The 57,671-nt window shown below is 50.9% G+C and carries 45 protein-coding genes and 1 riboswitch (2 of these 46 cut by a window edge); of the genes, 24 read left to right on the forward strand and 21 right to left on the reverse strand.

Annotated elements, in window-relative coordinates:
• On the reverse strand, positions 1-2,723 hold the 5' portion of the coding sequence (locus ACRRUX_RS07730) for a PilC/PilY family type IV pilus protein (RefSeq protein WP_432528876.1). The gene continues 820 nt to the left of window position 1, outside the view; only the first 2,723 of its 3,543 coding nucleotides appear in the window; its start codon is at positions 2,721-2,723; the stop codon falls past the left edge of the window.
• A 126-nt stretch (positions 2,724-2,849) separates the two neighbouring features.
• On the reverse strand, positions 2,850-4,874 hold the full coding sequence (locus ACRRUX_RS07735) for a prolyl oligopeptidase family serine peptidase (RefSeq protein ID WP_432528878.1): 2,025 nt from the start codon (positions 4,872-4,874) through the stop codon (positions 2,850-2,852).
• 501 nt (positions 4,875-5,375) lie between these two features.
• Here ACRRUX_RS07735 and ACRRUX_RS07740 point away from each other — a divergent pair.
• Positions 5,376-7,628: a TonB-dependent receptor gene (locus ACRRUX_RS07740; protein WP_432528880.1), complete on the forward strand. Its 2,253-nt coding sequence runs from the start codon at positions 5,376-5,378 to the stop codon at positions 7,626-7,628.
• Between the two features lie 258 nt (positions 7,629-7,886).
• Here the strand turns inward: ACRRUX_RS07740 and ACRRUX_RS07745 are convergent, their stop codons facing one another.
• From ACRRUX_RS07745 to napF, 6 genes are read right to left on the reverse strand one after another with little or no spacing between them, the layout of a single operon-like run.
• On the reverse strand, positions 7,887-8,027 hold the full coding sequence (locus tag ACRRUX_RS07745) for a TIGR02808 family protein (RefSeq protein WP_432528882.1): 141 nt from the start codon (positions 8,025-8,027) through the stop codon (positions 7,887-7,889).
• A 14-nt stretch (positions 8,028-8,041) separates the two neighbouring features.
• A complete protein-coding gene (locus ACRRUX_RS07750) occupies positions 8,042-8,614 on the reverse strand; it encodes a NapC/NirT family cytochrome c (RefSeq protein WP_432528884.1) in 573 nt (190 codons plus the stop codon).
• Between the two features lie 13 nt (positions 8,615-8,627).
• A complete protein-coding gene (locus ACRRUX_RS07755; protein WP_432528886.1) occupies positions 8,628-9,092 on the reverse strand; it encodes a nitrate reductase cytochrome c-type subunit in 465 nt (154 codons plus the stop codon).
• A gap of 60 nt (positions 9,093-9,152) precedes the next feature.
• Entirely contained in the window at positions 9,153-11,642 is a 2,490-nt protein-coding gene (gene napA / locus ACRRUX_RS07760; protein ID WP_432528888.1) for a periplasmic nitrate reductase subunit alpha, read from the reverse strand.
• A complete protein-coding gene (locus ACRRUX_RS07765) occupies positions 11,642-11,932 on the reverse strand; it encodes a chaperone NapD (protein ID WP_432528890.1) in 291 nt (96 codons plus the stop codon). The genes napA and ACRRUX_RS07765 overlap by 1 nt, the downstream gene beginning before the upstream one ends.
• Positions 11,932-12,489, reverse strand: a complete 558-nt coding sequence (napF, locus tag ACRRUX_RS07770) for a ferredoxin-type protein NapF (RefSeq protein WP_432528892.1) — start codon at positions 12,487-12,489, stop codon at positions 11,932-11,934. The genes ACRRUX_RS07765 and napF overlap by 1 nt, the downstream gene beginning before the upstream one ends.
• A 301-nt stretch (positions 12,490-12,790) precedes the next feature.
• Between napF and ACRRUX_RS07775 the strand changes: the two genes are divergently transcribed.
• Positions 12,791-13,420, forward strand: coding sequence for a hypothetical protein (locus ACRRUX_RS07775; RefSeq protein ID WP_432528894.1), 630 nt, complete (start codon positions 12,791-12,793; stop codon positions 13,418-13,420).
• Positions 13,421-13,680: 260 nt separating this feature from the next.
• Here ACRRUX_RS07775 and ACRRUX_RS07780 read toward each other — a convergent pair whose 3' ends face one another.
• Positions 13,681-14,526 carry a CZB domain-containing protein gene (locus tag ACRRUX_RS07780; protein ID WP_432528896.1) on the reverse strand — a complete coding sequence of 282 codons (846 nt, stop codon included), beginning with the start codon at positions 14,524-14,526 and terminating at the stop codon, positions 13,681-13,683.
• Positions 14,527-14,671: 145 nt separating this feature from the next.
• Here ACRRUX_RS07780 and ACRRUX_RS07785 point away from each other — a divergent pair, with 145 nt between their 5' ends.
• Positions 14,672-15,601, forward strand: a complete 930-nt coding sequence (locus tag ACRRUX_RS07785) for an alpha/beta hydrolase (RefSeq protein WP_432528898.1) — start codon at positions 14,672-14,674, stop codon at positions 15,599-15,601.
• A 113-nt stretch (positions 15,602-15,714) separates the two neighbouring features.
• Positions 15,715-16,434 (forward strand): monofunctional biosynthetic peptidoglycan transglycosylase, encoded by a 720-nt coding sequence (gene mtgA / locus ACRRUX_RS07790; protein WP_432528900.1) that lies wholly within the window; start codon positions 15,715-15,717, stop codon positions 16,432-16,434.
• A gap of 44 nt (positions 16,435-16,478) precedes the next feature.
• On the opposite strand, the gene ACRRUX_RS07795 is transcribed toward mtgA, so the two are convergent.
• The 4 genes from ACRRUX_RS07795 to ACRRUX_RS07810 form a co-directional block, all read right to left on the reverse strand.
• Positions 16,479-18,425, reverse strand: coding sequence for a prolyl oligopeptidase family serine peptidase (locus tag ACRRUX_RS07795; protein WP_432528902.1), 1,947 nt, complete (start codon positions 18,423-18,425; stop codon positions 16,479-16,481).
• A 251-nt stretch (positions 18,426-18,676) separates the two neighbouring features.
• Positions 18,677-18,937 (reverse strand): DUF2999 family protein, encoded by a 261-nt coding sequence (locus tag ACRRUX_RS07800; protein ID WP_432528904.1) that lies wholly within the window; start codon positions 18,935-18,937, stop codon positions 18,677-18,679.
• 79 nt (positions 18,938-19,016) lie between these two features.
• Positions 19,017-19,265 (reverse strand): DUF3297 family protein, encoded by a 249-nt coding sequence (locus ACRRUX_RS07805; RefSeq protein ID WP_432528906.1) that lies wholly within the window; start codon positions 19,263-19,265, stop codon positions 19,017-19,019.
• Between the two features lie 130 nt (positions 19,266-19,395).
• Positions 19,396-19,839 carry an acyltransferase gene (locus ACRRUX_RS07810; protein WP_432528908.1) on the reverse strand — a complete coding sequence of 148 codons (444 nt, stop codon included), beginning with the start codon at positions 19,837-19,839 and terminating at the stop codon, positions 19,396-19,398.
• Positions 19,840-20,462: 623 nt separating this feature from the next.
• Between ACRRUX_RS07810 and hflX the strand changes: the two genes are divergently transcribed.
• Together hflX and ACRRUX_RS07820 are read left to right on the forward strand one after the other, a co-directional pair.
• Positions 20,463-21,818, forward strand: a complete 1,356-nt coding sequence (hflX, locus tag ACRRUX_RS07815; RefSeq protein WP_432528910.1) for a GTPase HflX — start codon at positions 20,463-20,465, stop codon at positions 21,816-21,818.
• A gap of 27 nt (positions 21,819-21,845) precedes the next feature.
• Positions 21,846-21,983: a hypothetical protein gene (locus ACRRUX_RS07820; protein WP_432528912.1), complete on the forward strand. Its 138-nt coding sequence runs from the start codon at positions 21,846-21,848 to the stop codon at positions 21,981-21,983.
• 122 nt (positions 21,984-22,105) lie between these two features.
• Here the strand turns inward: ACRRUX_RS07820 and ACRRUX_RS07825 are convergent, their stop codons facing one another.
• From ACRRUX_RS07825 to ACRRUX_RS07835, 3 genes are all read right to left on the reverse strand, one after another.
• A complete protein-coding gene (locus tag ACRRUX_RS07825; protein WP_432528914.1) occupies positions 22,106-23,458 on the reverse strand; it encodes an MFS transporter in 1,353 nt (450 codons plus the stop codon).
• A gap of 33 nt (positions 23,459-23,491) precedes the next feature.
• Positions 23,492-24,433: a DMT family transporter gene (locus ACRRUX_RS07830; protein ID WP_432528916.1), complete on the reverse strand. Its 942-nt coding sequence runs from the start codon at positions 24,431-24,433 to the stop codon at positions 23,492-23,494.
• 317 nt (positions 24,434-24,750) lie between these two features.
• Positions 24,751-25,635 (reverse strand): helix-turn-helix domain-containing protein, encoded by an 885-nt coding sequence (locus ACRRUX_RS07835; protein WP_432528918.1) that lies wholly within the window; start codon positions 25,633-25,635, stop codon positions 24,751-24,753.
• Between the two features lie 861 nt (positions 25,636-26,496).
• Between ACRRUX_RS07835 and ACRRUX_RS07840 the strand changes: the two genes are divergently transcribed.
• The 8 genes from ACRRUX_RS07840 to artM all read left to right on the forward strand — a co-directional run bounded on the left by ACRRUX_RS07840 (position 26,497) and on the right by artM (position 33,868).
• Entirely contained in the window at positions 26,497-27,717 is a 1,221-nt protein-coding gene (locus tag ACRRUX_RS07840) for an arginine deiminase (protein WP_432528920.1), read from the forward strand.
• Between the two features lie 22 nt (positions 27,718-27,739).
• Positions 27,740-28,684, forward strand: a complete 945-nt coding sequence (arcC, locus tag ACRRUX_RS07845) for a carbamate kinase (protein ID WP_432528922.1) — start codon at positions 27,740-27,742, stop codon at positions 28,682-28,684.
• Between the two features lie 69 nt (positions 28,685-28,753).
• Positions 28,754-29,758 carry an ornithine carbamoyltransferase gene (gene argF, locus ACRRUX_RS07850; protein ID WP_432528924.1) on the forward strand — a complete coding sequence of 335 codons (1,005 nt, stop codon included), beginning with the start codon at positions 28,754-28,756 and terminating at the stop codon, positions 29,756-29,758.
• Between the two features lie 86 nt (positions 29,759-29,844).
• Positions 29,845-30,783: a DMT family transporter gene (locus ACRRUX_RS07855; protein WP_432528926.1), complete on the forward strand. Its 939-nt coding sequence runs from the start codon at positions 29,845-29,847 to the stop codon at positions 30,781-30,783.
• A 28-nt stretch (positions 30,784-30,811) separates the two neighbouring features.
• Positions 30,812-31,543 carry an ATP-binding cassette domain-containing protein gene (locus ACRRUX_RS07860; protein ID WP_432528928.1) on the forward strand — a complete coding sequence of 244 codons (732 nt, stop codon included), beginning with the start codon at positions 30,812-30,814 and terminating at the stop codon, positions 31,541-31,543.
• A 117-nt stretch (positions 31,544-31,660) separates the two neighbouring features.
• Positions 31,661-32,392, forward strand: coding sequence for a transporter substrate-binding domain-containing protein (locus ACRRUX_RS07865; protein WP_432528930.1), 732 nt, complete (start codon positions 31,661-31,663; stop codon positions 32,390-32,392).
• A gap of 128 nt (positions 32,393-32,520) precedes the next feature.
• On the forward strand, positions 32,521-33,189 hold the full coding sequence (artQ, locus tag ACRRUX_RS07870) for an arginine ABC transporter permease ArtQ (RefSeq protein ID WP_432528932.1): 669 nt from the start codon (positions 32,521-32,523) through the stop codon (positions 33,187-33,189).
• A gap of 1 nt (position 33,190) precedes the next feature.
• Positions 33,191-33,868 (forward strand): arginine ABC transporter permease ArtM, encoded by a 678-nt coding sequence (gene artM, locus ACRRUX_RS07875; protein WP_432528934.1) that lies wholly within the window; start codon positions 33,191-33,193, stop codon positions 33,866-33,868.
• 237 nt (positions 33,869-34,105) lie between these two features.
• Here the strand turns inward: artM and ACRRUX_RS07880 are convergent, their stop codons facing one another.
• A complete protein-coding gene (locus tag ACRRUX_RS07880) occupies positions 34,106-34,999 on the reverse strand; it encodes a helix-turn-helix domain-containing protein (protein WP_432528936.1) in 894 nt (297 codons plus the stop codon).
• An 809-nt stretch (positions 35,000-35,808) separates the two neighbouring features.
• Here ACRRUX_RS07880 and ACRRUX_RS07885 point away from each other — a divergent pair.
• The 3 genes from ACRRUX_RS07885 to ACRRUX_RS07895 all read left to right on the forward strand — a co-directional run bounded on the left by ACRRUX_RS07885 (position 35,809) and on the right by ACRRUX_RS07895 (position 40,930).
• Complete coding sequence (locus ACRRUX_RS07885) at positions 35,809-37,041, forward strand: serine/threonine protein kinase (RefSeq protein ID WP_432528938.1); 1,233 nt, start codon at positions 35,809-35,811, stop codon at positions 37,039-37,041.
• A 230-nt stretch (positions 37,042-37,271) separates the two neighbouring features.
• On the forward strand, positions 37,272-37,688 hold the full coding sequence (locus ACRRUX_RS07890; protein ID WP_432528940.1) for a hypothetical protein: 417 nt from the start codon (positions 37,272-37,274) through the stop codon (positions 37,686-37,688).
• Between the two features lie 461 nt (positions 37,689-38,149).
• The gene (locus ACRRUX_RS07895) at positions 38,150-40,930 is read left to right on the forward strand and encodes a TonB-dependent receptor domain-containing protein (RefSeq protein WP_432528942.1); all 2,781 of its coding nucleotides are present in this window, start codon (positions 38,150-38,152) and stop codon (positions 40,928-40,930) included.
• 149 nt (positions 40,931-41,079) lie between these two features.
• Here ACRRUX_RS07895 and ACRRUX_RS07900 read toward each other — a convergent pair whose 3' ends face one another.
• The 3 genes from ACRRUX_RS07900 to ACRRUX_RS07910 form a co-directional block, all read right to left on the reverse strand.
• Positions 41,080-42,471, reverse strand: coding sequence for a sensor histidine kinase (locus ACRRUX_RS07900; RefSeq protein ID WP_432528944.1), 1,392 nt, complete (start codon positions 42,469-42,471; stop codon positions 41,080-41,082).
• Positions 42,461-43,144, reverse strand: coding sequence for a response regulator transcription factor (locus ACRRUX_RS07905; RefSeq protein WP_432528947.1), 684 nt, complete (start codon positions 43,142-43,144; stop codon positions 42,461-42,463). Before ACRRUX_RS07905 ends, ACRRUX_RS07900 begins: the two co-directional genes overlap by 11 nt.
• 264 nt (positions 43,145-43,408) lie before the next feature.
• A complete protein-coding gene (locus ACRRUX_RS07910) occupies positions 43,409-46,156 on the reverse strand; it encodes a M16 family metallopeptidase (RefSeq protein WP_432528949.1) in 2,748 nt (915 codons plus the stop codon).
• A gap of 607 nt (positions 46,157-46,763) precedes the next feature.
• Here ACRRUX_RS07910 and ACRRUX_RS07915 point away from each other — a divergent pair.
• The 3 genes from ACRRUX_RS07915 to ACRRUX_RS07925 all read left to right on the forward strand — a co-directional run bounded on the left by ACRRUX_RS07915 (position 46,764) and on the right by ACRRUX_RS07925 (position 49,558).
• Positions 46,764-47,345 (forward strand): hypothetical protein, encoded by a 582-nt coding sequence (locus ACRRUX_RS07915; protein ID WP_432528951.1) that lies wholly within the window; start codon positions 46,764-46,766, stop codon positions 47,343-47,345.
• 213 nt (positions 47,346-47,558) lie between these two features.
• Entirely contained in the window at positions 47,559-48,494 is a 936-nt protein-coding gene (locus tag ACRRUX_RS07920) for a DMT family transporter (RefSeq protein ID WP_432528953.1), read from the forward strand.
• 626 nt (positions 48,495-49,120) lie between these two features.
• Positions 49,121-49,558, forward strand: coding sequence for a T6SS immunity protein Tdi1 domain-containing protein (locus tag ACRRUX_RS07925; RefSeq protein ID WP_432528955.1), 438 nt, complete (start codon positions 49,121-49,123; stop codon positions 49,556-49,558).
• A gap of 537 nt (positions 49,559-50,095) precedes the next feature.
• Here ACRRUX_RS07925 and metH read toward each other — a convergent pair.
• Positions 50,096-53,827 carry a methionine synthase gene (metH, locus tag ACRRUX_RS07930; protein ID WP_432528957.1) on the reverse strand — a complete coding sequence of 1,244 codons (3,732 nt, stop codon included), beginning with the start codon at positions 53,825-53,827 and terminating at the stop codon, positions 50,096-50,098.
• A gap of 216 nt (positions 53,828-54,043) precedes the next feature.
• Between metH and ACRRUX_RS07935 the strand changes: the two genes are divergently transcribed.
• From ACRRUX_RS07935 to cobT, 4 genes are all read left to right on the forward strand, one after another.
• The gene (locus tag ACRRUX_RS07935; protein WP_432528959.1) at positions 54,044-54,688 is read left to right on the forward strand and encodes a histidine phosphatase family protein; all 645 of its coding nucleotides are present in this window, start codon (positions 54,044-54,046) and stop codon (positions 54,686-54,688) included.
• A 123-nt stretch (positions 54,689-54,811) separates the two neighbouring features.
• Positions 54,812-54,936, forward strand: a riboswitch (cobalamin riboswitch).
• A 113-nt stretch (positions 54,937-55,049) separates the two neighbouring features.
• Positions 55,050-55,865 (forward strand): ABC transporter ATP-binding protein, encoded by an 816-nt coding sequence (locus tag ACRRUX_RS07940; RefSeq protein WP_432528961.1) that lies wholly within the window; start codon positions 55,050-55,052, stop codon positions 55,863-55,865.
• Positions 55,855-56,886 carry a FecCD family ABC transporter permease gene (locus tag ACRRUX_RS07945; RefSeq protein ID WP_432528963.1) on the forward strand — a complete coding sequence of 344 codons (1,032 nt, stop codon included), beginning with the start codon at positions 55,855-55,857 and terminating at the stop codon, positions 56,884-56,886. Before ACRRUX_RS07940 ends, ACRRUX_RS07945 begins: the two co-directional genes overlap by 11 nt.
• Positions 56,879-57,671, forward strand: partial view of a nicotinate-nucleotide--dimethylbenzimidazole phosphoribosyltransferase gene (gene cobT, locus ACRRUX_RS07950; protein WP_432528965.1) — the 5' portion only. 254 nt of this gene lie beyond the right edge of the window; 793 of the gene's 1,047 nt are visible here — the first part of the coding sequence; the start codon lies at positions 56,879-56,881; the stop codon falls past the right edge of the window. The genes ACRRUX_RS07945 and cobT overlap by 8 nt, the downstream gene beginning before the upstream one ends.

Raw genomic sequence — 57,671 nt, forward strand, 5'->3', positions numbered from 1 at the left:
CGCCAGACATTGGCGCCCGTATCTGTTGCATAAATCCGGTCGGTCAGACCATCGCTGTTGCTGTCCAGTACTGCCACCGCATTGGGTATGCTGTCTACCAGTCCGTTCATTACCGTCTTGGCGCCAGAGCCCGATGCGCCGAAGCTGTGGACTAACTCGCCGGTTTGGGCATCCACAATAAATACTCCACGGCCTTCACTGTCGGCCAGTGGCAGGCTGGTGGCGTCTTTCAGGGTTGAATAGCCGGCACCAAATATCAGCACGGGTCTGGCTGTTTTGGCGTCGGTATTGCCAGTGGGCCAGCCGGGGATCTTGGTAATCACAGGTTCAGACCAGGTTTGTCCTAGTTCAGTCATGTTGGGTGTGTCTGAGGATAGTTGCCACATCAGTTTGGGTTGATCCGGGGTGGTGATATCCAATGCGTAATAGGATTTGCCGCCCCGGCGCATGCCGAAGAATACCCAGGCTTTGGTGATACCGGTTTTGTCGGATTCCACATAGCTGACCGGTGGGCTGTCCAACCCGTACACGGAATGCACACCGGTTGGATTATTTGCCAGCAATTCGCTCAGGTTGGGCAGCAGCTCATAAGGCATAAAGGCCCATGATTCAGAGACGGTATCTGCAGTGTCTCTGAACATGTGCATAAAGCCATGATTGGTTCCCATCAAGATTCTGATATCCGGTGTAGATTGGCTGCCAAAGTTGATGGCCAGGGGCTTGGAGTGTAAAGGATCACCCAGTATATCGTCGCGTTTATCTGTAGTAGAGCCGTTACCATTTTCGTCATCAACATCCAGACCTTTTGCCCAATTAAACAGCTTTTCTAACTCTGTGTTGTTGACTCCCATGTGGACTGCCAATGCACTTTCGGATCCAGCGGAACTGATGGCTTGCTGCACGCTGAACTCCTGCAGCGCTCCATTTGCACCAAAGTTACCCAAAAGCTTGCGGGAGGAGGCTGTTCTGAGCATCTCTGCGGCGCCGCCAGCTGAGACATCATTGCCATCGCCACTGGTTTTTCGACCTGAGCAGGTTGCGTCTGAGGTCCAGTAAGTACAGGCCATAGGATCGATATTGCCATTGGCGTCGATGGCATCTTGATTGTTTTTATCCACAATCAGACCCGAGCTGGTCACCCGCAGTTTCTTGAGATTGCCCATCCAGCGGGGGCCTTTTTGCGGCAGGAACATGGCGTAGTAGACCGAATCCAGCGTATGGGTCCGGTCAAAGTTATTGCTGGCAATGGAGGGTGAGGTAAAGCTGGCATTGACCTGCAGAATGTCGCTGAATACCTGTTGTAAGGCGGCTTGTAGCTGAGAGGCGTTGTTTGCGGCAAAGTATTCACCGCCACCCAACTTGGCCGCTTCTTTCAACAGCGGCGCGGCATCGTCTGCACCTTCACTGAAGCCAATGGTAAAGGTTTTGACCGTTTGCTGTTCAGCCAGAGCGGCATTGACATCCTGGGTGTACATCCACTCAGCCAGGTTGGGCAGAAAGTTATAGTGGGTTTTGCCATCAATTTTCCATTGATATGGCGTGGTGTTGACGTTGGGCAGCTTTTTAATGTCTGAATCGGCATTGCGGTCCAGCGTTGGTGCGCCATCGGTGATATACACAATAAAGGCCTGATTCTGACATTCCTTGTAGGGCGAAATGTAGTTTTTACCCTGTTCAATGCTGGTGTCTCTGGCTGGTTTAAGCCTCTTATTTTCCAGCGCATACATGACTGACTCGCCGGCAAAGTATCTTTTGGCCTCAAACAGGGTTTCACACAGCGGGGTATTGGTTTCAGGGTCCAGGTCATTGATGGTATTCAATAAATCGATTTTATTGCTTTCCGTCATTTGCTGAATACCGGCCACGATGCGACCGCCATCCTGATCGCCTTCATCGGGGAAGTCATAGTTGAACACGGCCAGGCCAAAATCCACTCCCGGTGTGGTGACCACGGTATTTCGGATCACCTCTTTGGCGATATCCAACCGGCTTTGTGGTACCAGCTCTTTATCACCGTGATACCAGCGCAGATAGTTGTCAGTATACAGAGTCACTGGCTGACCTGTGCCAAACTCAGTTTGCTTGGCTTTGGCTATGGCATCGGCTATCTGCGCAGGAGAGGATGAGCCATCCACCTCAGTGTAAGGGTATTTGGTGTTGCCTTGCTTGCGGCCGTCAACCGGGAAACCGTTTACCTGCCCTGCGGCATTGCGCCATTTGCCATTTTCAATATCTTCATAACAGTCGATAAGCGGGCGGGTTTCTGCACCATTGTTGTCTTTAATTTCTTCCCAGGTATCTTTTCTGGCGCTGACACCATACTCCCGGATAAAGCCGGTAAAGAAGCCATAATTGTCCAGGTAATGCCATGAAGTTTCGCAGCCGTTGACTTCTTCGTTAAACCGTCGCCATTCAGAGGGGGAATCCGGAACCGGCATACCGGTATTGTCGATACCGCCTTTGGTGAAATACACCATGCGATCCTGCAGCGAATTGTCGCTGCCGTAGGCGGGGTAGGTTTCCGTTGGGTCGTATCCAACCTCGGCACTGGAGTCCAGGTTCTTCATACTGCCGGAGTTATCGAAGATGATCAGTACCTGAGGTCGGCTACCTGTACGTGAGGAGGACTCGTACACATAAAGCTCGGTATCGTCGGCCTGAATACTGCCGGCAACGACTGATAAGGCGGCAATCGCCGCAGCTGAGATTTTCCTGATAAACATAAGCAACTTCCTGTCTTGTCCGACAAAAGACGCCGGTTTCATCTGCAGGCGAAATCCGTCCTGCCTGATTCATCTTGCTGGGATGGGCGAGTGCCGCCCATCCGTCTGTGGGGATTGACTCCCCGATTAACGTCCGCCCGGCTCGGCGAATTTGGTCATCCAGTCTTCCACCTGGTTGTACCAATAGATGGAGTTGTTGGGTTTCATGATCCAGTGGTTCTCGTCCGGGAAATAAATCATCCGCGACTCCACGCCCCGGCTTTGCAGGGTACGGAACAGCTCAAATCCCTGGCCAACCGGCACCCGGTAATCCAGCTGTCCATGGATCACCAGGGTCGGGGTGTTGAAGTTACCCGCGAAGTAATGTGGTGAGATGGACTGATAGATTTCCGGTTTTTCCCAGTAATGACCGAAGCGGGTTGAGTGCACCGCAAAGTCGGCTGACATCTGCGAGTACATGTTGTATACGGCCGCGTGGATCAGCAGTGCCTTGAACGGATGTTCGCTGCCCAGAATGATGGAGGTCAGGTAGCCACCATAGCTGGCGCCACCGGCGACCATACGATCGCTGTCAATCCAGGGCTGGGCTTTGAACCAGTCAGCTGCCTTGAGCACATCTTCCAGTGACTTGTTTTTCCAGTCCGGGTTGATGGCATCGGCAAAATCCTGTCCAAAACCACTGGAGCCATGGAAGTTAGGCCAGGCAGTGACATAGCCCCAGGAGGCAAAGGTCTGGGCGTTCCAGCGATAGTGGAAGCCATCGGTAATGGCATTGTGCGGGCCACCATGCACCAGCATCATCAGCGGATATTTCTTGCTCTTATCAAAACCCGGTGGGTAGTGCACCCACATCTGGATGTCCTGGCCGTTGTAACCCTTGTAGGTCACAGACTCATAGCTGCCCAGCGCCACCTCTTTCATGATGTCATCATTGAAAGTGTCCAGGCGGGTGGTGTTGCCATTGCGGGGGTTGATCTTCACCAGCCGCGCCGGATACAGGAAGCTGTCGTTGGTGGCCACCAGCGTGCCATCCTTGCTCACTGCGGGCGCACCGAAGTTGGTGTCACCGGTGATGGGCTTGATTTTGCCCTTGGCGCTGATGTGATACAGACGACTGGTACCGGCATCGTCGATGGCAGCGTAAAAGCCCTTGCTGTCAGCGGTCCAGGTGAGATTGCCCACTGAGCGATCCCAGTCAGTGGTGATCTCTTTTTCTGCCTTGTCATCCAAATCCACCAGCACCAGGTTGGCGGTATCGGCATAGAAACCGGCGATGCGCTGGCGGGTATAGGCCAGGGTGTCACCATCCGGGCTGAACATGGGGCTCATGTCCGGTGCGGTATTGTTGGGGGTGAGATTAACGGCTTCGCCGCTGCCGATCCTGGCGAGGAAGATATCCAGGTTGGGGTCCACCTGATTGTCCCAGCCATTGGCATTGAAGGCGATCCACTGACCGTCAGGGTGAATGTCGTAACTGCCGGCGCTTTGATAGTTGCGTGGCAGCTCATGATTAAGTGGACCTGTGACAGCTTCTATCTCGCCGCCTTTGGCGGGAATACGGAATACATGGGCTTGCTTGTCTTCATCCAGCCAGTGATCGAAGTGCGAATAGGGCAGCGCATTCCACTGGTGGGCAGAGACCTTGTTGTCTTTGTCAGCTTTGAGCTGGATGGCCATGTCATCCCAGCTTTTGCCGGGGAAAATGCGGCTGATGAAATACAGGTAATCCCCTACCCATTTGATGCCATAAACGCCGGTGGGCACCTGAGTCAGACGCTGGGCCTCCCCGGGACCGTTCATCGGCAGCAGATATATCTGGCCGGCATCATCGTCGTTGCGTTTGCTGACAAACGCCAGCGTCGTGCCGTCCGGGGAGAATGTCGGCTCACTGACCCGCAGGCCTGCTGCTGTGAGTGGGCGCTGACTTTTTCCATTTTCATCAAACAGCCACAGCTGGGTGGCGCCTTTGTCTGTGTCGACATTGTATTGAGTGACCGGCGCGATGATCTGGTCACCATCGGGGGAAATTGTGGGGCTGCCGATACGATTGAGTTGCCACAGCACATCAACCGAAAGTGGCTTGCCTGCTTCCGCCATGGCAGATGCCAGAGGCATCAGGCTGCAAAGCAGTGTAATACCGACCTTCTTCACGAGTGGATCTCCAATTTGTAGTAGTAATTTTGTCCTATTGCTAACTGGTCAGTATATCCATTTGTGTTAAATAAAGGCTACACAAAGCGCTGTGTTGTTGTTTGTTTTAAGGGTGTTTGGTGGTTTTGTGTGACCCTGTCTTTGTTGGTGGATAAATCAACTTTGATTTTGATTTTTAATCGATATATCGCGCTGCCACGCTGCTTGGCTTCAGCACCGCCCGGCAGTTGCACTCTGCTTGTTGTTTCTGTGTTGGTTGCCTGGTGTGTTTTTGTGGTTATCCAATTGTTGCTTTGTGGTGACATTTTGCTGTGGTTCAGTATGATACGCGCGAGCTTGGACTGGTCTGAGCTCCCGGGCAGGGGGGCACTGGCTGTTTGCCGGTGATTGTCGGGCAAAGCGCAATACGCTCCGGGAAGGAGTACCGCTGGCGAAAGTGCCGCCAGCGGTTGGACCACGCGGCATATTGCCACCTATAACAATTTGCGATGGACCTACAGGATGAAACCTTTACATAAAACCAAAATAGCGACATTGATTAGCCTGTCATTGCTGGCGAGTGCCGGGGCGGTGAGTGGACAGGCGATTGCTGAAGAGACTGCAGCGAAAGAGTCCAAACTGGAAGTCATTGAAGTGACTGCCCGTAAGCGGGTGGAAAATGCCCAGGAAGTGCCTGTGTCCGTGTCGGCACTGCAGGGCGAGAATCTGGATGCCTACGCCAGCGCCGGTATGGATATCCGTTTTATGAACGCCAAAATTCCCAGTCTGTCGGTGGAGTCTTCATTCGGCCGGACTTTCCCGCGCTTTTATGTGCGAGGTCTGGGCAATACCGATTTTGATTTGAACGCCTCTCAGCCGGTGTCGCTGGTGGTGGATGATGTGGTGCAGGAAAATCCCATCCTTAAAGGTTTTCCGGTATTTGATATCGAACGTATCGAAGTGCTGCGCGGCCCTCAGGGCACCCTGTTTGGCCGTAATACCCCGGCCGGTCTGGTGAAGTTTGACTCGGTAAAGCCGTCTCAGGTGTTTGATGGCTATGCCACTGTGTCTTATGGCACTGGGGGCGCCGTTGATTTTGAAGGTGCCGTGGGCGGCGGACTGACGGAGCGGGTATCGGCCCGGGTAGCCGGTTTGTGGCAGGAAAAAGATGATTATATCGATAACCTGGCACCGGGCTTTGAGCAGCCGGATGTGCTCGGGGGCTACAGTGAGAAAGCCGCCAGAGTGCAGTTCCTGTATGAAGGCGATGACTTTACCGGTCTGCTGGCCTACCGGGTTCGGGATTTGGATGGCAAGCCGATTGTGTTCCACGCCAATCTGATGAATGTTGGCTCCAACAAGATCCGCCCTGACTGGGATGACAAGGTGGTATTCCAGGATGCTGCCAGCCGCGCGACCCAACAGGTGCAGACTCAGGGGGTGAGCCTCAGGCTCGAGTGGGATCTGGGTGACTATGACTTGCTGAGCATCACCGCCTGGGACAGCGCTGAAATCTATTCCCGTGCCGATGTTGACGGTGGTTATGGCGCTGCCTTCCTGCCTGATTATATGGGACCTGGCGTGATCCTGTTCCCGGCGGAAAGTGCCGACGGTATTCCGGATCATGATCAGTTCACTCAGGAGATCCGCCTGGCCAGTAACTTTACCGGGCCATGGAATTATCAAACCGGCCTGTATTACTTCCAGGAAGATCTGACCATTGACAGCTTCAGCTTCGATACCCTGGCAGGTGGCATTCAGAACGGCTATGCCTTCCAGAACCAGAAAACCAAAGCCTGGGCGGTATTCGGCGCGGTAGATTATGACGTCAATGACAGGTTCGCCATCAGTGCCGGCCTGCGCTATTCCAAAGACGACAAGGACTTCTACGCCGAGCGGGTGCAGGGGCCTTTCGGCAGCGGCACGGCGGTGGGCACTGCCAACCCTGACGATGACCATATCTCCTGGGATTTGTCCGGTGTGTATCAGCTGACCGATGAGGTTAACCTGTTTGCCCGTCTGGCCAATGGTTTCCGCGCGCCCAGTATTCAGGGCCGCATTCTGTTCGGCAATGAAGTGACCGTAGCCGACTCTGAAACCATCAACTCTGCCGAGATGGGCATTAAGTCTGACGTACTCGATGGCAATGGTCGGGTTAACCTGACGGCTTTCTACTATGAGATGAAAGATCAACAGCTGACCGCTGTGGGTGGTGAGTCCAACTTCAACCGTCTGCTCAATGCCGACAAGACTGTGGGTTATGGTCTGGAGCTGGATTCAACCTGGATCCTGGCCAGTGAGCTGATGGCAACCTTCAACGCCAGCTACAACAAGACCAAGCTGGAAGATGGCAGCCTGTATCTGCCGGGTTGTGCCCAGTGTACTGTGACTGACCCCTTCGTCGCGGGTAAAGGGTACAGCATTGATGGCAACAATCTGCCTCACGCGCCAGAGTGGATTGCCAACCTGACGCTGGAATACAGCCGGGATCTGGGCGAGGGTGAATTCTACGTGTTCACTGACTGGTCCTATCGCAGCGAAATTGACTTCTTCCTGTATCAATCCATTGAGTTTACCGGCGAGGCCCTGCTCGAAGGCGGCCTGAGAACCGGTTACAAGTGGGATGTGGGTGACTTCCAGTACGAAGTGGCGGCGTTTGCCCGAAACCTGCTGGATGAGCGGGTGGTGATTGGTGGGGTCGACTTCAACAACAACACCGGCATGGTGAATCAGGGCCGGTTTGTGGGCGTTGAAGTCAGAGTCGACTTCTTCTGATCCCCAGTAGACGGCAAACTAATGGACGCTAAACTCCGTTGCTGGTGCTGAGCCACTTTGTGTCAGCGCCGGTTCGCTGAAGAGCTGGCAGCAATATTTATCCAAAACAAAGCCCATCATGTGTTGATGGGCTTTTTAATTTATACGAGTGCTATCGGTCGCTGCGGTGTACCTGGCTTAGCTTTTTGCCTGGCTTGGCTTTTTGCCTGGTTTGGTTAAGCCCAGCGCAAATCAGAGGGCCGACAAAGCGCATACACCTTATGACTTGCCGGTTTTATCCGCCGACAGCGACAGTATCCACACCGACAGCGCCGCCACTGCGGTGAAGCCTGCCAGAATAATAAAGGGTATGGCGCAGTATCCCAGCACATGCCAAATGACTGATTCCAGTGTACTCATTGTCTTGTTCTCCGTTACCAGCCCTGTACGCCCTGCATGTCAGGCAGCTTGTGGGCAATCCCCTTGTGGCAGTCAACACAGGTTTTGTCGCCGTTTGCCAGCGCGGTGGAATGTTGTCTGGCGCTGCGGGCACCCTGCTCGGAAAAATCCATATACTCGAACTGGTGACAGTTACGGCATTCCAGCGAGTCGTTGGCTTTTAAGCGTGCCCACTCCCGCTGTGCCAGATGCTCCCGTCTGGCCTGGAATTTCTCCGGGGTGTCTATGGTGCCGACAAAGTAAAACAGCAGCTCTTTGGAGGCCTGCACCTTGCGGACTATCTTATCCGTCCAGTCGTGGGGAACATGGCAATCAGAGCAGATGGCCCGCACGCCCGAGCGGTTGGAGTAATGGATCGTCTCCTGGATTTCCATCACGATGGGCTGATGGCAGCCGGAGCAAAACTCTTCCGTGTTGGTTGCTTCCATGCCGGTGTTAAAGGCTCCCCAGAACATCAGACCGCCGATAAACCCCATGAACAGGACAATGCCGAGCGCCGCCTGACTGGGCCGTTTCAATCGGTTCCAGAATGCTTTCAGTATTTTCATATTCAGCCTCTCACTATTGCGTCTTGAGTGAGTCAACACGCTGGAAGTCGTTCTTCACCAAAGGCTTGGCATCTGCCTGCGGCACATGGCACTGCAAACAGAAGTAGCGTCTTGGCGACACGTCGGCCAGTACCGCGTCTTCACGGTTGACGTAATGGGTCACGCTGATCTTGGTGGCACCCATCTCTTTAGCATTTTTCCAGCTGTGGCATGACAGACACTTGTTGGCGTTAAGGGAGACCTCATAACTGCGGATATTGTGGGGGATCAGCGGCGGCTGATAGACATAATCACTCTCCAGCATTTGTTCTCTGGGGTATTTCTTCATGTCATCAGCTGGCCGGGTATTTTGCAGCGGGGTAGCACCCCGCAGAGAGCTCAGTCCACCCGTGTCACCGAGTTCTGTGGTGTCGGCCATGGCGCCTGACGCGGTGAGTATCGCCGCGGATAATAAAGTGGTCAGAATGTGTTTGTTCATTATTGTGTTCTCCGCCTGTTCGGCTGCAGCCCCGGAAGGTTTGCCTCCCGGGGCGCACAGTTATGCAATTTTGGTGATCTTTACCGGACACTTTTTAAAGTCGGTCTGCTTGGACAAAGGGTCGGTAGCATCAAGGATCAGCTTGTTCACCAGAATGCGGGCGTCAAAGAACGGAATGAACACCAGTCCCTGAGGCGGACGGTTTCTGCCCCGGGTTTCCACCCGAACCCTGACTTCGCCGCGGTTATTGCTGACCAGCACTTCTTCGCCCCGGCGCAGCCCTCTGGCTTTGGCATCTTCCGGGTGGATATAGCACACCGCATCCGGTACGGCGCGGTACAGCTCAGGCACCCGGCGGGTCATGGTGCCGGTATGCCAATGCTCAAGTACCCGGCCGGTACACAGCCACATATCGAACTCGTCGTTGGGCACTTCCGGTGGTGCTTCGTAGGGCGCTGAAATGATCCAGGCGCGGCCATCGGGTTTGCCGTAGAAGTCCCAGCCGCTGCCGGCTTTGGCATAAGGATCAGAGCCTTCCTTGTAGCGCCACAGGGTTTCTTTGCCATCCACCACTGGCCAGCGCAGACCCCGTACCTGATGGTAGGTGTCATAGGGGGCGAGATCGTGACCATGGCCGCGGCCGAAGCTGGCATATTCCTCAAACAGACCTTTTTGCACATAGAAGCCAAAGTGGGCGGCATCATCATTGAGATCCTGAGCCTGGGTCAGCGGGAAGGCATTGACCTGGCCGTTGGCAAACAGCACGTCATACAGGGTCTTGCCCTGATATTGCGGTGCCTTGTCCAGCAACTCCTGGGGCCAGACTTCCTCGACCTTGAAGCGCTTGGAAAACTCCATGACCTGCCACAGATCCGATTTGGCATCACCCACGGTTTTCACCTGCTGATACCAGCTTTGGGTGCGGCGCTCGGCATTGCCGTAGGCACCTTCTTTTTCGATCCACATGGCGGTGGGCAGTACCAGATCGGCCGCCTGGGCCGTTGCGGTGGGGTAGGGATCTGACACCACAATGAAGTTGTCCGGATTGCGGTAGCCCGGCAAACGTTCGCCATTGATATTGGGGCCAGCCTGCATATTGTTGTTGCATTGCACCCAGTAGGCATTGAGCACACTGTCGTGCAGCATGCGATCCTGCAGCACTGCATGGAATCCGGGTTTGGCCGGAATGGTGCCTTCCGGCAGTTTCCAGATCCGTTCGGCAATGGCTCTGTGCTCAGGATTGGTCACCACCATATCGGCGGGCAGACGGTGGGCAAAGGTGCCGACTTCACGGGCGGTACCACAGGCCGAAGGCTGGCCGGTCAGCGAGAAGGGGCTGTTGCCCGGCGTGGCGATTTTGCCTGTCAGCAGGTGGAGGTTATACACCAGGCTCTGCATCCATACCCCGCGGGTATGCTGATTCATACCCATGGTCCACAGCGACATCACCTTGGTGTTGGGGTCGGCATACTGTTTGGCCAGCTCAAGCAGTTTTTCCGGCTCAACGCCGGACATCTCGGCGGCTTTCTCCACGGTATAAGGAGCAACCGAGGCTTTGTACTGCTCAAAGTCGATATCAGTCATCTTGCCTGAGTTGGGATTTTTAGCTTTCAGCTGCAGCGGGTTGTCGTCCCGCAGGCCATAGCCAATATCGGTATCTGCCTGTTTGAAGTGGGTGTATTTATTGACGAAATCCCAGTTCACCGCATCGTTTTGAATAATGTAGTTGGCGATGAAGTTGGCAATGGCCAGATCGGACTGGGGATGGAAGATATAGCCATGATCCGCCAGTTCAAAGGAGCGGTGGTAGTAGGTCGACAGTACATTGACCTTCACATGGGGATGGCTCAGGCGGCGATCGGCGATGCGGGTCCAGAGCACAGGATGCATCTCTGCCATATTGGAGCCCCACAGCACGAAGGCATCGGCGTGCTCGAAGTCATCGTAGCAACCCATGGGTTCATCCACCCCGAAGGTACGCATAAAGCCTACTACTGCTGAAGCCATGCAGTGTCTGGCATTCGGGTCAATGTTGTTGGACAGAAAACCGGCCTTCATCAGTTTGGCAGCAGCATAACCTTCCATAATGGTCCACTGGCCTGAGCCAAACATCCCCACACTGGTGGGGCCTTTGGCCTTGAGTGCGGCTTTCCACTTTTGCGCCATCACATCAAAGGCGGTATCCCAGGACACAGGGGTGAACTCGCCATCTTTGGCATACTGGCCATCTTTCATGCGCAGCAGTGGCTGGGTCAGGCGGTCCTCGCCGTACATGATCTTGGACAGGAAGTAACCCTTGATGCAGTTCAATCCTTTATTGACCGGCGCTTCTGGGTCGCCCTGAGTGGCAACGACCTTGCCATTCTGGGTGCCGACCAGTACCGAACAACCGGTACCACAGAAACGGCAGGGGGCTTTGTCCCAGTGGATTTTGGTTTGATCTGAGCTGGCGATCAAATTGGTTGCCGATGTGCTTAAAGTGACGCCGGCAACGGCTGCCGCAGATGCGGCGGCAGACGCCTTGATAAAGTCCCGTCTTGAATATGTCATTATTGGCTGCCTCCCTGTGCAGGTATGAGCTGACCGTGGTGAGTGCCATTGTCGATTTGGTGATACACCATTACTGTGCTCAATACGCTTGGTAAGTTGTTGATTTTTTCTATTACATCAGTGATGAATCCCGGTGATTCTGCTTCCACCACCACCACGATTTTGCCATCGGGGTTATCACCCCAGATTTCGGTATGGTCTATCCGCTCAATGGCGGCTTTGACCTGGGCCAGCTGTCCAGGGCGGGCATGGACAACCAGGCTGGAGATATGTGTTTCCGAATAACTCATCAGCTTGGACTCTCTTGCAATGTGATAAGGGGGGCCGACGCAGGGCATAGCGCCAGGCATGCGCCACAGCCATTGCACAGGTCAGTATCGATATTGGGCTGGGCGACACGACCCAGTTGTGGCCGGAAGACAATGGCGCCGCTGTCGCAGGACTCTTCACAGGCACGGCAGTCGATATTGTGCAGTGGCAGGCAGTCAGCAGACAGCGTGATAGTGGCAACCCAGGGTATGCTGGATTGCGCTTTGAAGAGGTGTTCGGGGCAAACCTCGGCGCAGCGATAACAAAAAGTGCACTCGCCACGAGTGAAGTTGACTTGCGGGTAACCGCCATCTCCCGGGGAAATAATCCCTGTTGGACAATGGTCACCGCATTTACTGCAACGGACGCAGCGTTCGAAAAATGACTCACTGCTGATGAGCCAGGGTAGGTGCGCAGTTTGCGCTGTAATGCGTTTGCCAGAGAATATGCTTCTTCTGGAGTGGTCGACCATAAAAAATCCCGTGCTGATAAACAGCAATCTCGTTGTTCTTGTAGGTATTTGTTCTGTTAACAGCATGTGATTTGTGACGCATAAATAAAATACTCACAAAGTAATAACATGTGTTTCAAATGTTGATTTTGGACAGGTTTTGTTCAATTAGTGTAGTCCGTGCGGGGAGACTTGGCAGAAACAAGACTTGCTGACGAACTGTTCGGGGTTAATGCTGTGGTCCGCAGAATCAGGGGGAATTAATGCGAAAGTGCAATGTGTTTTTGGTCAGCGACTCTTTATGTTGGCTCTGGACAATATAAACAGAGGCAACAACATGCAGTTTAGGACATGGATACTGACTTTAGGCCTGTGCGGCAGTGTATGGATGGCTATCCCAGCTGCCCGGGCAGAGCCGTCAATCGTGCTGACGCCCGCGCAGAAGCAGATGATGCTGGATCAATGGTTATCCTCTTTGAAGGCTGATGGCGCGATGGAAACCGTGGCTCAGTGTGCAGGCAAATCCCCGGGTTCACTGGAGAGTGAGCTGAAAATCATGTTCAGCAATTGTCTGGATCTGGGGATGGATGAAGAGGCCAACATGGCGGCCTGTGTTGAGTCCGGTATGAGCCGCATCACTGGCATGTCTGACACTGAATTGATGGGCTGTCTGGGGATGTCTTCAGAAGCGATAGCGCTGGATCAGCAGCTGATGGAAGTCGAAGAGCAGATCGATGAACTGATGGAGATCTATCCCAGAACCGATGAAGAGGAGCAGCAGTTGCAACTCTTGCAGGAGCAGCAGAGTAGGCTGCAGCAGCAACTCAATGCCAGCGGCGGTGGTGATGTGTCTGCGGCTGAGCAACAGCTTGCAGAGCTGGAAATTGCGATCGGTGACAATGAGCCCAGTCCGGCACAATTGGCTGAGCTTGAGAGATTGCAGGAGCTGGTCAGTCAGGAGCAGCAGCGCGAGTCCGAGCAGATACTGCAGCAACTGAAAGAGTTTTCTCAGCAGTAGGCATGCAGAATCCGACCGCCACCTGAACGTCCGTGGAGAAAATCAGTCGGGCGTTCTGGAGGCGGTATCAGCTGGCGTCATATGCTTTTGTCATGTGGCTGACTTGTACCTTGCCGTGATTGCCTGACTTGTCCGGTAATCATAGCAGCGGCTGTCTGAACACTATAGCCAGAGTGCTGCTGGTTGACAGCGATGACAGTTGTTTAGTTAACGTCATGATATTAATGATTTTAATCTCTAAAATACTGACACTGCATCGTTCAACTTGCCATTCCCACTGAAGCGGCCTGACACTGCCTGAGCAGTTGTGGGTCCGGCATGATGGCTCTGGGCTCCATGATCAGGCTGTGCCGGCCATTGTGGTGAATAAGCCCGCGTACCAGGCGGGTCGACTGGGCATTCATGTCAAAGCCAAGGTGCGCCAGATCGTCCATGGGGTGAATATCCTGCTCATTCACATCAACACTGTCCTCGACCTTATCGACCAGCAGGCCGATGCTGGGGTGAATGCCATCGCAGGTGCTGAACACTATGATGGGTTTGTAATCCAGTGCCAGCTGATCCCGGGCCATGGTGAACAGTCGCAGCAGGCTTGAGTAAGTTGAGCGTTCTTCCCGCTGTAACAGGTCGTTTGCCTCGGTTTTTTTTCCCGCATCCAGCAGTTTCAGTATCTGATCTGCCAGCGCATGCAGTTGTTTGTGGGGAGCATCGAATTTTTTCAACAACTCAGCGAAGTCCCTGTTATCGGTGTTAAAGCTGTCGTACCAGCGGCCGAATGCGCATTCATGGGGATTTCTGGCCTTGTTGAAAGGTACGCCATGTTCCATTGTCTGGCGCAGGGCATTAAGCCAGTCCACATGGTCCTGTTCGCGGTTTTTGAGCAGGGTGATCAGTTCATTGTTGGTCGCGCCGGTAGACACGCCATTGAGCAGAATGCCCAGATCAAAAATCGGCACTGGCTTGCCACCGTAGTCCTTAACCCCCAGAAATCCAAGAGCCTGATTGGGCAGGCTGGTTAGCCTGGTTTCATGTTTTTCGGTTTGCAGAATATCGAGAATTTTGAAGGCCACCAGCTTCTGGCCGACCTTGAAATTGATAAAGTCCATGGGTCCTCACAGGGGTTGCGGATCCTGTTCAGTAAGCATAGTCAATCCGTATGAGGCGAAAGAAAAATGTTGCATACGTATGTTGCTTGCCTGGCGCATGAACGCAGGCATACTCGGGATTTTGCCTTATCACATGGAGAGGAAGATGAATTGCAGCAGATATTGGGTACTGGCGATGACCTTGTTTTCCCAGAGCATGGCGCTGGCAACACCTTTGCCCGAGGTATCTGCAGGCTCGCTGCATCGATTACAGGATGTGCCCTTCAGCTCGATTCCTTCGCGGCCGGTGGATGTCTGGTTGCCGGAGCATGCGCAGGGGCAGCAACTTGCGGTGCTCTACATGCATGATGGTCAGATGTTGTTTGACGCTACGACGACCTGGAATGGTCAGGAGTGGCGGGTGGATGAGGTGGCCCAGCAACTTATCGATGCTGGCAAAACCAGGCCGTTTATGGTGGTGGCGATTCACAATGGCGGTCCACACCGACACGCCGAATATTTCCCCCAGCAGCCATTCGACAATCTGGCTGAAGCTGACAGACAGCGACTATTCAACTATCAGCAGCAGGCTGGAGTGCCGGTTGAGGCTCCCTATTCAGACAAATACTTGCGGTTTCTGGTGCAAGAGCTCAAACCCTATATCGACAGTCATTACCCGGTCGATGGTGGGCCTGAATCGACCTTCATCATGGGCTCCAGCATGGGCGGGCTGATCTCCATGTACGCGCTGACGCAATACCCTGAGGTATTTGGCGGTGCTGCCTGTCTGTCGACTCATTGGCCCGGCGTGTTTGAGATGGCAGACAATCCTCTGCCGGCAGCGTTGCTGTCCTATCTGCAACAGTCGCTGCCAAAAGCCAACAGTCGGCGACTCTATTTTGATTATGGCGATCAGACGCTCGATGCACTGTACCCGCCACTGCAAAGGCAAGCGGATGCCATTATGCAGGCCCGGGGCTGGCAAGCTCCTTATTGGCTAACCGAATTTTTCTCCGGCGCCGGTCACACGGAGCAAGCCTGGGCAGACAGGCTGGAGATACCACTGCAGTTCCTGTTGGGGACCATTCAGCGATGAACACTGCCGAATGATTGCGGCTATCAGTCCGGCCTGAATAAATGCCAGTCGCTCTTTTGCACCAAGATTCAGTAGACTGAGGTCACTTGAATCATAACTGGATGGGAGTGAGCATGGCGGCGACACCCAGAGGCCTGGTTGCCAACATACGGCAGTGGCTGTGGCGGGGAATCAAATGGCTGATACTGTCAGTGATATTGTTGTCAGTCTCGATGGTGCTGCTGGTTACCTTTGTCAATCCGCCGGTGTGGGCCTGGCGGGTTGAGCGAGCCTGGTTCCCGCCCAAGCCAAATGTGCTGGTGCGCCATGACTGGTTACCGCTGGCACAAATCTCACCTGATATGCAGCTGGCGGTGATCGCCTCGGAAGATCAGCGTTTCCCCTTTCACCACGGTGTCGATCCTGAAGCCATTGGTGCCGCACTGGAGGACCGAGAAGCCGGTGAGAAGCTGCGTGGTGCCAGTACCCTGACGCAGCAAACCGTGAAAAACCTGTTTCTGTGGCCATCGCGCTCTTTTGTCCGCAAGGGGATTGAAGCCTGGCTGGCGCTGTTGCTGGACACCATTGCGGGTAAACGCCGCACTCTTGAGTTGTACCTCAATATCGTTGAGTTCGGACCGGGCATTTATGGCGTGGGCGCGGCGGCTCAGTATTATTTCCATAAACCGGCCAGTCAGTTAACGGCCAGAGAGGCGGCACTGCTGGCCGCCATTTTGCCTAATCCCTGGGAGTATCGCATCAATCCGCCGTCCGCCTATATGAACGAGCGGGCGGACTGGATTGAAAGACAGATGCGACAACTGGGCATGGGGACTCTCAAGTTGCTGCAATGAGGGCTATCGTGTTGACATCAACCGCCGTCGCCGCAATGTCGCCTTTATGGGCGCAGATGGGTATCAAAAAACTGTAAAAAGGCCTCAAGTGCAGTGATGCGGTGCGCCTGATTTGACAGGTGATGATCACCATCCTCCAGTTCGATATAGGTTACCTGTTTGTCCGCCCGCTTCAGGGCGTTGGCCATGTCCCGGCTCTGATCCACAAATACCCGGGAATCATCTGTGCCGTGGACCAGCAGTATCGGGCGGTTGATCTTATCGACAAAGTTAATGGGTGAGACGGCGGCCAGTTTATCCCAGTCCTTGCCAAATTGTGCTTCCACCACCTCGGTATTGGCGAAATATCGCAGACGCTGGGCCACCATGTTTTCCAGATCCGATACCCCGGCAAAACTGGCCGCGCAGCGGAAGGTTTCCGGGTGTTTTACCACGGCCATCAACGCCGCATAACCGCCATAACTGCCACCACCGATACAGATGCGCGCTGGATCAGCCAAACCCTCGGCAATCAGGTAGTTGGCAGCGTCCTGCAAATCGTCCTGCATCGCGCCGCCCCAATCCTGCAGGGCGGCCATTTCAAACTCATAGCCATAGCCGGATGAGCCCCGGAAATTGGGTTGCAACACCAGGAATCCGCGGCTGGCAAACAGCTCAGACCAATAGTCAAAGCCTGCGAAATCACGGGCATGGGGGCCGCCGTGGGGCAGTATAATGGTGGGCAGTGTGTCTCCGGCTTTATGGGACTTGGGGACTGTCAGGTAGCCCGCGATCTGCAGACCATCGCGGGCCTTGAAATGAACCTTTCGCTTGCCAGCATAGTTCTGTTCATTGATTGCCTCATAGCGGCCACCGATAAAGTCCAGGGTTTTATTGGCTCTGTCACCCAGCAGATAGATACCCGGCTCGCTGGCGGAACTGTGAAACACCAGATATTTATTGCCATCACGGCTGATGTCCAGAATGACGTTGTGGCTATCGGGCAGGGCTGCGGCCAGAGAGCGTTGCAGGGTGAGCATATCTTCATCCCAGTAGATGACGCTGTCCTGGGCGTTGGAGTGGGAAAAACCAATCACTTCGCCGCTGACCGGCGAGTAGATGAGATCCCCCTCCACATCAAACTGCGGATCCGCATATACCAGTTCGCGGCTGGCCCCATCTTTCAGGGATTGACGAAACAGTGCCTTACGCCCCTGATGCAATGCCGTGAAGTAGAGGACTGACGGATCTTTGTCAAAGCCTTTGACATCAATGGCTTCAGGGGAAAACAGAGGGAATTCGGCAAACCTGCGCCAGCTGTCACTGGTTTCATCGTACAGGCGATAAAAGGCGGTGTTGTCTTCGATGCCAAAGCCCATGCGCAGCTGCCCCTGACGGTCGGCTATCCAGTTGCTGACATTGCTTTTGGGGCGCAGCTGACGCTGATACAGCCCGGTGCGCGGATTGACTTTATACACACCCACCATGGCATTGCCGGTCAGGTCCAGCTGCATCAGAATGCGGTCTTCATCATCGGGCAATATGCTGATGATTTGATCCTGATATTGTGGGTTATGGTCATCCTTGCGGATTTTCAGTGCCGGCGTGATCTTCACCTGGCCGGATACATCAACGTTATACATCCGGCTTACCGAATAACGGATGGCGTTTTTTCGCCTGACATCCTGGGCGCTGACCAGCAGATTGGTGTTGTTCAGCCAGCGAAACCAGTTGAGATAAACCTCCCGGTTGTCGGACTTGAGTACCATCTGATTGCTGCCGGTTTCGAGGTGATAGACCATAACCACCAGAGTGCCATCGACGTTTTTGCGATAAGCCAGACGTTTGCCATCGGGCGATAAATCCAGTTGTGCCATATTGGGCAAACCGGCATAGGCCTCAATGGGAAGTTCGGTGACAGAGGACCCGGCAGCCGTTTGTGCGTTGGCAAACTGTTGTGGCAGCAGGGCAAGAGAGAGACCAGCAAGACAGAATAAACGGAATAACCTCATAGCATCCTTCTATATTGTTTATCGGCAGTACATCCTGACCGCCCATGACATGCAAAGTGCAATTATCCGGGTATTTTATCGACACTGATTTGAAAAATATATTGAACTCATGTCTAAACAAAGGTGCTATTTGCCGGGGGCGAGCGCCGGCAAAAAACGGATTCAATCCAAGTCGGAGTCACTTTGATGCCGCGTCCAAACAAAAACACCCGGTAATGACCGGGTGTTTTGAGTGTGATGTCAGGAGTCAATCAGCCCTGTTGCTGTTGCAACTTGTCTTTGGCGGCTTCCACTTTGGCAAAGTCCAGCCCCAGCTGCTCGACAGCATCTTTAATCAATTGCGGGTTTTGCATCACCTGCATCATCAGGGCCTGCAGTTTTTCCGGTGGCAGCCCCAGCTGACCCAAAGTGGCCATGGCCATCAATGGGTTTTCAGTCAGGGTCTGAAACAGTGACTGGATTTGCTCATCACTGACATTGTGCTCTTTAAGCAGGGCAATAATCGGGTTCACGATATTTCCTCAATACAATCCGGATAGCGACAGTGTAGCAGGCAAGGTGGTTTGAGTGCCCACTTAAGCCAACGAGTTGTTACTTGTAAAACGCTTCAACCTGACCTTTGATGGTCATCAGCAGCGGCTGGCCACGACGGTCCAGTGCCTTTGGCGATGCCACTTTAATCCAGCCTTCGCTGATGCAGTACTCTTCTACGTCAAAACGCTCTTTGCCATTGATGCGGATGCCGATATCGTGTTCGAACACCTCTGCCACATGGTGTGGGCTGCGTGGGTTGATGGACAGGCGATCTGGCAGTGCCGGCAGGGCTTTGGTATCAGTCATGATAAGTATCTTCAGTGAGTAAAATCGAGCGACATTGTAGGCAATCGTTCAGGCAGGCTCAACAGGAATTCGGCGCGGCCAGAGGTACTCATGCCAATATGGCTTCAGCGAGAGGTGTTAGTTGACAAGACTAGATGATTGATAGCTGTCGGATGAGATAAAAGCTGACGCTGATTAAGGTGACATTAATCAGCATACGCACCGGAATGCTTTGGCTTTGATAGTTGATATTCAGCGCGCTTAAGACCACTACCATCAGCCCCATCAGGCTGAACCAGGGAGTGAACAGAAAAATGGGTTGCCACTTCACCAAGATTACGGCGGCGTCATGCAGTGCGCCACTGACCGCAAAGGTGAGTATGACTGAAAGCCAGAAGGGCAAAACATTGTGTAGCGGCCGCATCACAAAGCGGGACAGGTAATAGCTCCACACCGGATTCCAGTGACGCCAGAACCCGGCAAATGAGCCTGCTCCCAATGACTTGGTCAACATCGCCTGCATTGAGCCTTTCGCTCCCAAGGGAACGCCGGTACGCTTTTTAACGTACTGAGCCAGTGTAAGAGAATGGCGCATTGACTGTCCTGATAAGCTGTCAGATTAGGGAAACAACAACCAATACCCTATCACTATTACTTGGGTAATGATCAGCAGCTTAAATAGGCTGGCATAGCCGTTCAGACGTTTATCATTCAATTGTTTGTAATGATTGCACCAAATAACCATCAGCAGACGCTTTCATATGTGCAAATTACGCAGCATTACACTGTCTAAGTTGATGCGTGCCAGGTAGAAAGGATGAAAGTGGTACCAGCAGCGAAACTGAAACAGAGCGAAAGGCACTGCATCCAAGCCAAACATAATAAAAAATTGATTAATTCTGCTGGCCATTATCCAGCTGATGATGCTCTCTGGCATGATATACCTTACTGCTGTGGTTTATATCAGGATTGCTGACATGCGCTGTGAACTACTGTCAATGGTCGCCGTCAGTGGCTTCGAATTTAAGCAAAAACACTGCCAACATTTGGCCAAAATCCGCTCTGCAAAAATATCCTGAAATTCGGGTTAAGTGCTATAGATTATTGCCTTTTTTCCTCGTATAAAGGCGGCAAAATCCGCTGGGTATTTAGACGATTTTCAACCAGCACAATCCTGCACCGGCGTAGCCAATCCAAACCCTGCCAAGGGGAACTGTTATGAACCACACCAGCCACAACCAAACCCATTACAACTCAGACCCACAAAGCACCCGGGCGTTACTGATCTCTATCCGCACCCCCAATGCCAACAATGAGGAGATTGATCGCTCACTGGCAGAACTTGGGCGGCTGGTGGCGACGCTGGGATTTGAGGTGTATGCCACCCAAACCCAGAGGCAGCAGTCTACCAAGCGCCTGTCAGTGCTGGGCACGGGAAAGCTTGAGGAGCTGGCGCGCCTGACCGGCGAGCTGGACGAGGATGTCGCCGACTCCCTGGCCAACATTGATGGGCAGGGGCTGGATGAATTTCTGGGGACGGCCTCCAAAAACCACGCCAATGTGGTGGTGTTTGACTGTGAACTCAGCCCGCTGCAGCTGCGCAATGTGGAGGATGCACTGGGGGTAAAGGTGTTTGACCGCACCGGCATCATTATTGAAATTTTCTCCCGTCATGCCAGCAGTAAAACCGCCAAATTGCAGGTGGAACTGGCGCGGCTTAATTACCTCACCCCCAGAGTACGGCGGGAACATGCGGGCGACCGTCAGCGCCATGGCGGCCGCGGTGTGGGCGAAAGCGCCATTGAGATCGAAAAGCGCAATATCCGCGACAAGCAGGCGCAGATCCGTAAAGATCTGAAAAAGGTGCAGGACGTGATGCAGGAGCAGCGCAGCGGTCGGCTCGATACCCCGTGCGCCGCGCTGGTGGGCTATACCAATGCCGGTAAATCCAGCCTGATGCGCGCGCTGACAGGCTCGGATGTGCTGGTGGAAAACAAGCTGTTTGCCACCCTGGATACCACAGTGCGGGCGCTGATGCCGCTGACGCAGCCGCGCATCCTGGTGTCCGATACCGTGGGGTTTATCAATAAATTGCCCCATGATTTAGTGCCGGCCTTCCACTCCACTCTGCAGGAAGCCAGAGACGCCGCGCTGCTGCTTTATGTGGTGGATGCAGGCGACAAGGATTTCCGCGCCCAGCTTGCTGTGGTGCAAAGCGTGCTGGAGCAAATTGAGCTTGCCGATAAAGATCATCTGCTGCTGCTTAACAAGGTGGATTGTTTAGCTGTGGATGAGCGGGAAACTCTGCAACTGGCCTATCCGGACGCTATGCTGATTTCTGCGCTGGATGAGGCGGACGTCAGCCGGGTGCATCAGGCCATAGTGGACGCCATCGCTGCGCAAATGATCACTGCCAGCGTCAATATTCCCTACGCAGCCAGCGCGCTGATAGGGGATATACACAGCAAGATGCTGGTGTTGGATGAGTCGTATGACGAATCCGGTCTGCGCATCACCTTGAGGGCGCGCAGTGCCGATCTGGACAGGCTGAACAAATTACTGCAGCAACGCTGAGCTCGCAGTCGTTTAAGGAGGAAGGTGATGGACAGGGACTGTTTTCAGGACAAGTGCGAGCGTGAGCTGCAAGCCCGCTCAGATACTGGCATGGGCTTCAGATCTTTCGTTTATGGCTTCATCAGTGGCATTCTGTTGGTCGCCATGACCTGGTTTATGGTGTGAACCAATGTCGGTCATCCCGATGATGTTTCAGCAGTCCGCTGCGCTGGGTTTGGGCGCACAGTAAGACATGCCTGTGCGCCGGTTGCAGTGTGTCAATACGGGAAAGGCGACGCCATCACAGGCTAGGCGTTATCCGTTGGTTTCATACGGGACTTATGCGAATACAGAATCGCGGTTAAAGCCAGGAATGCAACAATAATCAGATAGTAACCCGGTGCCATGGTACTGCCGGTGACCTGAATAAGGGTGGTGGCCACCAGTGGCGCCGTGCCGCCGAACAGGGCGTTGGCGGAGTTGAAGGAAAACGCAAAACCACTGTACCTGACATTGGTGGGAAACAGCTCACACAGGTAGCAGGACAGGGTGCCGTCGTTCAGTGCCAGAAACAGCCCCAGCAGAATTTGCACCAGCAATACCAGCAGCAGTGAGTCCTGCCCCATCAGATGAAACAGCGGCAGGGTAAACAGGATGAAGCAGACGCTGGCGTAAATCAGCAGTCGGCGCCGACCGATGCGATCAGACAGCTTACCTACCGCAAATACCGCAATGATGTAGCAGGACAAAGTCGCTGTAGAGATAGCAAACGCCTGAGTTTCTGGGATGGCCAGTTCCACCATCAGATAAGTGGGCATATAGCTGAGCAGCAGGTAGAAGCCCACGGCGTTGAGGGAGGTCACCCCAAACGCGGCCATCAGATTCAGTGGATACTGGGACAGTACTTTTCTGATGGGTGCCGGTTGCGAGGCGGCCTGCTTTTGCGCCTGCTGAAACTGCACAAACTCCTGGGCATCTTCCAGATGCAGGCGAATATACAGCCCAATCATGCCAAAGGGGGCTGCGAGCGCGAACGGAATGCGCCAACCCCAGGTCAGCAATTGCTCACTATCCAGCCAGGCATACAGACCCGAGACAAACAGCGAGCCAAACAACAAACCGGCGGCGGCACTGGCGGGAACCAGGCTGGCATAAAAGCCTTTTTGATTACAGGGAGCGTGTTCCGTCAGGAAGGTGGCGGCGCCGGCATACTCTCCCGAGGCAGAAAATCCCTGAACCAGACGGCAGGTCAGCAGCAGGCAGGGGGCGGCAATACCTATGGCCTGATAGGTGGGCAACAGGGCGATACAGAATGTTGCTATCGACATGATGATAATCGATAGAGACAAGGCCGACTTCCTGCCAATGCGATCGCCGATGTGACCCCAGAACACGCCCCCGAGGGGGCGTACCAGGAAGGACAGGGCAAACACCAGGAAGGTGGCAATCAGGGCGGCAGAGTTGTCGTACTCCGGGAAAAATAACCTGGCGATTAACGCCGCCATAAAACCATAGCTGGCGTAGTCAAACCACTCGACAAAATTGCCGATAAAGCAGGCGATACCGGCACGTCTCAGGCTGCTGGCATTGGCTGCCTGAGTTTGTGCCGTCGGCGTCGACAGTGATGGAAAATCTGGGTGAGAACCGAGTCCGGTAGCCATCATTTCCTCCTTATGATGATAAAGGATTGAAAATCAGACCTGGGCAGAGGCGGACACGGCCTTTCTTCTTCCAAACAGACTGTAGATGGTTTCGCTGCAACCACCGGCGATAATCAGGCCGCCACCAATCATCTGCTCGGCTGACAGCGGCTCGCTGAACACCAGGATGCCGATAATCGAGGCCACCACACACTCCCAGTAGGAGACACAGGCGAACTCTGCCGCCTGCAGGTGACGGGTTGCTATGGTACACAGCGACAGGGCGCCAAAACCACACACCACGCCGATGGCCAGCCACCAGATCCAGTCGCTGGCAGTCATCTGGCTAACGGTCGGATTGGTGAACAGAAACAGCATGCAAATACCTGCCAGCGCAAACACAAAGTTCCAGAAGGAGCGCACATCCCCGGGCACTTCGGTGCGGTAGCGACCAAAGAACAGAAACAGGCCATAACCCACACCGGAAGCCAGTGCCAGCATGTCACCGACAAAGGTTTCCTTGGAGAAAGACATACCAATGGACAAACCGCCGTCAGTGACAGTCACCAGATTGATGATCATCAACATGCCCATAAACACCAGTGCGATGGACAGCAAAGTGACCGGCTTGAGTTTTTCTTTGAGGAAGATGATCGCCAGCACAGTGGAGATGATGGGGCCGATATAGATAAAGAATACGGCGTTGGCGATAGACGTCAGCTGAGTTGCTGCCACATAGGCCGACAGACAGGTGCCCATAAAGAACCCCGAACACACCATGGCCGGCGAGAGTTTGTATTTCTTCAAATCAGACAGCCGGCCCAGATACATCAGAATGAAGAAAAACAGGATCGCCCCGCACAGCATCCTCGAAAACGCAATTACGTCGCCCTGAGCATTAATATGCCGGGCGAAGAAACCGACAAAACCCATTAAGGTTGCGGCACCAAATGCAGCGCTGAACCCGATGTTTTTATTAATAGTTGAGTCACTCATCGCAAATCTCCATTGTGCCGCTTGAGTAAAGCCCGCATCTGTTGACACCCCGTCAGTCATACCCTGTCTTTGGCAAATTGGCCGTCAGTGAATGGCCGACAAAGTACTGAAAAGATCAACCTTCCATGCGGATTGGTTTATCAAGGGTTATACGCCTCTGGAGGGCGTTGCTCTTTCAAAAATGGGTCAACGAATATCAAAAAAGGGTCATTGCAACAGAAATGTTGACACCCGCCCGCATTTGCGTAACGCGAAATTTCTTATTGATTGATTAATAAGGGTTTTGTTGTTTTCCTTTGGCTTAACTCAAGCCAGGTTCAGGGGCGGTTTTGGCTGTCGCAGTGGACCTTTTCCCGGTAGGCACTGGGGGAGAGGCCGGTATGATCCCGAAATGCCTTGGAAAAGTGAGACGCGGATGAAAATCCCAGCTGTGCCACCAAATCCTGAATGCGTACATCGGTCTGGTGCAGTTGAGTCTGTGCCAGCAGGATCTTTTGTTGCAGCAACCAGGAGTGAAATGACATCCCCATGGTTTTTCTGACCATGCGGCTGAAAGTCGAACGGGACATACAAAAGCGCTTCGACAGGCTGCAAATGTCCAGCCGGGCGGCCGGACTTTGCTGAAACAGTTGAATGAGTGCCACGCTGAACTGGGTCTCCCGCTGGGATTTGCTCTGTGCCAGCAGCAGGAACTCATGGTCTCCGTCACTGAGCAGACGGATGATCTCGATGATGGAGCTGATGTGGGCCAGATCGAAAGAGTTGACCATCTCATCGAAGATATTGGTGATCATCAGCGCCCGTCCCAGGCTGCGGATGCGGGTAACTTGGGTGCTGAACAGCAGGCTTTTCAGCGGCTCGGAATAGTGGCTTGGCGCGAGCAGATTAAACAGTTTGTCGAGTTTGATATACAGACAGCGGCAATGGCAGTCCGGTGCCAGTCCTTCAACAGAGTGAAAGTTGCGCGGCGGAATATACACAACTTCCCCGGGCTGAACGCTCAGGGTCTGCTGACACTGGCTTTTGATTTGCAGGGTATTGTCGTCGGCAAAATACAGGGTGGCGAAGGGGTAACCGCGGATATCGTCCCCGGTGTGGCTTTCTACCGCAAACAAAAAGAAATCATCAGCCACTGGCTCGGTAACTTTGGCCAGCGTCGCGGTGGGAGACAACTCTGTTCGTCGGGGGATATCAATGTCCAAACTAACCACTTCCTGTTTGCTGCGCAGCCGACGGCGCAGAGTTAATCAATACCATACCAGCCAAATGCCCAAACCTATTAAGATGAATATCACACTGCTTGCATGATTCAGGCTTTTTTAGATTGAATTCAGTATCACTTCACAAAAGTCAGGCGGATGACAAATGCGAGTCAATTCATACTATTTTAAAAAGTGTTAGCTGCTCCAATTAATTTGCTGGATAACACTTTTAACTAAATTAACGCCTTTGTATAGTGTGAGTTGATTAATTAACCCGGCGCTGCTTTTAATATTTCTGGCGCTATCTGCAGAGGTACAGAAAGCAGCTGTCGCTGCTGAGTGTTGGTATCTTTATCTGAGCGTAAAATTACTGCTGTATAAATTTGTGATATATAAAGTACCGATCTCATTAAATATCAGGCTGAAACCCAGAGCATTGCTGTTGTACTGAAAAGCGCCTTGGTGTCGCTGGTTTTATGCCTTTGATTGCATCATTGATTTCGCCTGAAATTCCGCCTGCGGGCTTTGCTTTGTAAGTCTGTTGGTGGCTGTCTTTATTGGCCGATATTCCGCTGCCAATCCCTTGTTAATCCTTAAAGTTTTTCCCGAAAAACACTGGTGATAAGGTCATGGATTTATTGGGTTTTGCGTATTTTATTTAATGCTTTCAATAGGTTGATTGGTGTGCGTCGACAGACGTTTGCAGTCAGCAGGATTTCATAGATTCCCAGCGTAAATTCGATATTAACCGGGGGGGCGATCGGCAGAATACAGGGGGAAGGTTGTGGAGTCTGTCAGGCTGGAGCGTGGCTGATAAATCCTGTGAGTATTCATATTTCAATATAAGAAAGAGAGTAGATCATGGTTAAGCATTATGTAGGTTCGGAAGTCGGTCAATTACGCAGTGTATTGCTGCATTATGATAGTTTGGCCTTTGAGCGACTGACCCCGTCAAATTGTCATGAATTGCTGTTTGATGACGTCCTTTCTGTAACTAAAGCGGCTGAAGAACATCGTAATTTTGCTGATATTCTGAAACTGCAGGGCGTTAATGTACTGTATTTGAATAAATTGCTGAGTGAAACGCTGGCAGTACCGGAAGCCAGAAAGTGGTTATTCGACAGTCAACTCAGTGATTATCGTTTGGGCGCCAGTCTGGCTTTGAGTATTAAGTCATGGTTGAATGAATTACCCAATGATGTGATTGCCAAATATCTTACCGGTGGTCTGGCTTATAAAGAAATTCCAGACGAGTATTTCAAGCCATTATTTGATTCTTATGATTGGGAGCATTTTATTCTGAAGCCGTTGCCCAATCATTTATTTACCCGTGATACTTCCTGCTGGATTTATAACGGGGTATCCATCAATCCCATGGCCAAGGCAGTCAGACGGCGTGAATCAAATAATCTGAAAGCGATTTATCGCTGGCATCCATTATTTGCCAACCAGAACTTCAACTATTACCTGGGCAATGAAAACGTCAATTACGACAACTCCACCATTGAAGGCGGCGATGTGCTGGTGATTGGTCGCGGCGCGGTGCTGATTGGGCTGTCTGAGCGGACATCGCCCGAAGGGATTGAAGCGCTGGCGCGCTCACTGTTCGCCACCGGTCAGGCGACCAAAGTGGTGGTACTGGAGCTGCCCAAAGACCGCGCTTGTATGCATCTGGACACTGTGCTTACCCAACTGGATATCAATGTGTTCTCTGTCTATCCCGCAGTGATCAATGAGCACACCCGCTGCTGGACGCTGACCCAGGGGTACGACCACAGACTGCAAATCGCCGAGGAAGCCAACTACAAAGAGGCTATCCAGAAGGCACTGGAACTGAACGACATGAAGGTGATCACCACAGGCGGTGATATCTACGGCCAGGAGCGGGAGCAATGGAACGATGCCAACAACGTGCTGACCATCAGACCCGGCGTGGTTATCGGCTACGAGTGTAACATCCTGACCAATGAAAAATACGCCGAAGCCGGCATCGAGGTACTCAGTTTTGCCGGTGAGCAACTGGGCCGCGGACGGGGCGGTGCGCGCTGTATGAGTTGCCCGATTGAACGGGATGGAATTTAGGTTAACAGCTAAGGAATGAATGATGACAAAACCAACTGTAGTTGTCGCTTTGGGGGGTAACGCCCTGCTGTGTCGCGGTGAGCCTCTGGAGGCCGATGTACAGCGTATTAATGTGTGTTGTGCCGCCAAGGCCATCGCCAAAATGACCCAGGACTGGAATGTGGTGCTGGTGCATGGTAACGGTCCCCAGGTGGGTTTGCTGGCCCTGCAAAACTCGGCGTTCAAGGAAGTGAAGCCTTACCCACTGGACATTCTGGTGGCCGAAACCCAGGGCATGATCGGCTATATGCTGATGCAGGAATTGCACAACATTCTGCCGCAAACGCCGATTGTGACCATGCTGACCCAGGTCGAAGTCGACAGTAATGACCCGGCATTTTTGATGCCCACCAAGTACATCGGCCCGGTTTATGACAAGCAGGAAGCTGATCAGCTGGCGCTGGAGAAAGGCTGGGAATTCAAGAATGACGGCAAATATATCCGCCGGGTTGTGCCATCACCCAAACCACTGAACATTGTGGAATCAGACAGCATCAAGCAGCTGATTGAGGCGGGCAATCTGGTGATTTGCTCCGGTGGCGGAGGTATTCCTGTCACCCGTAAAGACAGCAAGCTGACCGGGGTAGAGGCCGTGATCGATAAGGATCTGTCCGCCGCTTATCTGGCCCGCCAGATTGACGCCGACGCGCTGCTTATTCTGACCGATGCCGACGCCGTGTACCTCAACTGGGGCACTGAAAAGCAGGAAGCGCTGCGCTTCACCCATCCTGAGCAGCTGGCCGGTATTCACTTTGATGCCGGATCTATGGGACCGAAAATTACCGCTGCCTGCGACTTCGTCAATGCTACCGGCGGTAAGGTGGGCATCGGCAGCCTGACTGACGGCGCCAATATTCTCAAAGGCGAATGCGGCACCCTGATCGTCGATTCAGTGGAAGAAGTGAATATTTATAAGCTCAAAATGTAATAACAGTACAGTTTCTTTGATTGGTTAATTTTCTTCGGTTGTTTATTTTTTTTGATAAGGAATTTCATCATGGCTTTTAATTTAAAAAACCGTAATTTTTTAAAGCTACTCGACTTTACTCCTGCTGAAATTAATTTCCTGTTGAATTTGTCGATTGATTTGAAAAAAGCAAAATATGCCGGTGTTGAGCAAAAACGACTGGTAGGAAAAAATATTGCGCTGATTTTTGAAAAAACCTCGACCCGCACCCGTTGTGCGTTTGAAGTGGCCGCTTTCGATCAGGGCGCCCTGGTGACTTACCTTGGCCCCAGCGGCTCACAAATCGGCCACAAAGAGTCGATGAAAGACACCGCCAGAGTGCTGGGTCGCATGTATGACGGTATCGAATACCGCGGATTTGGTCAGGAGATTGTTGAAGAGCTGGGTCAGTACGCCGGAGTGCCGGTGTGGAACGGCCTGACCGATGAATTCCACCCAACCCAGATCCTGGCTGATTTCATGACCATGATGGAACACCTGCCCGGCGTGCCTTTGAGCAAGATGAAGCTGGCCTATCTGGGTGACGCCCGATTCAACATGGGTAACTCACTGATGGTGGGCGCTGCCAAGATGGGCATGGAAATTCGCCTGGTGGCTCCCAAGGCATTCTGGCCTGATGAAGCGCTGGTGCGTGAGTGCCTGGATATCGCCGAATACACAGGTGCCAAGATTGTGCTGACTGAAAACGTCAAGGAAGGCGTGGCCGGTGTCGACTTCCTGTATACCGACGTATGGGTATCCATGGGCGAACCCAAAGAAGCCTGGGCTGAGCGGGTACGGGTTATGACCCCATATCAGGTCAATATGGATGTGGTGAAGGCTACCGGTAATCCTCAGGTGAAATTCCTGCACTGCCTGCCGGCATTCCACGATGAGCACACCACCATGGGTAAAGAGATCGAAGACACTTATGGCATGAAGGGATTGGAAGTGACCGACGAAGTGTTTGAATCACCCCATTCCATCGTCTTCGACGAAGCAGAGAATCGCATGCACACCATTAAGGCGGTCATGGTCGCCACATTGGGGGCATAGCGGTACAAAGGCGCTGAACACCCTGCTTTCAGCGCCTTTTCTTTTTGGTCGGTTTATCTGTCGTTGAATGTGAATGGGTAGGTGTCATGAGTAAAGTTAAAACCCAGGGATTACTGGCTGCATTCGGTGCCGCCACGTTGATGGGATTGGTGGGATTCTTTGCCCGCCAGATTAATGCGCAGGGCGATGTTATCGCTTTTTCCCGGATGTTTTGCGGCGCATTGCTGTTTCTGCTGATCTTGCTGGCTCTGGGCCGTATCAATGACCTGAAAAAGTATCGGCTGTCGGCATCCATGGTGTTCAGCGGCATCTTTATGGGCACCTGTCTTTCCGCTTATATCGCGGCCACCCAGATGACCTCCATCGCCAATGCCGTGTTCTTCATTTACATCGGACCGATTATCTCCTCCATTCTGGCCATGGTGTTTCTCAAAGAACCCTGCAAGCCGGTGACCCTGTTCGCCATCGGCATAGTGTTTATCGGCATGATGCTGATTGTCGGGCTTATCAGCGTCACTGATGGTGCGGTGACCCTGGGATTGACCTTCAAGGCCGAAACCTTTGCCGGCGATATGCTGGCGCTGGCATCGGGTGTGGGCTATGGCCTGTTCCTGTTTCTTGGGCGCTTTCGCCAGGATGTGCCCAGTGATGTGCGCTCGTTCTGGAACTTCTTCTTCGCGCTGGTCGGTATCGGCATGCTGTTTATCTTCAGCCAGCCCAGCGTGTCACAGATGACCACCCAGGACTGGCTGTGGTGGATTGGCATAGGTGTGGTCTGCGGTTTCGGCGCGCTGACCCTGTGCACTATTGCCACCAAGAACCTGCTGGCGGTCGAGTTCGCCACTATCTCCTACTGGGAGTGCGTGGTGGCCTCAGCCATCGGCATTCTGGTGTTTCAGGAGCACTTGTCAGCCATGCAGGTTCTGGGTGGCTTGCTGATCATCATTGGTGGCACCAGTGAAATGGCGCTGGCGATGTTGAAGAAATGGTTGGGCAAACCCCAGGTTACCCCTTCGGTGGGATAGCCCGGCGGGCAGCAGAGGAGTCAGGGTGATGACCGACATTTATCTGAAAGGGGTTAACTGTTTTTACGGTGCGACTCAGTCTCTTTTCGATATTGAGCTGAACCTGCCCTCGGGCGCCATTGTGGCACTGCTGGGGGCCAGCGGTGCCGGCAAAAGTTCGTTGCTGCGGGTGTTCAATCTGATGGAGCAGCCCGCCAGCGGAGAGTACCGGGTGGGGCCACACAGTTTTGACTTCGCCCACAAGCCATCGGCGGAAGCGGTCCGGCGGTTGCGTACCGATGTCGGCATGGTGTTTCAGCAATATCACCTGTGGCCCCATTACACTGTGCTGGAAAACCTGATTGAAGCACCCTGTAAAGTGCTGGGCATGGCCCGCGGGCAGGCGATTGATAAGGCGATGGAGCTTATTTTGCGGTTGCGTCTGCACGACCTTGAGCACAGATATCCGGTGCAGCTTTCCGGCGGACAGCAGCAGCGGGTGGCTATCGCCCGGGCGCTGATGATGTCGCCCAGGGTGATGCTCTACGATGAGCCTACCGCTGCGCTGGACCCCCAGATGACCGCCCAGTTTGCTCAGATAGTGAAGGAGCTCAGTGCCACCGGCATCACTCAGATAGTGGTGACCCACGAGGTCGCGCTGGCAGGCAATATTGCCGATACCGTGGTGTTTCTGGAGGCCGGCAGGGTGGTTGAATCGGGGGATGTCACCCTGCTGTCCCATCCACAAACGGCAGAATTCAGTCAGTACCTGTTTCATTAACCAAAGGAAGTGTGACCAGCTTGATTGCCCGGGCGCATAGGTGACAGCCGGTGACTTGCGGCCTGAGTTTACGGCGGGTTGGTAACAAGCTTCCATAAGACATACAAGGAGTTGTCTATGTCTGGACGCATATTTTCAGTGTTGTTGTGCTGGGCCTTAATGACCTCAGGCTTGCAGGCCGGGGAAATCCGCTTTGCCATGGAAGCCACCTATCCACCGTTTGAATTTACCAACGAGAAAAATGAGGTGGTGGGTTTTGATGTGGATCTGGCCAATGCCCTGTGTCTGGCACTGGATAAGCGCTGCAGTTTCCACGTGCAGTCTTTTGACAGTTTGATCACCAGCCTCAAGTTCCGCCGTTTTGACGCCGCTATCTCAGGCATGGATATCACCAGCGAACGCGAAAAGCAGGTGCTGTTTACCCAGCCTTACTATGACAATGCCGCGGTGTTCGTGACGGCCAAAGGACGATTCCGCGATATAGCGGATTTGGCCGGGCTGAAAATCGGTATCCAGAATGGCTCGACTCACCAGAAGTACATTCACGACAAGTATCCCTCGCAGCCGACATCCGCTTACACCAGCGTGCAGCATGCCTTTATCGACCTGCAAAATGGCCGGGTGGATGCGGTGTTTGGCGACACTGCAGTGATTTACGCCTGGCTACCCAAGGCACCTGACTATACCCCCCTGGGCGAGGTGATTAAGGATGAAAGCTATTTTGGCCGTGGCTATGGCATCGCAGTTGGGCAGCATAATCCGGCGCTTCGGGATGAGTTGAATAAGGCGCTGGTGCAGATAGTGGCCGATGGCACCTATGAGTCTATCTATCAGCGCTGGTTCCGATAACCGCTGCTGATGCGTTGCAGTGAATGGCAGATCAGGCGCTGCCATTCTGACGCCGCAAGCCCCGGGGTTTCATCAGGGGCAGTCTTGCCGGGCGTATCCAAGAGGACCGTATCTAAGAGGACAGAGTAATGACAGATCTGCTGGAGTTGTTACTGTCAGCCTCAGTGCTGACCGTGGGGCTGGCCATCACCTCGGCGCTGGTGGGCATGCTGATGGCAATCTCGCTGGCGCTGCTGGAATCCACTCCTGTGGTATGGGTCCGGCGACTGACCCGCGCCTATATTCTGGTGATGCGCGGCCTGCCGGAATTGCTGGTGGTGCTGCTGGTGTACTTCGGTGCCAGCCATATTCTGTTTATGCTCACCGGCCAATTTATCGAAATCAGCCCCTTTCTGTGCGGTGTGATGGCGCTGAGTAACATTTTTGCAGTGTATGTCTCGCAGGTGCTGCGCGGTGCTTTGCTGGCCATCCCCAAAGGACAATGGGAAGCGGGGTTGGCGCTGGGCATGGGCCGTTGCAGCATTTTTTTTCACCTGCTGCTGCCACAGGTGTGGCGTCATGCGTTGCCGGCGCTGGGCAATCAATGGCTGGTGTTGCTCAAGGATACTGCGCTGGTGTCACTGATTGGCGTCAATGACCTGATGAAGCAAAGCCAGATGATTGCCGCGTCAACCTGGGAGCCTTTCACCTGGTTTTCCTGTGCGGCGCTTATCTATCTGGTGGTGACTCTGATCAGTCAATATGGCCTGAACCGGGCGTACTGGTATGTCACCCGCTATGAAAGGGGAGGGCAGTAATATGCTGGATTCATGGATATCGACCTTCAGCACTTTGCTCAACGGACTGGGGATGACGCTGGCGCTGACCTTCATTGCCCTGACGCTGGGCACTGTACTGGCCATTGTGAATACTGTGGCACTGACATCCTCCAGAGTGTGGGTGCGCGGCAGTATCCGGGTGTATCTGACTCTGTTGACCGGCACGCCATTGCTGGTGCAGATTTTTCTTATCTACTATGGTCCCGGCCAATTTCCCTGGCTGAAAGACTCGGCATTGTGGAGTCTTTTTTCCTCGCCATTCTTCTGCGCTGTGCTGGCGCTGTCACTCAACTGTGCGGCCTATACCACTTTGCTGTTTTCCGGCGCGCTGTCCAGCATAGGTCGCGGCCAGTGGGATGCCTGCGCGGCGCTGGGGCTGAATCACCGTCAGACGCTGACGGTTCTGCTGCCCTATGCGCTCAGACGGGCGCTGCCAACCTATTCCAACGAAATGGTGTTACTGCTCAAAGGCTCGGCGCTGGCGTCCACTATTACCATCATGGATATCATGGGCTGGGCACAGCGCCTTAACGCCCAAACCTACGACACCCTGAGAGTGTTCTTTGCCGCCGGTATCCTGTATCTGAGCCTGAACCTGCTGCTCACCGGTATTATGAGTTTGGTGGAAAGACGTATGCTGGCTTTCGAGCATCCCTGAGGCTGGCTGCATCTGCATGAGCCGCGTGGGCTGAGGCAATATGGGGATTGATAAAGGCCGCTGTTGATAGCGGCGGCATTGACAGAAATTGACGCTGACAACACCTCAGCGGCAGATGAGCCAAGCCACTAAAAAGCCCCGGCGGCAAATGCCCCGGGGCTTTATTTCACTCTGTCGATGGCCTGTTTGGCCTCAGGGCCCTGCTGCGTCGGTCTGTGCAAACACCGGGCTGATGAGTTATTGCAGTGATGGACTGCTGCGACCCACGGTCATCTGGGCGCGCATGCTCATATGATTCTTGCGGTATTGCTTCGGAGTCATATTGAGCAACTCTTTGAATTTGGTGTTAAAGCAGGAAATCGAGGTAAAGCCTACTTCGCCACTGATGTAGGAAATGCTCTTGTCTGTTTCCACCAGTAAATGGGTAGCCTTGCGTACCCGCTGTTCAATCACATATTGCCAGAAGGTGATGCCCATATTGGCGTTGAAGAAACGCGAGAAGGTGCTCTCTGCCATATAGATTTGGCTGGCGACCATGGCGACCGTGAGCGGCTCGGTCAGATGTTCCTGAATATAGTTGATACTGGTGTTGAGCTTGTCCTCGGCCTTTTTGGTGAAGCTGACTTCCTGTGCCGATTGCAACAGGTACTGCTTTACCTCCAGGTTGGACAACTTTTCCAGAATACTGAGGAAGTTAATCACCTGGCTGAATTCAAAAGTGTTCTCAATACGGTCAAGCACTTCACCGACATCAGCGGCCTGTGCGTTGTCGTACAGCAAACCGAGTTTGGTTTGCTCCAGCAGCGAGCGGATCTGGCGGAACTGCTTGCTGTTGACAAAGGTCAAGCCAAAGCCGTTGAGCCGGAAGTGAAGCACATCGCAATCGATTTCCTGCTGCTGTTTTAACAGTTTTCTGTCCAGTGACAGGCGGAAAGGATTGAACGGTGCCAGCAACACCATTTGCCCGGCCTGCAGCCGGTAACTGGCATTGCTCAGGTGTAAGGTACATCCCTGAGAGTTTGGTCTGATAATCACATAGTCCGCGCCGAAAATCAGATGCTGAGTCTCGGTCAATTTCTGCAGATCAAACAATACAAACTTAGGTGTACTCGAGACTATCTTGGTCGGCATAATACCCCTCCTTGTTTGCATGCATCTTATGCATTTATATCTGCCCGGTAACCTGCCTCAGCTATGATTTGTGATCTGTTGCAAATATGGTTCCTGCAAATAGACAGACAGCACTTATTTCAATTCAGTATTTAATCACTTTACTTAATAGCAATTGAAATAGATTAACGTATTAAGTTATTAAAATATGGGCATTATTAAGCTTGCCGACTATTGTTTGCCCAGCGAAGTGAGCAGATATCCGCTAAAAGCTGTTTTTCATTTCTATATCACTGGCTGATTGAGTGCGGATGACACTCCTGGGTTTCGATGACTGAGAATGACAGAGTAATGTGATGGCAGATATTGTTATATATCAGTTGTTTGAGGCGTGGTATCGCACGATTGCTCTTATGTTATTGTTTTTAATCTTAAAAATTGTGTTCTTGACAGCCTGGTAGAGTGGGGGAGAGGAGCTGTTTTGCCGGGGGGAAGCGTCCGGTCGCGGCCCCCAATACCCTGCGAATGCTGCAGTTTTCAGCCCTGATGGCGCCAAAAATTTTAACTGATCCCGGCATTGGAGGTGGCAGCAGATTTTCGGCAGTTATCAGCATAATTTCGATATTAACCGCAATTCAATAACGCCAATATAGCCACATTGAAAGGGAATTTAGACCATTTCAATTAAAGAAAACCATATCTTTGATAATTACAGACGCAAACTCTAATGTGCATGGGCTGGATGAAAATACGTTGAGTAGCGGATGTTGGCAACAGATATGTTTAGCCTTGTTGTTCACGATGTTTCTATTTTTTTTGGAGAGTTTGAAATGAGCATTTCCAATGATCTTTATCCTAATGCCTCTTTGCCACTTGAACGTAAAGAATCAGGTGTCCCCTATGTTCGTCCAGGTTTAAAAGTTGAATCTTATAACGACTTCGACCCGCTGAAGCACGTGATTGTCGGTATCGCCGATAACCAGCATATTCCCGAAGCCTGTCCTGCCAGTAATGAAAAGATCCCGGCAGATTCTCCAATGCGTGGCGGCAAGGCTGGTCGTCGTACCCAGGAAACCATCGACAGAGCCAATGAGTGCCTGAATGGCTTCGCCAAGACTCTGGAGAAGCGTGGCATTATCGTTGACCGTCCAGGCGCCGTTGACTGGCACCAGCGCATTACTACTCCTGATTTCACCATCAGTTCTGGCTTCGGTGTGATGCCTCCACGTGACTGTCTGCTGACCATGGGCAAGAGCATTCTGATGGCACCAATGAGCTTCCGCAGCCGTTATTTCGAATATCTGGCGTATGTTGACCTGCTGCGTGAATACTTCGAATCTGATCCTGAGTGCATGATCGAGCAGGCACCACGTCCACGCCTGTCAGACGAAAGCTTCCGCATGGATTATGTGGCTGCCTATGAGTATCTGTCTGACGAAGAGACCATGGCCCGCTCCTGCCGTAAGGAATACTCCACCAAGGAAACCGATATCCTGTTCGATGCTGCTGACGTTATGCGTCTGGGCAAAGACATCTTCGTACAGCACGGTCTGACCACCAACCTGGCTGGTATCCGCTGGATCAAGCGTAAGTATGAGCCTATGGGATACCGTGTTCATACCCTGAGCTTCAAAGACAACCACCCAATCCACATCGATGCGACCTTCTGTCCGCTGCGTCCTGGTCTGATGTTGCTGAACCCTCACCGTCCTCTGTTCGAAGGTCAGCGTGAAATCTTTGAAAAGAACGACTGGCAGATCGTGGAAGCTGTGCCTCCAGCATGGGATACCCCACCACCACTGTGCTACTCCAGTACCTGGCTGTCCATGAACACCCTGATCCTGGATCACAAGACAGTGTGCGTCGAAGCCACTGAAACCGGCCAGATGGAACAGTTCGACAAGTTGGGCTTTGAAGTTATCCCTGTGGATCTGCGTGATGCCTACGCCTTCGGCGGCGGCCTGCACTGCGCCACTGCAGACGTTCACCGTGAAGGTACCTGTGAAAACTACTTTAATAATCAGTTCGCAGGCAGCCACAACGTTGAGCACTGGGAATATTGATAGTTCAGGTCAAACAGCCATGATGTGAGTCAAGCTCCCTGATTGCATCATGGTCAAAAGCCCCGGCAGCCCCGCCGGGGCTTTTTTATGGGAAATTAGCCTGATGCGCTCTTAAATGAATTAAGGTAACTTTTAACAAATCGGTATTTATCGGTCAGTGGATGCGGGTATAGGTCGGTAGATACGGATTGAGACAAGACTATCAGGACTTGAGTGACAAGGAGTTGGAGATGCGTGGAGCCGGCGGCAGCAGTGGTGGATTGGGGCATTTTTTTATCGGCCTTGCCATGATGATAATCGGATTATATTTGCTGCTCAGTGCCATCCAGGTGCGCTCCAGCTTTGGCATGGGGATGACGCTGTATGGGTTTCAGGCGGGGGGATTTAACGTCAGCATCACCACAGGCATGGTGATGGTGCCCTTCATTTTCGGCGTTGGCATTATGTTCTTCAACGCCCGCAATCCCTTGGGTTGGCTGCTGACCTTCGGCTCCCTCGCTGCGCTGCTGTTTGGCGTGATTACCTCAGTACATTTCAGCCTGCGCGCCATGACTGCCTTCGACCTTATCGTGATTCTGGTGCTCAGCTTCGGCGGACTGGGATTGTTTCTGCGATCGCTTAAGAGCTTTGATAGTTCATTAAGTTAAATGTCTGCGAGTTCATTTATCATTGCGCGACATGATTAACGATGTACTGATTTAAAGTGGACCATCCTGAATTGGATAGTGAATAAAGAAGATCTTGGTGACTGTCACATCAAGCATGGTATTTATCTGACCTATCTTGCTGAATAAAAAGCATTTATATGTCTGTCTTGAGCTTGGTTGATGAATTCAACACGGCCAGGAAACGGGTTGTGCCCTAGTAAGTCCGACGGGGATGATGCTGCGTCACCGGCAACCCAACTGCACTGCAATATACCTTTTAAACACGCCGATTTTGCCTCAATCAGAGGTGCTAAACTTCCTAAAGATATCTAGACCATCTCGGTTTACAGGTAAGGTTTTAGTAAGGGTTATGGGGTAAACCAATCTTTGTTACGCATGCTGCACCACCATTGGTGGTTGTAACGACCTTATGCATAGAACGATAACAAAGGTGAGAGGCAATGAACTACAAACATGCAATAACCCCCTTTATAATTTCCGCAAGTTTATTAAATATGACGAGTGCTTTTTCTTCTCAGCATAAAGTGGTTAACAGCAACCAAGATAAACATTATGAAGAGAAAAAAGTTACTGAATCAAATGAAAGAAAAGACGCAGTAGATGAAGTCATTGAGGTTGTGGGCTCTCGTCTTTCTGGCGGCGACCCAAGTGTGAAAGTCACGGTTATTACCTCAGAAATGATCGCTGCGAAGGGATTACTGAACGCAGAAGACATAATTCGGTCTCTTCCGCAAAATCATGCAACCCTGAGCCGTAATTCGAGCGCCACGCCACAAATCAACGGAATCGATGAACTGGGTTTAGGTGTATCGAGTTTCGGTGCATCAGCCGCAAATCTGAGAGGAATGGGGAGCGCCAATACACTGGTATTGGTCAATGGTCGAAAACCACCGAGCATTCCAGGGCAACAGGATTTTGTCACCAATCTGAATAACATACCTTCCAGCATGATTGAAAGGGTCGAAGTGATCACCGGGGGAGCATCGGCAATTTATGGTTCGGATGCCATGGCGGGGGTAATCAATATTGTGTTGAAAAAATACATTGACGATTTTTCTGTTCGCCTTAGAAGTTCACGCTCATATACAAAAAAGCAAAAAAATACGTTGGACTTAAACTATGGGAAGTCCTGGGACTCAACTGCATTTGCATTAGGGGCAAGCTATTCAAAAGATACACCAAACAAAGTAAATAAAACAGGATGGTATACCAAAGATTATAGGCAACTATATCCAAATTTAAGTATTGCGGCGGCACGAAGTCTTGACTTCAGAAAAAACTATCGTTCTGGATTGGTATATTTTGCCCCCACTCAATCACAAGGAATTATTGCTCCAGTGGGTAGCAACGGAAGCAATTTGCTACCGCAACAGTTTTTGCCTACTACTAGCGATGATAAAATAGATATCTTACCTGTTGATATAGGCGGTGAGTGGGAGGAAAAAAGTGTATTTTATCGAGTGTCACATGACTTGACTGACTCTTTTGAAATATTTACAGAGGGCTATTTTACCAACAACAATGCGAAGACAAATACTGATCCAAGCATAAACCCTGGACGATTTTTAGTACCGGCAAGCAATGCGTATAATCCATTTGGTAGGGATGTCTATGTATCATACAATCCATTTAGTGAACAGCAACTTGGATTGATTAAGAAACCTTATCAGGAGTCAACAGAGTCCTCTGCATATTTTGTGATGGGATTTGATTTCGAGGTTTTAGAAAATCTAACATGGAATACCACTTATAATATAAGTAACAGCGAAAGTGATTTTACCAGTTTTAATATGTCTCCGCCGAAGTCTTCACTGAATTTGCCTGAAGAACAGTTAAATAGATTGAATGAACTATTGGCCAGCAGTGACCCAAATATTGCTATCAATTTATTTGGTGATGGCAGCTTGCAAAGTGAGCAAATCAGTGAGTTGTTCATTCCATACATATATGTAAAAAATGAAACCAAAAAAGAGTCATTTGAAAGCTATATTAGATACAGTATAACTAATCCTCTATCTACATCGCCAATAGAATTGGTTTCTGGAATACAATATAATAAAGCCGAACTTATTAATAAGTTTGACTATGCTTCATCACAAAAGCAATTTGCTTACTTTGCGGAATTGAATCTACCTATTATTGAGAATAAAAGTTTTATTAAAAATCTGATCATCATTGCGTCGGCTAGATATGACAAATACAATATCACTGGCGGTGAGGGAGTAGAATTTGATGATAATGGAAATTGGACCAGTATTGTGGATAAACATGCAAAGTTTAGTCATGTTACTCCTGCTATTGGCTTTTCCTGGCAGGTTAATGATGAGCTTACGTTAAGGTATAAAAGAAGTGGGGGATTCAGGGCTCCATCATTTACCGATCTATTTACCGTAAATAATATAGCTCCAAGAATATCATTCATTTTTGACCCACTGAAAATGATTGATGGTCAGGAAAACCCACTTGTCAGAGGTTTGGTGGTGCAGACCAGTAATCCTGACCTTAAGCCAGAAACTTCGGTAGAGCATGCTATATCGCTATCTTATTTTCCCCAATGGAGTAAAGGTTTGACCATTGACGTCAAGTATTCTGACTTTACATTTTCAGACAAAATACTCTGGTCATTTGAACTGCAAAAGCTCATACCTCTGGATGTTTATGGCAATCTAGAACAATTCTTTATTAGGGATAGCGAAGGCAATATATTACAAAATAATACAATGCCAGTTAATATAGCTAAGGCTAAAGCTCGTGATTTGGAAATTGAGATTGCCAAACGCTTTGAAATAAGTTCATATGCGCTTAAATTGGGCGCGTATTATTACACTATGTTACAAAATGATAACTACTATACTGACAATTCAGAAGGTGTAAGCCGTCTGGGGCTGGCAAGTGGAATTGATAAGTATCGTATTAAATTAAATGCTGGGCTCGAAGGAGATACTTGGAGTAGTTATTTCTTTATCAACTATACGCCAGGTTACATTAATGATGATGATGGACTGCCTTCTGAGTTAGACAGAGATGTTGATTCATACACGACGGTTGACTGGTCTGTTGCATACAGTGGATTTGAGAATACTGATATTAGGCTTGGTGTAAATGATTTACTTAATGAAGACAAGCCTTTCATACTAAACTCTTATGGACAGCCTTTTGATTTAAGCAGAGTAAATCTCAATGGGCGAACAGTTTACCTAGATATTAAAAAATCATTTTAATAGGAAGTATTAGTCATGCATCTAATTCGCACGGCGCATAACCGCATCTGATTTTTATGGAATGTTTGTGTTAATTGATGAAATTTGCTGCAAGATAAAATGAGCGAAATGGTGCATTCGCTCATTTTTAATTTCAGTCTAACTATATATTAACTGGCGTGAATGTGATCCAAGAATTTAACTTCAATTATTGCGCCGCCATCGTCAGCATTTCGTGCTAGAATAGTCGCATTGTGCATCGAAAATATTTCATATGATATAGCAAGGCCTAGCCCAAATCCATTTCGATTCGGCGGACTCTTGGAAAATGGCTCGAAAATATTACCAATTACATCCTCTGATATACCAGGACCATAATCCCGGACTTTGAGCATATCATTGCCATCTAACATCAGATCTATTGATGAGTATGGTGCAGAGAATGAAATTGCATTCGTTAGTAAATTTGATATGGCAACGCATATTAACTGATAGTTTCCTTTGACAATAATGCCATGACTATTATCATCAATGAGTCTGATTTGAATATTACTTTCCTCACAGTAATACCTTATTTCATTTAATGTTGACAGGCAGCATTTTTTTATGTCAACAATTTCGCTTAAGTTATTCTGTGTTGTTATGCTCATATAATCTAATAGTTGAGATGTTAAATTCATTAGCTTCCTGGTGTCTTCAATTAATTCTGATTTTATCTTGTTATCCTGGAGTTCTTCCAATCTAATTCTTAATGTTGTTATTGGTGTTTTGATTTCATGTGCGGCACAACCAAGAAATAATCTTTGTCTTTTTTCGTAAACAGATAGCTTGTAGAGCAGGGCATTGATGGAGTGGATGAGTGGAGCAATCTCATTTGGGACATTATCAGATGGAAGTTGTTGTTCCAAATTGGTAATATCTATATTAGACGTAATTTGCGATAGTCTTTTTATGCTTCTATTCATAAGAAATAGTATAAAAATTCCTAAAGTCAGGAACCCAATTGCCAGGAATAGATAGAATGAGCCTTTATATATACTCCATAGTGACGAATAGTAATTTTTTATTGGTTTGATTTCTCGCAATGACCTGCTGTCCTGTATTCCTCCCATTTCAATATACAGACTATCGTCGCCGCAATATATAAGTGTTGTGATACCACTTCCATACGATCCCTTATAATTTAGTGAGAATGTAATATCATCATTTGGTTCATTTTCGATATCCGAAATGGCTCTAAAGAATGATATGTCTACCGGAGAGTTTTCAAGGTTAATATTGTATTGATAAGCTACTTTATTGTTGATTTTAATTAGCGAGCTAAAATTTGGATTTAAAATTTTTAAGGCGTCGATTGCTTCGCGGGTATTATCATCAAGTTGCGCGGCGCCAGCCTTACATAGTGCGTCGAAAATGTTGAATATATTGTCACTGAGACGCGTTGACGTTGTGTAAGAACCGAATGTTAGTAATGCAAAAATTAACAAAATTACTATGGCCATAATGACTGAAAACAGAATCAATCTTATGCTCATCGAATTATAGTAGTGTTTAATTTTCATTTATTATCATCCTGTACCCTATACCTCTAACTGTGACAATGCTGATACTGGATTCTAATGTTGAAATATTTTTCCTCAATTTAGAAATGTGCGACTCTAATGAATTTGATAATATCTCTTCATTTACACCATACATAGCTTCTTCCAATCTCGAGCGTGTTACTACAAAGCCTTTATTTCTCAATAAAATATCTAGCAGTTGCAGTTCTCTTCGTGGCAGGTCTATGACAGTGCTATCCTTGGTGAGTTCCAGTGTGGTCGAATTTAATGTTAGTGAACCCGCGCTTAAGCAATGCTCTTCACTTTTTAATGAACTCCTTAGTTGAACTTTAATTCTTGCCAGTAATTCGTCTGGTTCGAATGGTTTTGATATATAATCATGCGCACCATACTCCAACCCCTTCACTTTGTTGGCTACATCGGAAAGTGCTGACAGTATCAAAAATCGAATTTGCAGGTGGTGCTCATTTGAATATAATACCAAATCAATTCCGTCGCCATCAGTTAATAGGCGGTCCAATAGCACCAAGTCATAATCAGTGTCAACCACTGCAAATTTAGCATCGATTAACGAGGATACTAAATCCACTTCATAATTAGCTCTGTTTAACATATTGATAAGTACTTGTGATAGCCTGGCATCATCTTCTACCAGCAATAATTTAATAGCCATCCAGCAGAATCTCTGTTTATGAATCATGATGTTCGATACATATATAATAGTACAAATTTTAAAGAACGAATATTACATTTAAGCGATTTTGGTGAATCAAATTAGTCTTACAATTCATGTTTGTCGGTGGGCTTTAGCTTTGAGGCGGTAAGCTGGCATTCTTGCATGAGAGCAGTATATATGGTGGTTTACTGTAAAAATAGCGACCACAAATAGATTGTATGTGGCCGCTAAAATTATGCTATGTTATTTATATCGTTAGCTTTAGTTTATTGGTTTAATATTACCATTGGTATCTGATGTATAGACTCTGCCAAAATTTAAGTTTTGCATTTTTGTCTTTAATTCATTTATGTCACCTACAATGATCCAACTGATACTCTTATTATCTAATTTTGATTTCGCTAACTTATTTAATGAGTTGACATTCAGGGATTTAATCTCAGCTGAATTGTCTACCAGTTTTTTGTAGTCTACTCCAAATCTGTCTGCGTACCTTAAAACGTATAACCAACTGCTATTTGTTTCATATTTCGAGGAGTTCGATTTAGTTGCGTTGGTGATATAATCAGATAGCTCCTTTTCGGTTATTGGCTTGGTTGACAGCATTTTTTTAATTTCATTGCTGATTTCCACTATACTTTCTGTGGTTTTGTCTTTTTGAACTGTAGTTTTAACCTTGAAAATAACTGGCGTCATGGGATCGTTGAAAAATCCACCTCTGGCCCCATAAGTCCAGCCTTTATCGAGGCGAAGATTGCTGTTGATTCGGGATGTCATTGATCCTCCAAGTATGCTCCCTATTGCATCTAAAGATTCTTCTTCTTCATGTAAGTATTTGCCCGCATCAATCACTGCAGTGATTTGTGTTTGCTGAGCATCTGGATCATTAATTAATATAATTTTATTCTCTAGATCAGACTGGTAAGCACTTTCAAATTTACTCTTTATTGGATTTTTATCGACGTTCCAAGACGCGAAATGTTCTTCCAAAATATTTTTTGCAGTATTAATGTCAATATCACCAACTAACCTGATTTTTACATTGTCTGGACGAATGTTCGAAGAGTGGAATTTAAATAGATCGACATTGTTGATTGATGATATATTTTCAATGGATTGCTGTCTTGCTAGAGCATTATCTGGTCCAAATAGTATTGTATTAACGATATGCTCGCTTGCTCTTTGTGGTGTATTCTCCATTGAGATAAACTCATTCCTCATTTGTTCTTTTTCTTTTTCCAATTGTTCTTCTGGAAATGCAGGTGTAGTGATCACCTCACTTAGTAGAGCGATAGAGTCTTTTAAGTTTGGTGATAACGCATTAAAGGATATAGTGGTTTTATCTGAGTTGTAGTCTGTACCTATGCTTAAGCCCAGCTTTCGCATGTCAGCCATTAGGTCTGCATACTTGTGTTTTTGGGAGCCCTTCGTTAATAGTGATAGTGCGAGATTTGCGACTCCGGGTTTACCTTGCTCGGTTGATAGCTTTCCAAAATCAAAACTTAGTTCACCGGACACTAGTTGATTATCAGTTCTGGTGATCACGGATAGCTCGATACCATTGCTTAAAGAAACGGTTTCTACCGGTAAAACATCGACTTTTTCATTAAATATCAAGTCGGGCTTTTTAGTGCGGTCGACTTTATCTGCAAATTCATCTGCGTTTTTAGTGTTTCTATGAATCAATGCAAGGTATCTATTTTTTGATAACCAATTTCGCATTGTGCTGATTATTTCTTTTGGGCTGGCATTAATTTTATTGTTATAGCTTTCAATTGGCAGTACTGCGTTATTGTACATGGTTTCTGAATTGCCTAGTTCTTGACCTAGGTTGGCGCTATGCTCCTTAAATTTAAGAAGTTTCATCTTTTCTTGTGATTTGAATAGTTTGAGTTTTTTTTCATCTATCTTGCCGTTAAGGAATTTGTTCAATTCAAACTCAAATTGTTGGGCGATATCATTAATGTTGCCTCCTTCTTTAATGGTGCCGCCTATTGTGATATATCCGGAGTTTCTATTCACGTTGATATGCTGACTTATTGACGTCATTAAATTTAGCTTGTCAATAAATAACTCATTAAGATAAGAGTTCTCGGTTCCAGCCAGAATGTCGACACCAATAGATAATAAGTCATTATCTTTGTCACTCCGATTGGGGGATGGCCAGCTAAAATAAAATGATGATGCCTCCACGTCTGCATTAAATGATTCTTCGATGTCAGAACTTAGTGTGGTTACCCAACTCTCAATCTTGTCTGATTTCTTACCTTTTGGTATACCTCCAAAATAATATGGTATTTTTTCTTTTGCTGTCTTTAAATCAATGTTTCCGGACAAAACAAGTACCGCATTGGAAGCAACGTAGTAGGTTGTGAACCAGTTTTTGACATCATCTACAGTTGCAGCGTCAAGATCCTCCATTGAGCCGACGATTTCATGATTATATGGATGATCAATTGGATATATGGTTTTTCTTAATGAATCCATATAGTTTTTATACGGTGTGTTTCCTCTTTGACGTTTTTCGTTTTTTACAACTTCAATTTCTTTATCGACCATTTCCTTATTAATTGCCTCTGGAAGATACAGCATTCTGTCTGACTCAAGCCAGAGCATATAATCAAGAGCCTCCTTTGGAAAGGATGCAAAATAGTGTGTGATATCATTATTTGTGAAGGCGTTAGCCATGAGGGTGCCAGCTTCTTTTGCCGACGTAAAATAGTCTTCTTTTCTATTTGGTGTCGGCGCGAACATTAAATGCTCAAAGAGGTGAGCAAACCCGGTTTTCCCCTTGGGTTCATCAGCAGAACCGACATTGTAAATAAGGCTCATAGTAATACTGTTTTTCGATTTGTCGGGATAGATTACTACTCTAAGCCCATTCTCTGTTGTAAACTGGTCATACTCAAATGGGATATTGTCAACGGTATTGATGGTTTTTCCGGTTGCAATAGCTGAAAAAATCAATGTGATCGCTGCTAGTGATGTTGTTAAGTGTTTTTTTTTCATGGTAGCTCCAATGGTAGGTAAAACCTGATTCGAGCATTGTTACCTTACGATAAGCTTATCTGAGTCTGTGTTTGGTGGTTGAATCGCTTTATTCTTGTTTCAGAGTATTTCAGTGATAATAGTGCCCATTCAGAACGAGTTGTTGGAAGATTAATTTAAGCGCGTTAATCCCTTAGCCGACGTTTGCAAATATCAGTAGCTATAGCCGGGTGTTATTATTCGGAGAAACGTAAGTGGCGGTAGCGATGCAACGCATTTGACCCATTGGTCATGGGCCGCGACGCTGTATCCTTGATAGCGCTGGCATTCCAGAAAGCCCTCAAATAATCTCGTCGAATTTGAGCACAAGAGCTTGCGACCAAACCGGTAACGGCAGGACACCATGCCCGGCATGTTGCTTGCCTTAATGGGGCCGAGTTGATTTATACCGCCAGGTATTGAAGTAAAGGAAATTGTTGACGCTACGTCTACGTTGTTGCCAGGGAGATTGCCAGTATGCTTCCATTACGCAGATAGATAGCCTGTATAACAAGGGCAAAGCTCATCGTTAAATAGGGTCTTTATTCCCCTTATGGGGAGATAACAACTTGGTTCAGGGACTGAAGAAATGTCATTTAATTTAACTATAACCTCTCGGGTTGCGCTGGCGGTATTTCTGCTGGGCACTGCGGCCGTATCGGTTGCAGATGAGGGCGGGGCAGCAAAGAGTGGGCTCGATTGGCTGATGGATATGTATCCCAAGCCACACGAGATTGAGCTGGCGCGTCAAGGTCTGGCTGAAGCTAAAATCGAGAAGCCCTGGGAAAGATCCTGTCCTTATCGGGAATTAAGTGGCACGGCGGAACAGGAGGATGAATTTTTCTATCGCTGCAAGCGCTGGGATGACTGCACTTCAATCAGCGGTGTAGCCAGTATCTACAGTGAGGCATATTTTCAAAACCACCAACGGGAGCCTCAACAACAGGTGCCCTGGGAGTTATTTCGGGATGGCAGTATTTTTCTGTTGGAAGCCCATGATTTCGAGGGTATCACGGGTCATTTGAGACAACACGCCCTGAAATCTGCCGGGGATACCTGGCAATTTTTTGAAGGGAGAGCGCCTGTCGAGGCCAGTGATATGGTTGAGGCGACATACTGGCAATGGTGTTCTGCTGAACCCTTGACTTTATGGAAGGCGGAATATGAGTAGCTGCTACATCTGAATGCCAACAGAGCATAAGCTGCGGACGCTGGTGACCACGGTGGTTGCGGACACAGATACCAAGGGGGCGGATACGGGATGGATACTGATATTAAGTGATATTAAGGACTGCCAGCTCTTTTTGTCGTTCCGGCAGTGACGTTGAAATATGCTTTTCAATTTCCGGGTCAGTTTACGTGCCTGAATAACCGGAAAATGCCAATGATTAAACAGCCACATACTGCCTCAACATCTGCTGACACCCGGCTGTTTCTGCTCACCTCGCTGACCATGCTTGCGTTTGCGGCCAACTCGTTACTTTGCCGTGAGGCGCTGGTGTCCGGCAGTATCGATGCGGCGAGTTTTACCCTGGTGCGTATGGTCAGCGGCGCTGTGGTGTTGATATCGCTGGCATTCATGCAATCTCCAAGAAAAAGTATTGAGCTCAAGCCAAAAGCGCTTGCAGGAAACTGGTCCGCGGCAGTGGCGCTGCTTGGTTATGCGGCTGCTTTCTCATTTGCGTACCACAGTCTTACTGCCGCCACCGGCGCCTTGTTGCTGTTTGGTGCAGTGCAGGCCACCATGATTGGTTATGGCCTGTGGAAGGGCGAACGGCCAAGCCGCCTGCAACAGCTCGGCATGTTGCTTGCGCTGTTGGGATTGGGCTGGTTTTTACTGCCTGGCGTTGAGGCACCGGATACCTTTGGCGCCGTTTTGATGTTGCTGGCTGGCGTTTGCTGGGGCCTCTATTCCCTGCGTGGACGCGGCGCAGCTTCACCACTGGCCGCTACCACCGGTAACTTTGTTCGCAGTGTCCCGTTGGCATTGCTAATGTATGGTGTGATTGCTGCAGCAGACATGGCTGGGATTGCGGATCATGGTCAGGAGCAGGCTGTATTCACCGTCTCCGGCCTGGGTGTACTGTACGGCATTGGCTCAGGCGCCATCGCCTCCGGCCTCGGATATGCCCTCTGGTACGCGGTATTGCCCAGGCTTGAGGCTACCACTGCCGCCACCGTCCAGCTGAGTGTTCCCATCATAGCCGCTTTCGGTGGCCTGCTGTTTCTGGACGAGCCTCTTAGCCTCAGATTAACCCTCTGCTCAATCGCCGTCCTCGGCGGCATCGCACTGGTGGTACTCAACCGCCCCGGAAAATAGCCTGCGGCGTAGTAAGGTAATCGCCTTGCAGGCGATAGCACATCGAAGCCTTCCAGGCTTCACCCGGGGAAGGGGCTTTGCTCGCCCAACAAATACCTCCATGTACAAAGGCCTGATCGGCTTCCATGCCTCTCGCTTATAAGCGTGCTTGCCGCAGGCAAGCATTCGCCCTACCAACCCCAAGGACGCACCAACCAACGCTGACGACAACATGGATGTTGAAGTTAGAACAACGCATGGAGCAGTTGTCGCAACTCCTCGGGCTTATGGTGAAAATTGGCTAATGCAACAGACGCTCGATTTACATCCCTGTAAATCCCCCAAACTCATTTATGCCCCAAAGTTAGTTTCACTGTGCATGGCACGGTTTGTTATCAAGCATGGCACGGTTTTCGTGAGTGGAAATTTTAAATAGTCATTAAACTCAGAGTCTTGGGGCGTATTGAACTGTAAATAACAGGCGACAGACAGGCAGAAAATGTGCGGGCACGCTTTTGCTCAAAGTTTAATTTGGACTTCTGTTGCCAGCATGTTGAATAATTAATCAAAACAGCGGCACGGTTTTCACTGGTCTGATGTGACAAACGAGCATGCACACTATACAAATGTTATGCGAAAAGAGAGAAATGAGCATACTTAACGAAATCAAAGATGCTTGGGGTTGGGTTGGTATAGAGCCTCAAGAGGTCGTAATAGAGAACGAGTTTGGTAACTTAATCGTTAAAGATTTCAGTGATAAATTTTGGCGCTTGTGTCCTGAAGATGTCTATTGCGAGATCGTTGCAGAGTCAATCGAAGAGTATAATGCACTCATTAACAATGAAGAGTTTCTCGAAGATTGGTTTATGTCAGCTATGGTCCAAGAGGCTGAAGGTGTACTTGGAAAACTTGAGCCAGGGTATAAATACCATATGGTAATCCCAGGCGTGTTAGGCGGCGAGTATGGTGGCTCAAATGTTAAGGTTGCGCCGCTGCTAGAAATCATTCGGTTTTCCGGTGATCTCGGCAAACAAATTGAAGAGCTTCCTGATGGGGCTCAAATTGAACTAAAGGTGGTGCCGTGAAATCGCATAACAAATCAAAGCACGCGGACTTGGTAAAGCTGTCACCTTTTTTGTTCCAAAAAAGCCGCCAACTTCACCAAGCCGGTGTTTGAGGCGTTATCCCACTAGCCCAAAGTAACTAATGTCCCTTTGTTGGTTAATCGAAGGTTGAAGGTTGCACTGAGTCCCCGTCCAAAGTTGCCGGAGGGGATTGGATTCAATAGTGGATGTCATCATGGATGATGACATAAGCGGCGCTGAGCCAGGGACGGTGAATCGACGCAGGTCACGTCAATTGAATGCAATGCACGATGGATAACAACTTCGGTTGGGGCGTCCTTGGGGTTGTTAGGGCGAATGTTTGCCTCAGGCAAACACGTTCATGAGCGAGAGCCATGGAGGGCAAGCTGGCCGTTAAACATGGATGTTGTTTAACGGACGAGCAATACCCCTGACCCGGGTGTGGGCTGGAAGCCCACGACTTTTGTCGCTTGAAAAGCGACTAACCCTCCGGGTTATTCCAAACAAAGTTTGGACATTCACCAAGGGTGCAGGCGATCACTCAACATCGTAATCCAACACTGGCTGCAACCACTTCTCCACCTCGCTCACACTCATGCCCTTGCGAGCCGCATAATCTTCCACCTGATCCCGGCCCACATTGGTGACGCCAAAGTAGCGGGACTTAGGGTGGGCAAAATACCAGCCGGAGACTGCGGCAGTGGGGTACATGGCAAAGCTCTCGGTGATCTTCAAGTCAATACACTCGTCGGGCTTAAGCAGCTCCCACAGCAGGCCTTTTTCGGTGTGGTCCGGACAGGCAGGGTAGCCGGGAGCAGGACGTATGCCTTTATACTTCTCGCGGATAAGCGCCTCGTTATCCAGAGCTTCCTCGGCAGCATAACCCCAGAACTCTTTACGGACGCGCTCGTGCATGCGCTCGGCAAAGGCCTCGGCCAGACGGTCAGCCAGTACCTTGAGCATGATGGCGTTGTAGTCATCGTGATTGGCTTCAAAGCGCTCAAGATGCGCATCTATGCCATGGCCTGCGGTTACTGCAAAGCCACCCGTGTAGTCGGCCACGCCTGAGTCTTTGGGCGCGACAAAGTCTGCCAGACAGAAGTTGTCGTTGCCGACCCGCTCTATCTGCATCCGCAGGTGGTGAGTGGTCAGCAGTACCTCTGAGCGGGTTTCATCGGTATAGAGCTCAATGTCGTCATGGTTAACGGTATTGGCCGGGAACAGGCCGATAACCCCTTTGGCCGTCAACCACTTTTCCTCGATGATGGTTTGCAGCATCACTTTGGCGTCGCTATACAGCTTGCGGGCCTCTTCACCGACGACCTCGTCATCCAGAATTTTGGGGAAGTGACCGTGAAGCTCCCAGGCGCGGAAGAAGGGCGTCCAGTCGATACGGTCCACCAGATCTTCAAGGGGGTAGTCTTCAAATACCTGAATGCCCAGCTGCTTAGGTTTAAATGGCGTGTGAGCCTGCCAATCCAGCTGGCAACGGTTTTCCCGCGCCGCTTCAATGGAGACAATCTCTTTGCGCTTGGCCTGAGACAGGCGCTTTTCACGCATCGCGTCATATTCCTCATAGATGGCATCTATGGTGGCCTGACGGCTTTGGTTGTTAATCAGCTTGCTGACCATGGGTACGGCACGGGAGGCATCCGGAATATAGATGGCGCCATGGGGGGCATGGGGCGCAATCTTCACCGCGGTATGGATTTTCGAGCAGGTGGCACCGCCGATAATCGCCGGAATGGTCAGGCCTTCACGGGTGAAGGCTTTGACGTTGTGCACCATCTCATCCAGGCTTGGGGTGATCAGGCCCGACATGCCGATAATGTCCACCTGCTCTGCCTTGGCGACCTCGATGATTTTCTCTACCGGCACCATCACGCCAAGGTCGATAACCTCATAGCCGTTACAGGCCAGTACCACGCCGACAATGTTTTTGCCGATATCGTGCACATCGCCCTTCACCGTGACCATGAGCACCTTGCCGTTGCTCTGGCCGGCAACCTTCTCCGCTTCGATATAGGGATTGAGATAGGCCACAGCTTTTTTCATCACCCGCGCGGACTTAACTACCTGAGGCAGGAACATCTTGCCCGAGCCAAACAGATCGCCGACCACATTCATGCCATCCATCAGTGGGCCTTCAATCACATCCAGCGGGCGGCTTGCCTGCTGCCGTGCCTCTTCGGTATCTGCATCTATGTATTCGGTAATGCCCTTAACCAACGCATGCTCAAGGCGTTTGTTCACCGGCCAGCTGCGCCAGGCCAGATCTTCTTTCTTGAGGCCTGCGCTGCCATCGCCTCTGTACTTATCCGCTATCTCAAGCAATTGCTCGGTATTGGTTGACCCCGCCACCGGGCAGGGCAAATTGAGCACCACGGCTTCGACTTTGTCTTTCAGCTCGCTATCGATATCGTCGTAAATCGCCAGCTGCCCGGCGTTGACTATGCCCATGTCCATACCGGCCTTGATGGCGTGGTACAGGAATACGGCGTGAATGGCCTCGCGCACCGGGTTATTACCGCGGAAGGAGAAAGACACGTTGGACACGCCACCGGAAATCATGGCGTGGGGCAGGGTGCGTTTTATCTCGGCGGTGGCCTCAATAAAGTCCACCGCATAGTTGTCGTGTTCTTCAATGCCGGTGGCAATGGCAAAGATATTAGGGTCGAAGATGATGTCTTCCGGCGGGAAGCCGACAATATCGACCAGCACACGGTAGGCGCGGCTGCAGATTTCAATCTTGCGGGCCTTGGTGTCGGCCTGGCCCTGCTCGTCAAACGCCATCACAATCGCAGCGGCGCCGTAGCGGCGAATAAGCTTGGCCTGTTCGATAAACTTGGCCTCGCCCTCTTTGAGCGAGATGGAGTTGACTATGCCCTTGCCCTGAATGCACTTGAGGCCAGCTTCCAGCACCTCCCACTTGGAGGAGTCGATCATCACGGGCACCCGGCTGATGTCGGGCTCTGAGGCAATCAGGTTGAGGAAGGTAGTCATCACCTCGGCGCCATCAAGCATGCCTTCATCCATGTTGATGTCGATGATCTGGGCGCCGCTTTCAACCTGCTCCCGTGCTACATCCAGTGCGGTCTCGTACTGGCCTTCTTTGATGAGTTTCAAAAAGCGCGCCGAGCCGGTGACATTGGTGCGCTCGCCCACGTTCACAAACAGCGAGTCCGCTTCTATGGTGCAGGGCTCCAGCCCGGCCAGGCGGCAGGCCACGGGGATCTGTGGCGCAACGCGAGGGGCGCAGTGTTCAATCGCTTCGCGGATCACCCTGATATGCTCAGGTGTGGTGCCACAGCAGCCGCCGACAATATTGAGCATGCCTGCATCTGCCCACTGCTTGATGACCTCAGCCATCTCCTGTGGCGTTTCATCATAGCCACCGAATTCATTGGGCAGGCCGGCATTGGGGTGGGCAGACACGGCGCATTCACTGATGCGGTTAAGCTCCTCCACGTAAGGTCGCAGCTCTTTGGGGCCGAGGGCACAGTTCAGCCCCATGCTGATGGGTTTGACATGGCGCAGTGAGTTATAAAAAGCTTCTGTGGTCTGGCCGGTCAGGGTGCGGCCGGAGGCATCGGTAATGGTGCCGGAAATCATTACAGGCAGCTTAAAGCCCAATTGCTCGAACACCCCTTCCACGGCGAACAGTGCGGCCTTGGCATTGAGGGTATCGAAGATGGTTTCTACCAGAATGATGTCGGCGCCACCGTCAATCAGCGCCAGGGTAGATTCGGTATAGGCTTCAACCAAATCATCGAAGTGCACATTGCGAAAACCAGGGTTATTGACATCCGGGCTGATAGAGCAGGTGCGGTTGGTGGGGCCAAGCACCCCGGCGACATAGCGTTTGATACCGGTGTTAGCCGCCACTTCATCGGCGGCCTCACGGGCAAGGCGGGCACCCACACGGTTGATTTCAGCCGACAGGGCCTGCATATCATAGTCGGCCATGGCGATGGTGGTGGCGTTAAAGGTATTGGTTTCAATAATATCCGCGCCAGCAGCCAGATAAGCCAGGTGTATGTCCTTGATGATGTTCGGCTGCGACAGCACCAGCAGGTCGTTGTTGCCTTTCACATCACAGTGCCAGTCGCTGAACCTGTCGCCACGGTAGTCGGCTTCTTCCAGCTTATGTTGCTGGATCATGGTGCCCATGGCGCCATCGAGAATAACAATACGCTCGGCCAGGGTTTGCTTGAGGCTGTGGAAAATCGCCTGAGCGGAATGAGGGGTATGAGCTGTAGGGCTTGCCATGCTGTACTTCCTGTGCGCTGCGCCGCCTGTTATCCGGCGGTCGAGTGTGTCCCTGACCGCATTGGTCATCCACCAAAGGGTCTTTTTGTTTTGGACATTTAAACGTATAGACGTCCATAATACCCAGCCTTAATTGGACAGGGCAAGTCGCTGAAGGAAAATTATCCATGCTAATAGCCAGAAATCTCAAGCATCGGGCTGAATCAAGGAGCCTCAATGAGCGTCAATAACAACAGCATACGTTTGATTTTTTTGCGTCATGGTGCCTGTGAAGGCGGTAATATTCTGCGCGGCAGCACGGATGTGGCGTTATCGGCTGAAGGGGAGATGCAGCTGCAGCGTCGCGCCGATGGGTTGTTGTCACGCTATGGCGTGCCGGGGCAAATTCTCACCTCTCCGAGGCGACGCTGCCGTGAATTTGCCCGGCAAAAAGCGGGTGAATTTGGGTTGGCTGCCGGGATTGTCGATGCCTTTGCCGAGATGCACTATGGCGACTGGGATGGGCTGGAGTTTGATGAGATCTACCGCAGCGATGCTGTGGCTTTCGAGGCCTTCTATCAAAATCCCTGGGAAAATCCGCCACCGTCCGCTGAAGCCATGCAGGCGTTTGAACTGCGGGTGACACAGGCGTTCGAGCAGGTGTGTGATACCCTGCTGACGCAGCCTTCATCCTCGGGCGATAGGCCGGTGTGGGTGGTGTGTCACGCCGGGGTGATGTTGGTGCTGATGGCGCATATTCTTGGGCTCAAACAACAGGCGGGATTGTTCAATGCCATGGCACTGCCCTATGCGGCGGCGATGGAGGTGACAGTGCTGCGCCATGACGACCGCAACTGGCCCAGACTGCACTGGCCGGGCTAAAACAGGAATCTTTTTTACCGCTTCATTGGCACTGGTGCTATTTAGTTTAAAAAACAGCATAATGCAAAACAGTCGTCATACTTGGGACTGAGAAGGTTCTGAATTTTGTCACGCTTTTAGTTTAAATCATTGGTAGTACCCATAAGCAGTAAGACTGCAACGATCGGGAACCGGGAGAAGCCCGGACTGTACCCGCAACTGTAGTGGCTCACCGCGAGTCAGAGTCAGGATACCGATCACCCTCCCGCGCCATGCTGACGTGATTGTCAGGGCATCGGGTTTTTAATTTACACCCCGGGCGGGACTACCCGGAAGGAGCAAAAAGTGAAGAATAATAAGCAACCGACAGGTAAAAGACGGCATGCAACCCCAATTGTCGCCTGAGCCTGTACTGAGAGTAGATGGTCTGAGCTGGTCTGTCGGCGGCCGACGTTTGCTGGACGATATCGGCTTTCGTGTTCCCGCCGGCATGATGATCGGCCTGATTGGTCCCAATGGAGCCGGTAAGTCCTCATTGCTGCGTTGTCTGTATCGGTTCTTGCGTCCTGATAGCGGGCAGATCTGCCTGGATGGTGTGGATTGCAGCGAGATTCCCGCCCGTGAATTTGCGCGACGGGTCTCTGTAGTGCAGCAGGATACCCCCGCCGGGCTGGATGTCAGTGTGCGCGAGCTGGTAGCCATGGGATTAACTCCCCACAAAGGCTGGCTGGAGTTCGACAGCGCAGCAGATCGCCGGCAGGTGGGGGAGGCGCTGGCCACTGTGGGCTTGGGTGAGCTTGCCATGCGTCCTTTCAGTCAGTTGTCCGGCGGCGAAAAGCAGCGGGCGCTCATCGCCCGTGCCATAGTGCAGCGGCCGCAACTGCTTATTCTTGATGAGCCCACCAATCATCTGGATATCCGCTATCAAATCCAAATTCTCGAGCTGGTACAAAGTCTGGGGATCAGTGTGATCGCTTCTATCCACGATCTGAATCTGGCCAGTGCGCTGTGCGATCGTCTGTTGCTGCTGGATGGCGGCAGGTTGGTGGCCCAGGGGGAACCACAACAGGTGCTGACGGAGTCGACCATTGCCCGGGTATTCGGTGTTTGTTGTCGGGTCGGCCCTCATCCACAACACGGTAAGCCATTAATCTCCTATTTCTATGGTTATCAATCGGGAGATGCACATGGGCAATAGCTGGACTCAGGCATCCGATACCCAGAAAGTATTGCTGGTGGCTTTTGTGCTGTTTGCCCTGCTGACGCCCTGGCTGGCGGCCTGTTTTGGTGCTGTGACTCTGTCTCCTGGACAAATCTGGGATGCGCTGATGGGAGATGGTCAGGGGTTGACCAGCCGCATTGTGATGGAACTGCGGATGCCGCGGATTTTGCTGGCGTTGATCGCCGGTGCCGGACTTGCGCTGGCGGGGGCGGTGCTGCAACTGGCCACCCGTAACCCGCTGGCTGATCCCTATCTGTTTGGTATTTCTTCCGGCGCTTCCTTTGGCGCGATTTGTGTCATGACACTCACAGGAATTGGCTTTGGTGGCCCCTGGCTGGCACATTTGAGTCTGCCTTTGGGAGCGCTTGCAGGTGCGGGTTTGTCGGTCATGCTGGTATTGGCGCTCAGTGGTGGTGGCGTCAGTCATCAGATTGAGCGTATTCTGCTGTCCGGTGTTGCCACTTCGTTTATGTTTGCGGCATTCGGCAGTTTGCTGCTGTATTTCTCTGAGCCGCAGGCGGCGGCCGCTGTGCTTTTCTGGACGCTGGGCAGCTTTTCCCGGGCGAGCTGGGCCGGGTTATGGTTACCGGCGCTGGTGGTACTGCTCGGGCTTTTGATGTTACTGGGGCTGCGCCGTTCATTGCTGGCGTTGCAGGGCGGTGATGAAACGGCCCATACGCTGGGGATACCCGTGCCCCGGCTGCGACTGGCGATTTTATTGCTGTGCTCCGTGATGACCGCCATTCTGGTCGCCAGCTGCGGTGGCATAGGGTTTGTGGGTTTGATGGTTCCCCACATCGTCAGAATGTTGTTGCCCTCTGGTCAGTCGCTGCTGTTGACCGCACTGGCGGGGGGCGTGTTTATGGTGTGGGTGGATGTGTTGGCCAGAACCCTGCTGAACAATCAGGAGTTGCCGGTCGGGGTGATTACCTCGGCAGTAGGCAGCTTGTTTTTCTTAACTGTGTTGCGCCGTCGGCGTCGGATGATCCATGAATAATTACAATATCCATTACCTCAATAACGACAGGGATGCTGCTATTCAGGCAACAATCGACCACAAAACCAAGCCTCCCGGTGCGCTGGGGGAACTTGAGGTATTGGCACGGCAACTGGCAAGAATTCAGCAAAGCTCACGGCTTAACATCTCCCGGCCGGTGATGCTGGTATTTGCTGCGGATCACGGTATTGCAGCCCATGGGGTGTCGATTGCACCGCAGGCTGTTACCCGCCAGATGGTAATGAACTTTGTGGCAGGTGGTGCCGCCATCAATGTGTTCTGTGCGCAGAATGGCTGGCAAATGGAAGTGGTGGATGCCGGCATACTTGAGCCGGTTGACTGTGAGCAGGTGACTCAGTGCCGTCTGGGCGCGGGGACCCACGCGTTTCACCTGGCGCCAGCCATGACGCAGCGACAGGTGGAAGAGGGTTTTGACTATGCCAGGGCGCTGGTGGAAAAACACCATCAACTGGGTAGCAATGTGATTGCGTTTGGCGAGATGGGCATTGGCAATACCTCAGCGGCGGCGGCCATTATGTCGGCCATGATGGATCTGGATGTCGCCGTGTGCGTCGGTCGGGGAACCGGTGTGGATGACCAGACTCTGACATTAAAGCGCTCGCTGATCGCCCGTGCTGTTGAGCGCCACAAGCCGGTGATGACCGGCCCCAGAGAGATCCTGGCCTGCGTGGGTGGCTTTGAAATTGTACAAATTACCGGTGCCATTCTGGCGGCGGCAGAGAAGCGCATGCTGGTGGTCATTGATGGCTTTATTGCTTCAGCGG

Source organism: Shewanella sp. GXUN23E (genome assembly GCF_050865035.1).
In the GTDB taxonomy this organism is placed as follows: Bacteria; Pseudomonadota; Gammaproteobacteria; order Enterobacterales; family Shewanellaceae; genus Shewanella.

Excerpts from the sequence above, each read along its gene's own strand:
- ACRRUX_RS07915 (WP_432528951.1), top strand. The coding sequence starts at position 46,764 with ATGTCATTTAATTTAACTATAACCTCTCGGGTTGCGCTGGCGGTATTT.
- ACRRUX_RS07825 (WP_432528914.1), bottom strand. The coding sequence starts at position 23,458 with ATGGCTACCGGACTCGGTTCTCACCCAGATTTTCCATCACTGTCGACG.
- ACRRUX_RS07840 (WP_432528920.1), top strand. The coding sequence starts at position 26,497 with ATGGTTAAGCATTATGTAGGTTCGGAAGTCGGTCAATTACGCAGTGTA.
- ACRRUX_RS07920 (WP_432528953.1), top strand. The coding sequence starts at position 47,559 with ATGATTAAACAGCCACATACTGCCTCAACATCTGCTGACACCCGGCTG.
- ACRRUX_RS07880 (WP_432528936.1), bottom strand. The coding sequence starts at position 34,999 with ATGCCGACCAAGATAGTCTCGAGTACACCTAAGTTTGTATTGTTTGAT.
- napF (WP_432528892.1), bottom strand. The coding sequence starts at position 12,489 with ATGCTGTTAACAGAACAAATACCTACAAGAACAACGAGATTGCTGTTT.
- ACRRUX_RS07855 (WP_432528926.1), top strand. The coding sequence starts at position 29,845 with ATGAGTAAAGTTAAAACCCAGGGATTACTGGCTGCATTCGGTGCCGCC.
- ACRRUX_RS07785 (WP_432528898.1), top strand. The coding sequence starts at position 14,672 with ATGAATTGCAGCAGATATTGGGTACTGGCGATGACCTTGTTTTCCCAG.
- ACRRUX_RS07860 (WP_432528928.1), top strand. The coding sequence starts at position 30,812 with ATGACCGACATTTATCTGAAAGGGGTTAACTGTTTTTACGGTGCGACT.
- ACRRUX_RS07745 (WP_432528882.1), bottom strand. The coding sequence starts at position 8,027 with ATGAGTACACTGGAATCAGTCATTTGGCATGTGCTGGGATACTGCGCC.
- ACRRUX_RS07830 (WP_432528916.1), bottom strand. The coding sequence starts at position 24,433 with ATGAGTGACTCAACTATTAATAAAAACATCGGGTTCAGCGCTGCATTT.
- mtgA (WP_432528900.1), top strand. The coding sequence starts at position 15,715 with ATGGCGGCGACACCCAGAGGCCTGGTTGCCAACATACGGCAGTGGCTG.
- ACRRUX_RS07795 (WP_432528902.1), bottom strand. The coding sequence starts at position 18,425 with ATGAGGTTATTCCGTTTATTCTGTCTTGCTGGTCTCTCTCTTGCCCTG.
- metH (WP_432528957.1), bottom strand. The coding sequence starts at position 53,827 with ATGGCAAGCCCTACAGCTCATACCCCTCATTCCGCTCAGGCGATTTTC.
- ACRRUX_RS07820 (WP_432528912.1), top strand. The coding sequence starts at position 21,846 with ATGGACAGGGACTGTTTTCAGGACAAGTGCGAGCGTGAGCTGCAAGCC.
- ACRRUX_RS07780 (WP_432528896.1), bottom strand. The coding sequence starts at position 14,526 with ATGGACTTTATCAATTTCAAGGTCGGCCAGAAGCTGGTGGCCTTCAAA.
- ACRRUX_RS07945 (WP_432528963.1), top strand. The coding sequence starts at position 55,855 with ATGGGCAATAGCTGGACTCAGGCATCCGATACCCAGAAAGTATTGCTG.
- arcC (WP_432528922.1), top strand. The coding sequence starts at position 27,740 with ATGACAAAACCAACTGTAGTTGTCGCTTTGGGGGGTAACGCCCTGCTG.
- artM (WP_432528934.1), top strand. The coding sequence starts at position 33,191 with ATGCTGGATTCATGGATATCGACCTTCAGCACTTTGCTCAACGGACTG.
- ACRRUX_RS07865 (WP_432528930.1), top strand. The coding sequence starts at position 31,661 with ATGTCTGGACGCATATTTTCAGTGTTGTTGTGCTGGGCCTTAATGACC.
- ACRRUX_RS07940 (WP_432528961.1), top strand. The coding sequence starts at position 55,050 with ATGCAACCCCAATTGTCGCCTGAGCCTGTACTGAGAGTAGATGGTCTG.
- ACRRUX_RS07750 (WP_432528884.1), bottom strand. The coding sequence starts at position 8,614 with ATGAAAATACTGAAAGCATTCTGGAACCGATTGAAACGGCCCAGTCAG.
- ACRRUX_RS07900 (WP_432528944.1), bottom strand. The coding sequence starts at position 42,471 with ATGAAAATTAAACACTACTATAATTCGATGAGCATAAGATTGATTCTG.
- ACRRUX_RS07905 (WP_432528947.1), bottom strand. The coding sequence starts at position 43,144 with ATGGCTATTAAATTATTGCTGGTAGAAGATGATGCCAGGCTATCACAA.
- ACRRUX_RS07740 (WP_432528880.1), top strand. The coding sequence starts at position 5,376 with ATGAAACCTTTACATAAAACCAAAATAGCGACATTGATTAGCCTGTCA.
- argF (WP_432528924.1), top strand. The coding sequence starts at position 28,754 with ATGGCTTTTAATTTAAAAAACCGTAATTTTTTAAAGCTACTCGACTTT.
- ACRRUX_RS07775 (WP_432528894.1), top strand. The coding sequence starts at position 12,791 with ATGGCTATCCCAGCTGCCCGGGCAGAGCCGTCAATCGTGCTGACGCCC.
- ACRRUX_RS07755 (WP_432528886.1), bottom strand. The coding sequence starts at position 9,092 with ATGAACAAACACATTCTGACCACTTTATTATCCGCGGCGATACTCACC.
- ACRRUX_RS07765 (WP_432528890.1), bottom strand. The coding sequence starts at position 11,932 with ATGAGTTATTCGGAAACACATATCTCCAGCCTGGTTGTCCATGCCCGC.
- ACRRUX_RS07810 (WP_432528908.1), bottom strand. The coding sequence starts at position 19,839 with ATGCGCCATTCTCTTACACTGGCTCAGTACGTTAAAAAGCGTACCGGC.
- hflX (WP_432528910.1), top strand. The coding sequence starts at position 20,463 with ATGAACCACACCAGCCACAACCAAACCCATTACAACTCAGACCCACAA.
- ACRRUX_RS07910 (WP_432528949.1), bottom strand. The coding sequence starts at position 46,156 with ATGAAAAAAAAACACTTAACAACATCACTAGCAGCGATCACATTGATT.
- ACRRUX_RS07885 (WP_432528938.1), top strand. The coding sequence starts at position 35,809 with ATGAGCATTTCCAATGATCTTTATCCTAATGCCTCTTTGCCACTTGAA.
- artQ (WP_432528932.1), top strand. The coding sequence starts at position 32,521 with ATGACAGATCTGCTGGAGTTGTTACTGTCAGCCTCAGTGCTGACCGTG.
- ACRRUX_RS07925 (WP_432528955.1), top strand. The coding sequence starts at position 49,121 with ATGAGCATACTTAACGAAATCAAAGATGCTTGGGGTTGGGTTGGTATA.
- ACRRUX_RS07890 (WP_432528940.1), top strand. The coding sequence starts at position 37,272 with ATGCGTGGAGCCGGCGGCAGCAGTGGTGGATTGGGGCATTTTTTTATC.
- ACRRUX_RS07805 (WP_432528906.1), bottom strand. The coding sequence starts at position 19,265 with ATGACTGATACCAAAGCCCTGCCGGCACTGCCAGATCGCCTGTCCATC.
- ACRRUX_RS07895 (WP_432528942.1), top strand. The coding sequence starts at position 38,150 with ATGAACTACAAACATGCAATAACCCCCTTTATAATTTCCGCAAGTTTA.
- napA (WP_432528888.1), bottom strand. The coding sequence starts at position 11,642 with ATGACATATTCAAGACGGGACTTTATCAAGGCGTCTGCCGCCGCATCT.
- ACRRUX_RS07935 (WP_432528959.1), top strand. The coding sequence starts at position 54,044 with ATGAGCGTCAATAACAACAGCATACGTTTGATTTTTTTGCGTCATGGT.